The 46,892-nt window shown below is 72.6% G+C and carries 44 protein-coding genes, 1 tRNA gene and 3 pseudogenes; 30 read left to right on the top strand and 18 right to left on the bottom strand.

Translation table 11 applies throughout. The annotated features are described in order from the left end of the window. The 3 genes from AN218_RS06025 to AN218_RS06015 all read left to right on the top strand — a co-directional run. On the top strand, positions 1–393 hold a 393-nt coding region (locus tag AN218_RS06025; RefSeq protein ID WP_216311723.1), incomplete at its 5' end, for a lysoplasmalogenase family protein. A 273-nt stretch (positions 394–666) separates the two neighbouring features. Then, positions 667–1,548 (top strand): helix-turn-helix domain-containing protein, encoded by an 882-nt coding sequence (locus AN218_RS06020; protein ID WP_070015573.1) that lies wholly within the window; start codon positions 667–669, stop codon positions 1,546–1,548. A 62-nt stretch (positions 1,549–1,610) separates the two neighbouring features. Next, positions 1,611–2,399, top strand: a complete 789-nt coding sequence (locus tag AN218_RS06015) for an SAM-dependent methyltransferase (RefSeq protein ID WP_070015591.1) — start codon at positions 1,611–1,613, stop codon at positions 2,397–2,399. A 114-nt stretch (positions 2,400–2,513) separates the two neighbouring features. On the opposite strand, the pseudogene AN218_RS37895 reads toward AN218_RS06015, so the two are convergent. After that, positions 2,514–2,819, bottom strand: a pseudogene (locus AN218_RS37895) (carboxyl transferase domain-containing protein); the annotation flags it as partial. On the opposite strand from AN218_RS37895, the pseudogene AN218_RS37890 reads away from it, so the two are divergent. Beyond that, positions 2,811–3,320, top strand: a pseudogene (locus AN218_RS37890) (NAD-dependent epimerase/dehydratase family protein); the annotation flags it as partial. The pseudogenes AN218_RS37895 and AN218_RS37890 sit on opposite strands and share 9 nt — an antisense overlap. A 10-nt stretch (positions 3,321–3,330) precedes the next feature. Here AN218_RS37890 and AN218_RS06005 read toward each other — a convergent pair. Continuing rightward, on the bottom strand, positions 3,331–5,457 hold the full coding sequence (locus AN218_RS06005; RefSeq protein ID WP_070015572.1) for an MMPL family transporter: 2,127 nt from the start codon (positions 5,455–5,457) through the stop codon (positions 3,331–3,333). A 186-nt stretch (positions 5,458–5,643) separates the two neighbouring features. Between AN218_RS06005 and AN218_RS06000 the strand changes: the two genes are divergently transcribed. From AN218_RS06000 to AN218_RS39000, 3 genes and pseudogenes are all read left to right on the top strand, one after another. After that, positions 5,644–6,822 carry a sensor histidine kinase gene (locus tag AN218_RS06000; RefSeq protein WP_079131860.1) on the top strand — a complete coding sequence of 393 codons (1,179 nt, stop codon included), beginning with the start codon at positions 5,644–5,646 and terminating at the stop codon, positions 6,820–6,822. A 9-nt stretch (positions 6,823–6,831) separates the two neighbouring features. Beyond that, positions 6,832–7,569 (top strand): response regulator, encoded by a 738-nt coding sequence (locus tag AN218_RS05995; protein ID WP_070015571.1) that lies wholly within the window; start codon positions 6,832–6,834, stop codon positions 7,567–7,569. A gap of 188 nt (positions 7,570–7,757) precedes the next feature. After that, a pseudogene (locus tag AN218_RS39000) lies at positions 7,758–7,952 on the top strand (methyltransferase family protein); the annotation flags it as partial. Positions 7,953–8,342: 390 nt separating this feature from the next. On the opposite strand, the gene AN218_RS35255 reads toward AN218_RS39000, so the two are convergent. Beyond that, positions 8,343–9,236, bottom strand: coding sequence for a universal stress protein (locus AN218_RS35255; protein ID WP_070015570.1), 894 nt, complete (start codon positions 9,234–9,236; stop codon positions 8,343–8,345). Between the two features lie 35 nt (positions 9,237–9,271). After that, positions 9,272–9,703 carry an Hsp20/alpha crystallin family protein gene (locus AN218_RS35250; RefSeq protein WP_070015569.1) on the bottom strand — a complete coding sequence of 144 codons (432 nt, stop codon included), beginning with the start codon at positions 9,701–9,703 and terminating at the stop codon, positions 9,272–9,274. A gap of 328 nt (positions 9,704–10,031) precedes the next feature. Here AN218_RS35250 and AN218_RS05980 point away from each other — a divergent pair, with 328 nt between their 5' ends. From AN218_RS05980 to AN218_RS05965, 4 genes are all read left to right on the top strand, one after another. Further along, positions 10,032–10,736: a CBS domain-containing protein gene (locus AN218_RS05980; protein ID WP_079131858.1), complete on the top strand. Its 705-nt coding sequence runs from the start codon at positions 10,032–10,034 to the stop codon at positions 10,734–10,736. Positions 10,737–10,856: 120 nt separating this feature from the next. Beyond that, on the top strand, positions 10,857–11,510 hold the full coding sequence (locus AN218_RS05975) for a CBS domain-containing protein (RefSeq protein WP_070015568.1): 654 nt from the start codon (positions 10,857–10,859) through the stop codon (positions 11,508–11,510). A gap of 93 nt (positions 11,511–11,603) precedes the next feature. Then, the gene (locus tag AN218_RS05970; RefSeq protein ID WP_070015567.1) at positions 11,604–12,599 is read left to right on the top strand and encodes a universal stress protein; all 996 of its coding nucleotides are present in this window, start codon (positions 11,604–11,606) and stop codon (positions 12,597–12,599) included. A gap of 192 nt (positions 12,600–12,791) precedes the next feature. Beyond that, positions 12,792–13,751, top strand: coding sequence for a LysR family transcriptional regulator (locus AN218_RS05965; protein ID WP_070015566.1), 960 nt, complete (start codon positions 12,792–12,794; stop codon positions 13,749–13,751). A gap of 230 nt (positions 13,752–13,981) precedes the next feature. Here the strand turns inward: AN218_RS05965 and AN218_RS05960 are convergent, their stop codons facing one another. From AN218_RS05960 to AN218_RS05930, 7 genes are all read right to left on the bottom strand, one after another. Next, positions 13,982–15,244, bottom strand: a complete 1,263-nt coding sequence (locus AN218_RS05960) for a vWA domain-containing protein (RefSeq protein WP_070015565.1) — start codon at positions 15,242–15,244, stop codon at positions 13,982–13,984. A 6-nt stretch (positions 15,245–15,250) separates the two neighbouring features. After that, on the bottom strand, positions 15,251–16,069 hold the full coding sequence (locus tag AN218_RS37885; protein ID WP_070015564.1) for an SRPBCC family protein: 819 nt from the start codon (positions 16,067–16,069) through the stop codon (positions 15,251–15,253). Between the two features lie 94 nt (positions 16,070–16,163). Then, a complete protein-coding gene (locus AN218_RS05950; protein WP_070015563.1) occupies positions 16,164–17,069 on the bottom strand; it encodes an AAA family ATPase in 906 nt (301 codons plus the stop codon). Beyond that, complete coding sequence (locus AN218_RS05945; RefSeq protein WP_070015562.1) at positions 17,066–18,145, bottom strand: XdhC family protein; 1,080 nt, start codon at positions 18,143–18,145, stop codon at positions 17,066–17,068. Before AN218_RS05945 ends, AN218_RS05950 begins: the two co-directional genes overlap by 4 nt. A gap of 14 nt (positions 18,146–18,159) precedes the next feature. Beyond that, positions 18,160–20,553 carry an aerobic carbon-monoxide dehydrogenase large subunit gene (locus tag AN218_RS05940; RefSeq protein ID WP_070015561.1) on the bottom strand — a complete coding sequence of 798 codons (2,394 nt, stop codon included), beginning with the start codon at positions 20,551–20,553 and terminating at the stop codon, positions 18,160–18,162. Beyond that, positions 20,550–21,065 carry a (2Fe-2S)-binding protein gene (locus tag AN218_RS05935; RefSeq protein WP_070015560.1) on the bottom strand — a complete coding sequence of 172 codons (516 nt, stop codon included), beginning with the start codon at positions 21,063–21,065 and terminating at the stop codon, positions 20,550–20,552. Before AN218_RS05935 ends, AN218_RS05940 begins: the two co-directional genes overlap by 4 nt. After that, on the bottom strand, positions 21,065–21,943 hold the full coding sequence (locus AN218_RS05930) for an FAD binding domain-containing protein (RefSeq protein WP_070015559.1): 879 nt from the start codon (positions 21,941–21,943) through the stop codon (positions 21,065–21,067). The genes AN218_RS05935 and AN218_RS05930 overlap by 1 nt, the downstream gene beginning before the upstream one ends. A gap of 393 nt (positions 21,944–22,336) precedes the next feature. Here AN218_RS05930 and AN218_RS05925 point away from each other — a divergent pair, with 393 nt between their 5' ends. Further along, a complete protein-coding gene (locus AN218_RS05925) occupies positions 22,337–23,440 on the top strand; it encodes an XdhC family protein (protein ID WP_070015558.1) in 1,104 nt (367 codons plus the stop codon). A gap of 22 nt (positions 23,441–23,462) precedes the next feature. Here AN218_RS05925 and AN218_RS05920 read toward each other — a convergent pair whose 3' ends face one another. Continuing rightward, entirely contained in the window at positions 23,463–24,548 is a 1,086-nt protein-coding gene (locus AN218_RS05920; protein WP_079131857.1) for a HAMP domain-containing sensor histidine kinase, read from the bottom strand. Between the two features lie 326 nt (positions 24,549–24,874). Between AN218_RS05920 and AN218_RS05915 the strand changes: the two genes are divergently transcribed. From AN218_RS05915 to AN218_RS05885, 7 genes are all read left to right on the top strand, one after another. Further along, complete coding sequence (locus AN218_RS05915; protein ID WP_070015557.1) at positions 24,875–25,201, top strand: TraR/DksA family transcriptional regulator; 327 nt, start codon at positions 24,875–24,877, stop codon at positions 25,199–25,201. A 171-nt stretch (positions 25,202–25,372) separates the two neighbouring features. Then, positions 25,373–26,353 (top strand): rod shape-determining protein, encoded by a 981-nt coding sequence (locus AN218_RS05910; RefSeq protein ID WP_070015556.1) that lies wholly within the window; start codon positions 25,373–25,375, stop codon positions 26,351–26,353. Positions 26,354–26,465: 112 nt separating this feature from the next. Then, entirely contained in the window at positions 26,466–27,092 is a 627-nt protein-coding gene (locus AN218_RS05905) for an Rv1733c family protein (RefSeq protein ID WP_070015555.1), read from the top strand. A 278-nt stretch (positions 27,093–27,370) separates the two neighbouring features. Then, complete coding sequence (locus AN218_RS05900; RefSeq protein WP_070015554.1) at positions 27,371–28,900, top strand: PucR family transcriptional regulator; 1,530 nt, start codon at positions 27,371–27,373, stop codon at positions 28,898–28,900. A 168-nt stretch (positions 28,901–29,068) separates the two neighbouring features. Beyond that, positions 29,069–30,328: an NAD(P)/FAD-dependent oxidoreductase gene (locus AN218_RS05895; protein ID WP_070015553.1), complete on the top strand. Its 1,260-nt coding sequence runs from the start codon at positions 29,069–29,071 to the stop codon at positions 30,326–30,328. 213 nt (positions 30,329–30,541) lie between these two features. Further along, positions 30,542–31,015: a GreA/GreB family elongation factor gene (locus AN218_RS05890; RefSeq protein ID WP_070015552.1), complete on the top strand. Its 474-nt coding sequence runs from the start codon at positions 30,542–30,544 to the stop codon at positions 31,013–31,015. Positions 31,016–31,109: 94 nt separating this feature from the next. After that, on the top strand, positions 31,110–31,802 hold the full coding sequence (locus tag AN218_RS05885) for a DUF1028 domain-containing protein (protein WP_070015551.1): 693 nt from the start codon (positions 31,110–31,112) through the stop codon (positions 31,800–31,802). Between the two features lie 34 nt (positions 31,803–31,836). Here the strand turns inward: AN218_RS05885 and AN218_RS05880 are convergent, their stop codons facing one another. Beyond that, positions 31,837–32,721, bottom strand: coding sequence for a LysR family transcriptional regulator (locus tag AN218_RS05880; protein WP_171908613.1), 885 nt, complete (start codon positions 32,719–32,721; stop codon positions 31,837–31,839). A 181-nt stretch (positions 32,722–32,902) separates the two neighbouring features. On the opposite strand from AN218_RS05880, the gene AN218_RS05875 reads away from it, so the two are divergent. From AN218_RS05875 to AN218_RS05865, 3 genes are all read left to right on the top strand, one after another. After that, positions 32,903–34,090, top strand: a complete 1,188-nt coding sequence (locus AN218_RS05875; RefSeq protein ID WP_070015549.1) for a CaiB/BaiF CoA transferase family protein — start codon at positions 32,903–32,905, stop codon at positions 34,088–34,090. Between the two features lie 15 nt (positions 34,091–34,105). Beyond that, the gene (locus tag AN218_RS05870) at positions 34,106–35,482 is read left to right on the top strand and encodes an SLC13 family permease (RefSeq protein ID WP_070015548.1); all 1,377 of its coding nucleotides are present in this window, start codon (positions 34,106–34,108) and stop codon (positions 35,480–35,482) included. A 69-nt stretch (positions 35,483–35,551) separates the two neighbouring features. Beyond that, positions 35,552–35,938: a hypothetical protein gene (locus AN218_RS05865; protein WP_070015547.1), complete on the top strand. Its 387-nt coding sequence runs from the start codon at positions 35,552–35,554 to the stop codon at positions 35,936–35,938. Between the two features lie 238 nt (positions 35,939–36,176). On the opposite strand, the gene AN218_RS05860 is transcribed toward AN218_RS05865, so the two are convergent. After that, entirely contained in the window at positions 36,177–36,788 is a 612-nt protein-coding gene (locus AN218_RS05860) for a Rossmann-fold NAD(P)-binding domain-containing protein (protein ID WP_070015546.1), read from the bottom strand. A gap of 29 nt (positions 36,789–36,817) precedes the next feature. Continuing rightward, positions 36,818–37,030, bottom strand: a complete 213-nt coding sequence (locus tag AN218_RS36005) for a hypothetical protein (RefSeq protein ID WP_141747487.1) — start codon at positions 37,028–37,030, stop codon at positions 36,818–36,820. Positions 37,031–37,184: 154 nt separating this feature from the next. On the opposite strand from AN218_RS36005, the gene AN218_RS05850 reads away from it, so the two are divergent. Then, positions 37,185–37,757 (top strand): dihydrofolate reductase family protein, encoded by a 573-nt coding sequence (locus AN218_RS05850; RefSeq protein ID WP_070015544.1) that lies wholly within the window; start codon positions 37,185–37,187, stop codon positions 37,755–37,757. Positions 37,758–37,793: 36 nt separating this feature from the next. On the opposite strand, the gene AN218_RS05845 is transcribed toward AN218_RS05850, so the two are convergent. After that, positions 37,794–38,372 carry a TetR/AcrR family transcriptional regulator gene (locus tag AN218_RS05845; protein ID WP_070015543.1) on the bottom strand — a complete coding sequence of 193 codons (579 nt, stop codon included), beginning with the start codon at positions 38,370–38,372 and terminating at the stop codon, positions 37,794–37,796. A 253-nt stretch (positions 38,373–38,625) separates the two neighbouring features. On the opposite strand from AN218_RS05845, the gene AN218_RS05840 reads away from it, so the two are divergent. The 3 genes from AN218_RS05840 to AN218_RS05830 are packed head-to-tail and all read left to right on the top strand — an operon-like array spanning position 38,626 to position 42,373. Beyond that, positions 38,626–39,219 (top strand): (2Fe-2S)-binding protein, encoded by a 594-nt coding sequence (locus AN218_RS05840; RefSeq protein ID WP_070015542.1) that lies wholly within the window; start codon positions 38,626–38,628, stop codon positions 39,217–39,219. After that, positions 39,216–40,226, top strand: a complete 1,011-nt coding sequence (locus AN218_RS05835) for an FAD binding domain-containing protein (protein WP_070015541.1) — start codon at positions 39,216–39,218, stop codon at positions 40,224–40,226. The genes AN218_RS05840 and AN218_RS05835 overlap by 4 nt, the downstream gene beginning before the upstream one ends. Next, the gene (locus tag AN218_RS05830; protein WP_070015540.1) at positions 40,223–42,373 is read left to right on the top strand and encodes a xanthine dehydrogenase family protein molybdopterin-binding subunit; all 2,151 of its coding nucleotides are present in this window, start codon (positions 40,223–40,225) and stop codon (positions 42,371–42,373) included. The genes AN218_RS05835 and AN218_RS05830 overlap by 4 nt, the downstream gene beginning before the upstream one ends. Positions 42,374–42,717: 344 nt before the next feature. Here the strand turns inward: AN218_RS05830 and AN218_RS05825 are convergent. Next, a tRNA-Leu gene (locus AN218_RS05825) sits at positions 42,718–42,802 on the bottom strand. Positions 42,803–42,967: 165 nt separating this feature from the next. On the opposite strand from AN218_RS05825, the gene AN218_RS05820 reads away from it, so the two are divergent. The 3 genes from AN218_RS05820 to AN218_RS05810 all read left to right on the top strand — a co-directional run bounded on the left by AN218_RS05820 (position 42,968) and on the right by AN218_RS05810 (position 45,613). Continuing rightward, positions 42,968–44,302, top strand: coding sequence for a M20/M25/M40 family metallo-hydrolase (locus tag AN218_RS05820; RefSeq protein ID WP_070015539.1), 1,335 nt, complete (start codon positions 42,968–42,970; stop codon positions 44,300–44,302). Positions 44,303–44,510: 208 nt separating this feature from the next. After that, positions 44,511–44,741, top strand: a complete 231-nt coding sequence (locus tag AN218_RS05815) for a chaplin (RefSeq protein WP_070015538.1) — start codon at positions 44,511–44,513, stop codon at positions 44,739–44,741. Positions 44,742–44,914: 173 nt separating this feature from the next. Next, a complete protein-coding gene (locus AN218_RS05810; protein ID WP_070015537.1) occupies positions 44,915–45,613 on the top strand; it encodes a chaplin in 699 nt (232 codons plus the stop codon). A gap of 97 nt (positions 45,614–45,710) precedes the next feature. On the opposite strand, the gene AN218_RS05805 is transcribed toward AN218_RS05810, so the two are convergent. Next, a complete protein-coding gene (locus tag AN218_RS05805; protein WP_037976561.1) occupies positions 45,711–45,899 on the bottom strand; it encodes a DUF5703 family protein in 189 nt (62 codons plus the stop codon). Positions 45,900–45,946: 47 nt separating this feature from the next. Here AN218_RS05805 and AN218_RS05800 point away from each other — a divergent pair, with 47 nt between their 5' ends. Then, positions 45,947–46,618: a hypothetical protein gene (locus AN218_RS05800; protein ID WP_070015536.1), complete on the top strand. Its 672-nt coding sequence runs from the start codon at positions 45,947–45,949 to the stop codon at positions 46,616–46,618. Positions 46,619–46,892: the final 274 nt, after the last annotated feature.

The following is a 46,892-nucleotide window of genomic DNA, read 5'->3' as shown; positions in this document are numbered from 1 at the left end:
TACACCGCGGGCTATACGCGGCTCGGCGCGCTGCGCGGACTGCGGCGCCGCCCGAAGATCGCGGCCGGCTGCCTCGCCGGATGGGCCGCCGCCAACGCCGTGCTCGCGCCCTCGCTGGAGCGCCGGCTGCGGCTGCCCGTCGCCGGATACAGCCTCGCCCTGACGCTGATGGGCGCGGCGGCGCTCGGTGTCGGCGGACGGGTCGGCGCGGGCGCGGCGGCGTTCGTCGGCTCGGACCTGCTGATCGGCCTTCAGGCGGCGGGACGCAAGGTGCCCTCGCAGGAGCTGCTGATCATGGCCGGTTATCTCCTCGGCCAGTACCTCATCACCACCGGCTGGCTCGACCTCCTGGACCGGGAGGCGGCGGAGAACGCGGACGGGGACGCGGCCTAGGTACGACGACAACTACGAGGCCGCGGACCGCAGTTGCCAGGAAGGTCACGCGGGGGGCGGGCGCGTGCGCGTGCGTGGCGGCGCCGTACCGTCCCCACAGGTGACACGGCGGGCATGCGCCCCAACTCCCCGCACATCGCGCCCATCCCGCCCTTCAACGGACACGTGAACTCCTGATATTTTCAACTCGACGGCATCGGGCTGAAGTTCACATCGGTTCCGCTCGTCTGTGGTGTTCCCGCACATACTTGACACCCCTTCAGGAGGTAGCGCGTGAGCGGTGCGCTGCCGAGCGGCCAGACCGCACCCACGGTGCTGCGCATCGTCCTGGGCAAGCGGCTCCGCGAGCTGCGGGAGGGGCGCGGTCTCGGTCTGTCCGACGCCGCCCGGGTGCTGGACGTCAACCAGCTCACGGTGCGCCGCCTGGAGAGCGGGCAGGTCGGCTTCAAACTCCCGTATGTACGGGCGCTGTTGGAGCTGTACGACGTGTCGCCCGCCGAGACGCGGGAGTTCACCGAGCTGACCGGGCGGGCCAACGAGCCGGGCTGGTGGCACACCTTCCGCGACGCGCTGCCGGAGTGGTTCCGCGCGTACGTCAGCCTGGAGACCTCCGCCAGCGTGCTGCGCGTCTACGAACCGCACTACGTCACCGGCCTGTTGCAGACCCCCGACTACGCGCGCTCGGTCATCGGCGCCGGATTCCCCGAGGCGCCCGGCGACGCCCTGGAGCAGCGCGTCGAACTGCGCCTGCGCCGCCAGAAGTTGATGGACTCCCCGAACGCACCGGCCCTGTGGGTCGTGATGGAGGAGGCCGCGCTGCTGCGCGCCGTCGGCGGACGGCGGCTGATGCGCGGCCAGATCGATCGCCTTCTCGACGTGCTGGACCACCCCGGCATCGCCCTGCGTATCCTTCCGCTCTCCGCCGGCGCGCACTCGGGGACCAGCGGCCACTTCACGTACTTCCGTTTCGAGGAACGGGAGTTGCAGGACATCGTCTACACCGAGGTGGGGCTCACCAGCGCCCTCTACTACGACCAGCACAGCGACGTCGTCACCCATCTCGAGACGCACAACCGCATGTCCCAGCTCGCCACGGCGCGCATCCCCGACGCCCGCGCGTATCTGACGGACCTGCGCAAGGAGTACGGCAAGTGACACCCGGAACCGGGCGGGCGCCCGGAACCGGCACCCGCCACGAGAAGGACACGGAAGGCCCGATGAGCAGCGAACCCCGCACGGAGATCGACACCAGCAAGCCCCACTCGGCCCGTATGTACGACTACTACCTGGGCGGCAAGGACTGGTATCCCGTCGACCAGGAGGCCGCCGAGAAGGTCATGGCGGTGCTGCCCGGCGCCCGCGCGAGCTGTCTGGCCAACCGCGGCTTCATGCACCGGGTCGTGCGCTGCCTCGCAGGGGAGTACGGGATACGCCAGTTCGTCGACATCGGCACGGGCATCCCCACCGAGCCCAACCTCCACCAGGTCGCGCAGGCGGTCGCCCCCGAGTGCCGTGTGGTCTACGCCGACCACGACCCCGTCGTCCTGGAGTACGCCGACGCGCTGCTGCGCGGCACCCCCGAGGGCCGCACCACCTATGTGCAGGCGGACGTGCGCTGGGACGACATCCTCGGCGCGAAGCGGGTGCGCGAGACCCTCGACCTGGACCAGCCGGTCGCGCTCTCGCTCAACGCGCTGCTGCACTTCGTCACGGACGAGTACGAGCCGTACCGGCTGGTGGCCTCGATGGTCGACCGGCTCGCCCCCGGAAGCTTCCTCGCGCTGTCCTACGCCACCGCGGAGTTCGACTCCTCCATGAACAAGGTGGCGGAGGTCTACCGGGCGGAGGGCACTCCGCTCCAGCTCCGTCCCCAGAGCGAAGTGGCGGAGTTCTTCGCGGGGTTGGAGCTGCTGGAACCCGGTCTGGTGCCGATCGGCGAGTGGCGTCCGGACGGCGAGGCGGTCGCGGCGCCCGCGTACGGGGGCGTGGCCCGCAAGCCGGCCTGAACCGGGGGCGGTTGAGCCGAGCCCGGGGCCTGCGTGCCTCTGCGCCGGCCCGCGGCGCCCGTCGACTGCCGCCCGTGAGCGCTCCGTTGGGCGTTCCGCTGCCCGGCCCGGCCGTCACGTCGGCGGGTTGCCGTGCTTGCGCTCCGGCACCGCGGCGTGCTTCTCGCGCAGCATGGCCAGTGCCCCGGTCAGGACGCGGCGGGTCTCGCCCGGGTCGATCACATCGTCCACGAGACCGCGTTCGGCCGCGTAGTACGGGTGCATCAGCTCCGTCTGGTACTGCTTGATCAGCCTTTGCCGGGTCTCCCCGGGGGTGTCGGAGGCGGCGATCTCCCGGCGGAAGACCACGTTCGCCGCGCCCTCCGCGCCCATCACCGCGATCTCGTTCGTCGGCCAGGCGAAGGCGAGGTCGGCGCCCGTGCCACCGCGCTGCGCTACCACAACGTCTACGGGCCGCAGATGCCGTACGAGAGCCCGTACTCCGGCGTCGCCTCCGTCTTCCGCTCCGCCGTCGCCCGTGGCGAGGCGCCGCGCGTCTTCGAAGACGGCGGCCCGCGCCGCGACTTCGTGCACGTCGCGGACGTGGCCTCGGCGAACGTGGCGGCCGTCGAGCGGGACGAGCCCGGCTTCCGCGCCTTCAACGTCGCCAGCGGCGAGCCGCACACCATCGGTGAGCTGGCCGCCGGGCTGGCCTCCGCGGTGGGCGCCCCGGAGCCCGTCGTCACCGGGGAGTACCGCATCGGCGACGTACGGCACATCGTCGCCTCGCCCCGCCGGCTCATGGACGAGCTGGGCTGGCGCCCCGAGGTCGGATTCGCGCGCGGCATGAAGGAGTTCGCCGCCGCCCCGATGCGGGGCGGCGGCGAGGGGGAGCCGGAGACGTACTCACGGGGGCCGGCTCCCCGGTCCCCCGGTACTTAGGCCCCGTCCGTCAGACCTTCGCCTCGGCGTTCGCTCCCGGTCCGTCTCCACGAGGGCCGGGAGTTCCGTCGTCCGCGGGACGGCGGGAGAGGCGGCTCGGCCACCACATCCGCCGGTCCAGGTCCACCGTCAGCGCGGGCACCAGGACGGACCGGACGATGAAGGTGTCGAGCAGGATGCCCAGCGCCACCACGAAGCCCAGCTCGATCCACAGCACCAGCGGCAGCACCGTGAGCACCGCGAACGTGGCCGCGAGCACGATGCCCGCCGAGGTGATCACGCCGCCGGTGACGGTCAGGCCCCGTACGGTGCCCTGCCGTGTGCCGTGCCGTGCCGCCTCCTCGTGGATACGGCCCATGAGGAAGATGTTGTAGTCCACGCCCAGCGCGACGAGGAAGACGAACGCCAGCAGCGGCAGCGACGAATCGACCGCCGGGAAGCCGAAGAGGCCCTCGAAGACCAGGGTGGAGACCCCGAGCGCCGCCGCGAACGAGACGACGACCGTCGCGATCAGGACCAGCGGTGCCGTCACCGCCCGCAGCAGCAGCCCGAGGATCACCAGGATCACCAGCAGCACGAACGGGATCACCACCTTGGCGTCCTCGACGTTGCTGTCCGCCAGGTCCATGTTGATGGCGCTGTGCCCGCCGACGAGGGCGTCACCGCCCGGCACCGCGTGCACCCGCTCCCGCAGGTCCTTCAGCACCCGGTGCTCGCCGTCGGAGTCCGGCGCCTTGTCCAGCGTGACGATCGTCAGGGCGGTGCCGTTCCGGCTGCCCGCGGGCTGTGCCGAGGCGACGCCCGGTGTGCCGCGTACCGCCGAGAGGACCTCGTCGGCCTTGTCCTCGTTGCTGATGACGTGCGCGGGACGTGTGAGCCCCGGCTCGAAGTGGCGCATCATCGCGTCCTGCGCGCTGATGGACTCCGGCCTGTCGCGGAAGCCGTCGGCCTCGCGCAGATCGGTGTTCATCGTCAGCAGTCCGCCGGAGAGCACCACCAGCCCCGCCGCCGTGACGAGCCAGGTGCGGCGCGGACGGTTCGAGACCAGCGAGGCCACGCGGGACCACAGACGCGTCGACTCCTTCGCCTGCGAGCCGTAATGCGGAATCGCCGGCCAGAAGACCCAGCGCCCGAGGATCACCAGCAGCGCGGGCAGCAGCACCAGCATGGCGAGCAGCGCGCTCGCGACACCGATCAGCCCGATCGGTCCCAGCCCCTTGTTGGAGGTGAGGTCGGCGGCCAGCAGGCACAGCAGCCCCGCGCCGACGGTCGCCGCCGAGGCCATGATGGCCGGGCCGGAGTTGCGCAGCGCGGCCTTCATCGCCTCGTGCCGGTCCTCGTGACGGCGCAGCTCCTCCCGGTAGCGGGCGATGAGCAGCAGCGCGTAGTCGGTGCCCGCGCCGTAGGTGAGGACGACCAGGATGAAGGCGCTGAGACTGGTCACGGTGATCGCGCCGTCCTTCGCCACCGCGTACACCAGCGCCTGGCCCACCTCCGCGCCGAGACCCACCGTCAGCAGCGGCACCAGCCACAGCACCGGACTGCGGTAGATCAGCAGCAGCAGGACCGCCACGACGCCCACGGTCGCCAGCAGCACCCGTACGTCCAGGCCCTCGAAGCTCTTGAGCTGGTCCGCGAGGACGCCGGCCGGGCCGCCGACCCACACATGCAGCCCGTCACCGCCCGTGCCCGTCGTCGCGCGGATCTCCTTGACGGCGTCCTTCGCGGCGTCTCCCTCCTTGCCCTTCTCGTTGGGCGGCAGGGTGATGCCGTAGACCAGGGCCTTGCCGTCCCGGGAGGTCTCCACGCGGATCGGCCGCCCGTTGTCGGCCTCGGTGAACTTCGACTTCAGCTTCTCCAAGTCCCGCTCGGCGCGGGCCTTGTCGGCGGGTGTGACCCCGGAGGACCGCTCGTAGACGACGGCGGCCCGCTGGTCGCTGCCCGCCGTGATCTTCTGACGCAGCTCCACGACGCGGGTGGACTCGGCGCTCTGCGGCAGATAGCTGACGTAGTCGTCCTGGGTGATGGAGAACAGCTTCCCGGCCAGGGGGCCGAGTACGACGACGAGCGCCAGCCACAGACCGAGGACGAGCCACTTCGCCCTGCGGCCTGCGGGCAACGCGAGCAGGGAGCGCATCGCGAACCTCCGGGAGTAGTCTGCGGATTCTTCGCTCCCATGTTCCGGGCCGTCAGATCCCGATCCGTCGGCCGCGAGGATGGAAACGGCGCTACTTCCCGGGTCCACGCGCCCCGCCCGCGTCCCCTCCCGTACTACACGGGGAGTAGGCGACGGGGGACGCCGCGTGCGGCTAGGCTTCCGGGGATGACCAGACGGCTGAACGGGTGGCTGGGCGGACGGTCGGGCGGGCGCTGGTCCGACCTTCCGTGGGCGGTGCTGCTGACGGCGGGTGTCGTGGTCGGCACCGTGCTGGTGCCGCGGTCCGGAGTCCACGTACGTCCCCTCGACGCCTACGGATTCGCGCTCCTCGCACTGCCCGGGCTCGCCCTGACGTTCCGCCGCCGCCTGCCGACGTCCGTCGCGGTCTTCACCGTGCTGTGCTGCATCGCCTACTACCGGCTGCGGTATCCGGGCATCTTCGCGGGCGCGCCCGCGCTGCTCGCGATCTACTTCTGCGCCGCCTCCGGGCGGCGGGCGCGGGCGCTGACGGCGGCCTTCGGCTTCACCCTCGGCATGCTGCTGGTCGTCTCCATGCCCGACTGGGACTCGCCGTCGCTGGAGACCGGCTTCCTGTGGGTGACCGGGTGGGTCGTGGCGATAGTGGTCATCGGCGAGGTCGTGCGCAGCCGCCGGGCGTATCTCCACGAAGTCGAGCAGCGGGCCGCCGAGGCCGAACGCACCCGTGAGGAGGCCGCGTTACGGCGGGCGGGCGAGGAACGGCTGTGGATCGCCCAGGAGTTGCACGACACCCTCACGCACAACATCTCCGTCATCAACGTCCAGGTGGGCGCGGCGACCCATCTCTTCGAACGCAGACCCGAGCAGGTCGGCGCCGCGCTGGAGGCCATCAAGGAGGCCAGCCGGGAGGCGATGAACGAACTCCGCGCCACCCTGCACGACTTGCGGCAGGGCGAGAGCGACGCGGAGATGGACGAGCCGCCGGGCATCGCGCGCCTGCCGCGCCTGGTGGAGCGCGCCGCGGCGGCCGGCGCCCCCGCCACGCTGGAGACGGCCGGCCAGGAGCGGAAGCTCCCCGAGGAGGTCGACCGCGCGGTCTACCGCATCGTGCAGGAGTCCCTGACGAACGTGCTGCGGCACGCCCGCGGCGCCTCCGTGACCGTGCGCGCCGACTACCGTCCCGACCGGCTGGTGCTCAGCGTCGAGAACGACGGCGTCGGCGCGGAGACGGGGGCGCGCGGCTCCGGTATGGGACTCCTCGGCATGCGGGAGCGTGCGGTCGCCGCGGGCGGCTCGCTGGAGGCAGGGCCCCGCCCGGAGGGCGGGTTCCGGGTGTGTGCCGAACTTCCGACCTCGAAAAGGTAGGGGCTGAGCGTGATCGACGTACTGCTGGCCGACGACCAGATGCTGATCCGGGCGGGCTTCCGCGCGCTGCTGGACTCGGAGGACGACATCCGCGTGGTCGCCGAGGCCCGCGACGGCGAGGAGGCCGTACGGCTCGCGCTGGAACACCGGCCCGACATCGCGCTGATGGACGTGCGGATGCCGCAGCTCGACGGCATCCAGGCCACCCGCAGGATCAGCGCGCTGCCCGAACTGGCCTCCGTGCGCGTGGTGATGCTCACCAACTACGCCGTCGACGAGTACGTCTTCGCCGCGCTGCGGGCCGGGGCGAGCGGCTTCATGGTCAAGGACATGGAGCCCGCCGAACTGCTGCAGTCCGTACGGGTCGTCGCGGGCGGCGAGGCGCTGCTCTCGCCCGTGGTCACGCGGCGGCTCATCGAGGAGTTCGTGGCCAGCCCGCCGCTGCGTCCGCGTTCCGTACCGGTGCTGGACCCCCTCACCGACCGGGAGCGGGAGGTGATGACGCTGGTCGCCGCCGGACTGAGCAACGACGAGATCGCGGAGCACCTGACGATCAGTCCCACCACCGCCAAGACCCATGTGAGCCGGACGATGACGAAGCTCGGCGCCCGTGACCGCGCCCAACTCGTCGTCATCGCCTACGAGTCGGGGCTGGCCACCCCGGGCGGCCCGGCGGCCGCGGAGACCGGCGCGGACCCGGCCCCCGGCGCGGTGTCCGACGCGGGCGGCGGCACCGGCGGCGTCTGACCGAGTATCCCGGGCCGCGTGTGACGGGGCGCCCGCCCCGGTCCGCCTCTCCCCGGCCCTTCTGACGGGCGGCCGTGACGACGGCCGTACCCGCATTCGACCCCCTCTCTAGTGACGGACGGCAGCGTGCAGTTGGCCTCCCCGGCTTCCGCACGCAGGAGTACCGACGACAGAGGGGAACACCGACGATGGCTGAGACCTCGTGGGGCACGGACGAATCAGGCGTACCGCCCGCCCAGGAGCTGATGCGCCTGGCCCGCGGCTACATGGCCTCCCAGATCGTGGGAGCGGCGGCCCGGCTCGGGCTGGCCGAGCACCTGGCCGAGGGCCCCCGTACGACATCCCAACTGGCCGCCGCCGTCGGAGCGGACGAGGACGCCCTGCTGCGCTTTCTGCCCACTTCGGGGAGACCGGCCGCGTCTGCGAGCGGCCCGCCTCCCCGGCACAGCGCCGCCGGGTGCTCGTGCTCACCGCGGTGGCGGTGCTGGCGACCGCCGTGGGGTACGGCGCCGACGGTGCCCTCGGCACGTTCGAGCCGGGCCACGTCATGGCGCTGGTCGGACTCTGACGGGCGGCGCCACCGGCGCTGCGAAGTCCGGTGCCCGCGAGGGCGGTTGGGGCAAGCCGAGGTGCCGGGCAGACCGGATGACGGGGCCGGTCCCGTGCCTCCCCGGTTCGGGCCCGGGCGCGTAGGTGCGTCGGCAGGCGGCGCCCGGGAGCCGGGGAGCCGCCTTCGGGCCGACCGCTCAGCGCCTCAGTGACCGTCCAGCGCCTCAGTGACCGTCCTCCGCCGGTACCACCACGACCGGGCAGTGCGCGTGGTGCAGCGCCGCCTGGCTGACGGAGCCCAGCAGCATCCCCGTGAAGCCGCCGAGGCCCCGCGCCCCGACGACCAGCATGCGCGCGCCCTTGCTCGCGTCGATGAGGCTCTCGCGGACGCGGCCGCGTACGACGTGCCGCTCCGCGCGTACATCGGGGTACCGCTCGCCCAGCCCGGACAGCGCCTCGGAGAGCAACGCCTCCTCCTCGTCCCGGAGTTCACCGGGTTTGCGCGCGTACGCCTCCGAGGGGTCCCGCGGCGGAACCGGCGGCGCCGACCACTCGGACCACACATGTGCCGCCATCAGATCCGCCCCGCGCAGCGACGCCTCGGCGAAGGCGAAGTCGATCGCGCAGCGGTTCGCGGGGGAGCCGTCCACGCCGACCATCACCGGCCCGGCGGGCTCCGGCCGACCGCGCAGCACCAGTACGGGACAGCGGGCGTGCGCCGCCAGATGCACCGCGACCGAGCCCAGCAGCATCCCCGCGAAGCTGCCCAGCCCCCTGCTGCCGACGACCATCAGCGTCGCCGTACGCGAGAGCCGGCCCAGTACGGGCAGCGGCTCGCCCTGTACGACGGAGCCGGTCACCTCGATCCCGGGCTCGGCGGACCGGGCCCGCTCGACCGCCTCGCCGACGTACCCCTCCGCCTCGTCGACGAGCGCCTCCGTCACGGAGCCGGCCAGCGCGGCGCCCGAAAGAAGCGGGGCGGAGGGCCAGTTGAGGACGTGCACCACCTGCAGGCCGACCCCGTGCAGCGCCGCCTCACCGGCCGCGTGCGCGGCGGCGTCGAGGCTCGAAGGGGATCCGTCCACGCCGACGACGACATCGTTGCTGCTCGTCTCCACCGCCACGCTCCTCTCGTCTCGCTGCTGCCCCGGTCTCAGCCGGAGGGCCGCCGTACGGAGATGTTCCGCGCCTCGGAACCGGGCTCGGCGACGGGCACCGTCACCGTGAGGATGCCGTCCTCGTAGTCCGCCGCGGCGTCGTCCGTACGGGCGCCCGCGGGCAGCCGCACGGCCCGGGCCATCGCCCCGTAGTGGAACTCGGAGTGGCCCTTGTCCCCGGCCCTCTCGGTCCGTTCGGCCTTGATCGTCAGCATGTCGCCCTCGACCGTGATGTCCACGTCCCGGTCGGGATCGATGCCCGGCAGCTCGGCCCTGAGCGTGAACTCGCCGTCCGTCATGCCCTCTTCGACGCGGATGGTGTGGGCGCCGGAGCGCAGCGTCGGCACGGCGGGGAAGTCCGGGATCATCCAGTCGAACAGGTCGGGGAGCGTGGCTCCGGTGTGCCGGCGTTCCACTGGTGCAGGCATGTCCGCTCCTCTCGCGGTTCCTCTCGGAGTGACGTCGGGTCGCCATCCAGGGTCGGGCCCGAGGGACGAGCGGTACGAGGGCCGGACGGGCCGGTGACGGGGACGTACGGTCCCGCCGGACGCGGCCCACCCGCCCCCGTACGGATCCGGCGGGCCCCGTCCGTCCGGCTCCGCGTCGCCGTCCCGCTCCCGTACCGGGACCATCGGCCCTCCCCGTGGAGGGACCTTCGGAGCTGGCCGGGCACGCTCGGGCCTTGGACCCTGGAGATGCGGGCCGTACCACTCGGCCCGGCCCGGAACCGCACACATCCCGGAGAAGGGGGCCGACATGGCGCACCGAGGGGACGTACGCGACCGCGACCGGCGGGCCGCGGGCGCGCACCGGCAGGACCGGGCGGACGGAGCGTCCCTGCGCGCCGTCGCCGACGTCATGACGCACACCGTCGTCGCGGTGGGACGGCAGGCCACGTTCAAGGACGTCGCCGAGAACATGCACGAGTGGCGTGTGAGCGGCATGCCCGTGGTGGAGGCCGACGGCCGCGTCATCGGGGTCGTGACGGAGGCGGACCTGCTGGCCAAGGAGGAGTACCGCGACGGCGTCCCGAACTTGAACGAGCCGCGCGAACGCATGGAGCGGCTGCTGAAGTCGGGAGCCCTCACGGCCGGGGAGATGATGAGCACCCCGGCGATCTCCGTCCACCAGGACGCGCGGGTCACCGAGGCCGCGCGGATCATGGCGTGGAAGGGCGTCAAGCGGCTGCCCGTGGTGGACGGCGCGGGACGGCTGGTCGGCATCGTCAGCCGCAGCGACCTGCTGAAGGTGTTCCTGCGCAGCGACGAGGAGATCGCGGAGGAGATCCGGCAGGAGGTGCTGGGTCTGCTGCCGGACGCTGCGCCCACGCTGCGCGTCCAGGTCGACGAGGGCCTGGCCACGGTGCGCGGCACGCTGGACGACCGCTCGCTCGTGCCCGTCGCCGCCCGGCTCATCCGTTCGGTCGAAGGCGTCGTGGACGTGGACTTCGACCTGGACTGAGCGGCCGGAGCGGTGCCCGGGAGCCGGTGCCGGCCAGGCCCCCGCTGACGGTGGCCGTGCGGACTCCCGCCCGTGGGCGGACCGTTGAGAGGCACGGGTACGAACCGAGGGAGACCTCTGATGGAACACCGGACTGTCAACGACCTGATGACGCGGGCCGTGGTGCGGGTGCGCGACGACGCCACGTTCAAGAAGATCGCCCGCGTCATGGCGGACAACGACGTCACGGCCCTCCCGGTGGTCGACGAGGACGAGCACCCGGTGGGCGTGGTCTCCGAGGCCGACCTGGTCGGCAAGCAGGCCGGGCAGCCCGACCCGGCGGGCCTGCTCCCCGCGCACGAGCCACGGGCCGGCAGCCGTACGCCCGGCGAGGCCGCCACCGCGGACGAGTTGATGACCAGCCCCGCCGTCGTCGCCCGTCCCGAGTGGAACGTGGTGGAGGCGGCCCGTGTGATGGCGGACGGGCACGTCAAGCGGCTGCCCGTGGTGAACGAGGCGGGCCGCCTCGTCGGCATCCTCAGCCGCGCGGACCTGCTGCGCGTCTTTCTGCGCCGGGACTCCGCGATCCAGGAGGAGATCACCCGCGACGTGCTGGAGCGGACGCTCGGCCTGGCGGCGCGGCAGTTGAACGTACAGGTCAGGGACGGCTGTGTGACGCTGCGCGGCGAGGTGGAACAGCCCCATCTCGTCCCGGTCGTCGAGCGGTTGGTGCAGAGCGTGGACGGCGTGGTCAAGGTGCGCAGCCATCTGGACACCACGCCGAGAGCGGCCTGATCACAGAGCGGCCTGACGAGACGGAACAGGCGGAACAGGCGGAACAGGCGGAACAGGTGGAAGCAGAGGCGGAAGGGAAGAGAGGCAGAGGTCATGTCCGGAGGTGTCGCGGTCGGTCTGGACGGCACACGGGAGAGCCTCGCGGCGGCGGGCTGGGCGGCCCGTGAGGCGCTGGCCAGGGACGCTTCCCTGGAACTGGTCCAGGTACGGGAGACCGGGGCGTATCCCTCCTCGCCCATCGTCGTCGAGGACCAGGTGGAGCTGGAGCTCTCCGAGAAGATCACCGGCGAGGTGGCCGAGGAGCTGGCCCGGCGTCACCCGGAGCTGCGGACGACGATCACGATGGTCGCGGGGCGCCCGTCCCGCGTGCTCACCGGCCTCTCGCACCGCACCGGGCTGCTGGTGCTGGGCTCCCGCGGGCTCAGCGGAGCCGTCGGGTATGTGATGGGCTCGACCGCGCTGGGGACGGTGGCGCACGCCGTGTGTCCGGTCGTCCTGGTGCGGGCGGAGCCGGACGAGGACGGCACGGACGGTATGGACGGCACCGGCGCCGAGGACGTTCAGGACGCCCGGGAGGCGGCGGACGCGGAGAGCGCGGCGGACGGGCCGTACCGCGCGCGGCACACCGCCCGCGACGCGAGCCCCACCACCGCGGCCGTCGGCGACATCGTCCTCGGGCTCGATCTGGGCCGTCCCTGCGACGCGTTGATCGACTTCGCCTTCCGCGCGGCGTCCCTGCACGCCCGGCGGCTGCGCGTCCTGCACGGCTGGCATCTGCCGCCGGCGCTGGGCTCCACGCCGTCCTATCCGGTCGGCATGGAGATCACCGAGCAGATGCAGGCCGAGGAGACGCGGATGCTGAGGGACGCGCTCGGGCCGTGGCACGAGAAGTTCCCGGACGTCGACGTGGTCCGCGCCGCCGTCCCGGGCCGCGCGCAGGAGATCCTCAAGGAGGCCGCGGAGGACGCGTCGCTGCTCGTGGTCGGGCGCCGCATCCGGCAGCAGCGCCTCGGCACCCACATCGGGCCCGTCGCCCACGCCGTCGTGCATCACGTCCGTACTCCCGTCGCGGTCGTGCCGCACGCGTAACGGCCGCACGCGTAACGGCCGCAGAGACAGCGGCCGCACGCGTCACGCGTACGAGGCTCGCTCACGTCCCGCGGCGGCGGGCGCAGGAGAAACCTGTCGCGGTCTGGCCTTCGCGGAGGGCTCGGGAGAAAATGACCAGGCCGCTCCGTCGCATGTCAGGGGCGCTTCGCACGTTCAACGGGAGGAACTGGCGTGACGCCAACACAGCTTCGGGCGTTCGCCGCCGTCGTCCGTCTCAGCTCCGTCAAGCAGGCCGCCGCCGACCTCTCGGTGTCCGAGGCGGCGGTCTCGATGCACATCGCACATCTGCGCAAGGAGCTGGGCGACAAGCTGTTCACGCGTACGGCAGCCGGGCTCGCCTTCACACCGGGCGGGCTGCGGCTGGCGAGCCGGGCCTCGGAGATGCTGGGGCTCCAGGCCCGCACCGTGCTCGAAGTGAGCCAGGCGGGGGCCGGACGGAGAATGCTGCGCATCGCCGCGTCGAACCTCTTCGCCGAGCACGCGGCGCCCGGCCTCATCGAGCTGTTCGCGAGCCGCGCCGACGATCTGGACGTGGAGCTGAGCGAGCACAGCCCGCAGCGGTTCGCCGGTCTGCTGCTCGCCCGCGAGGTGGACGTCGCGATCGGGCCGCGTCCGGGGACGGTCGACGGCTCCGTGAGCTGTACGCCCTTCCTCAACTACCAGGTGATGGCGGTCGTCAGCCCCGACCACCCGCTGTGCGGGGTCGCCTCGCCCAGCGTCAGTCAACTCCGGGAGCAGACCTGGCTGTTGGGCCCCTCCGCGGCCGACCGGGTCGGGCTCGTACCGTCCCTGCTGCGCAAGATCAACGTCCCCGAGACACATCAGCAGATCTTCCAGAGCCACGCGGCGGCCGTCGAGGAGGCCAAGCGCGGCAAGGGCATCGCGCTGGCGGTGGCCTTCGCCGTCTCGCAGGACATCGCGGGCGGCTATCTGCGGCCGCTCTCCGGCACGTACACCCAGGCCAAGGGCGCCTGGAACATCCTGACCCTCAGCGGATCGGGCGCACCGTCCGCGGCGGCCGAGCTGACGCGGTTCGTCACGACGCCGCGCGCCACCCAGGCGATGCTCCGCGGCGCGGGCGTCACCGCCGGACGGTTCCGCCCGGCGATCCATGTGACCCTCTGGAGCTAGGGCGTGTCCGGAAAGTCCCGTCTGGGGTGCGGGCCCTGGCACGCACGCTCTCCCCCGCTTCGCGGGAGGTGCCCCCAGCGTTGTCGATCGTCGGCGCAGCACGCTGCGCTCTCTCCCCCTGGGCCTGACGGCCCGGGTGGTGCCCCCACCTCCGCCTTGCGATCGCACGCACCAGACCCCGCGCCCCCGCCCTGCCCAGCAGGGCGACGACGCTACTTTCCGGACACGCCCTAGCGTCCGGCCGCGGCATGACGACGCGGGCGGGGCCCCGCGGCGGCCGGGGCCGCGCTGCGGGAGATCTCGGCGACCACAGCGGCCAGCGAGCCGAAGGTGTCCGCGGGCAGCAGCAGATCGCAGTGCGGCAGGGCCGCGGCCATCGCCGCGACGCGCGGTTCGAACCCGGGGGCGGAGGCCCGCGGATTCATCCAGATCACCTTGTACGCACGGCGGTTGAGCCACGCCATGACGGCGCTCAGCTCCTCCGGGGGGTCGGAGTCCCAGCCGTCGGAGCCGATGATCACGACCGCTCCCCGCAGCCGGTCACCGTGGTGCGAGGTGAGCAGCGTACGGAGACTGGCCGCGATCCTCGTGCCGCCGAAGCGGTCGGTGACCTTCGCCGTGGCCTCCTCGACGGCGGTCTGCGCGGAGCGGTGCGAGAGGGCGCCGGTCAGCCGCGTCAGCGACGTACCGAAGGCGAAGACCTCCGCGTGCGCGGTGCGCGCCAGCGCCCGCATCAGATGGAGATACGCCGTGGCCTGCGCCTGCATCGACTTGCTGACGTCGCACACCATCACCACGCGCCGCGGCTTGCGGGCGGGCCCGGACCGCACCAGCTCCATCGGCTCCCAGCCGGTGCGCCGGGAGCGGGCCACGGTCGCTCGGAAGGCGATACGGCGGCCGGGCGCGCGGCTGGTGAAGCGGCGGGAGCGCCGCAGCGGCCAGTCGCGTACGGCCGACTCCAGCCATCGGCCCAGCAACGCCGTCTCCTCCGGGGAGAGTTGCTCGAACGGCGTGTCCACCGGAGCGTCCGTCCCGCTGGGCAGCCGCTCGGGCACCGCGAAGGAGCCGTCCGCGTCCCGCGAACCCGCCACGGCCTGGGGGCGCGTCACCCACGGCAGGGGGCCCGCCGCGGACGGGGACTCCGGCGGTACGGCCGGCGGTGAGTCGCCGGAGTCGTCGGCGTGCGGGGTGCCGCCGAGGCTGTCGCGCCGAGCGTTCGGGTCCATCTCCAGGACGGCGTCGTCGAAGACGGCCGCGAACACCCGGTCGAACAGGGCCAGTTCGGAGTGCGCCCGGACGAGGGAGATCCGCGCGCTCCAGTACAGCGCGGTACGGGTCAGCGGCGGCGAGGCCGCGAGCGCCCCTACGAAGACCTCGGTCGAGGTGAGGTCCACCGGCACTCCGCCCGCGCGCAGGCGCGCCGACAGGGCGACGGCGAACGCCGCCCTGTCGACATGCCGCAGCAGCGGTGCGACCGCCGGATCGGAGGACATCGAGCGTCAGGAGACGACGAGCCAGACGACCACCGCGACGACGACGATGAGGCCGGCGACCGCGGGGATCAGGCGCTTGTAGACCGAACTCCCGGCCAGGCCCATCAGATCCAGGGGCTGCGACTCCGACTCCCGGGCCGACGCCCTCGGCGCGGACGCCGTGGCGGGCGCCGAGTTCTGCGCCGCGTCGGGGGTCTTCGCGGCGGCGGCGCCGTTGGTCCCGCCGGTGGTGGCGGTGGCGGCGGAGGAAGCGGAGGGCGCCGGCTCCTGCGTACGCGCTCCCGCTCCCGCTCCCGTCCCCGTCCCCGTCCCCGCTCCTGCTTCCGCGGCGGGCGCGCTCGGCGAACCGGCCGCCGCCGTGCCCGTGTCGCCCTCCGCGGCCGGCACGTGCAGCTCCGCCTCCAGGTTCTCCACGAACTGCCCGAGCAGCTTCGTGGAGACCTCCTTGATCATCCCGCTGCCGAACTGGGCGATCTTTCCGGTGATGTTGAGGTCGGTGCTGACGGAGACGACGGTCTTCTCGCCCTCCGCCCGCAGCCGTGCGTCGATGAGCGCGGAGGCGTTGCCCGCGCCGCGCGAGTCCTTGCCCTTGGCGCTGATCACGGCGTGGTGCGCGGCGTCGTCCTTCTCGACGAACTGCGCCGTCCCGGCGTACTGGGAGATCACCGGGCCGACCTTGACCCGTACCTTGCCGGAGTAGACGTCGCCGTCGACGCCGGTGAGCTGCGCACCGGGCAGGCAGGGAGCGATGCCTTCCAGGTCCGTGAGCAGCTTCCAGGCCCGCTCCGCGGGGACACCGACCGTGAACTCGTTGTCGATCTTCATGAGTTCCTCTCTGCTTGCTCTCTGCTTGATGGGTGCGGGGCTTGTGCCGTCACCGGACGCCGTGACGAGATGAGGAGGCGTCGGGGCCGGTGGCTCACGCCGAGGCCGACTCCGGATGCCCGAGTTCGTCGAGGGCGTCGGTGATGGTGTCGCGGTCGTCCGGGCTCTTGGCGATGGCCCCGAGCGTGCTGAGGATGTCGGCCCGCAGAAGCTCGGAGGTCTTCAGGACGGACAGGGCGGAGACCCAGTCGATGGTCTCGGCCATGCCGGGCGGCTTCTCCAGCTCCAACCGCCGTACCCGGCCGACGAATTGCGCGGCCGACGCGATCAGCGGCGTCCGCGCGTGCGGCACCCGCCGCCGGACGATCTCGGCGGCACGCTCCGCGGCCGGGAAGTCGATCCAGTGGTAGAGGCACCGGCGGCGCAGCGCGTCGTGCAGCTCACGGCTGCGGTTGGAGGTGAGCACGACGAACGGCGGCCGTGCGGCCTCGAACGTACGCAGCTCGGGCACGGTGACCGCGGCCTCGCCGAGGAACTCCAGCAGCAGCGCCTCGAACTCCTCGTCCGAGCGGTCGATCTCGTCGATCAGCAGCACCGGCGCCACGGGCCCGGAGTGCCGGACGGCTCGCAGGATGGGCCGCTCCTGGAGGAACTCCTCGCCGAACAGATCGGCCTCCGCCAGCTTCTCCTGCCGCGACTCCGCGAGCCGGATCGCCAGCAGTTGACGCTGGTGGTTCCACTCGTAGAGGGCCGCACCGGCCGTCAGGCCCTCGTAGCACTGGAGCCGGATCAGCGGTGTGTCCAGCGCCGTCGCCATGGCCTTGGCCGCCGCGGTCTTGCCGACGCCCGGCTCGCCCTCCAGCAGCAGGGGACGGCCGAGGGCCATCGCGAGGAACAGCGCCGTGGACGTGCCCTCGTCGACGAGGTAGTCGGCCTCGTCCAGGCGCCGCGCGACGTCCGCGGGATCGGTGAACGGGGGGTCCGTGACGACGCCGCTCACCTCCCCGCCACCGGGTGCGCGCCGGCTCCGGCGGCAGCCGTGTCCGCGTGCGCGTCCGCGTCGCCGCCCGTGCTCCGGGCGTAGCCGTCGCGGCAGCCCGTACCGCAGAAGAAGACGTCGGTGCCGTCGACGGTCAGCCGCGGGGTGTCCGGCATGACCGTCACCGTCATCCCGCAGACGGGGTCCGACTCCTGCCGCGGAGGCTCCGGTTGAGGATCCGCCGGGGACGAGGCGCCGGACGTGCCGGAGGTGCCGTGGGCCGGCGTGCCGTGTGCCTCCCGTTCGTCCGCGCGCAGAGCGGCGACCATCTCCGCGAGGATGGACAGCGCCACCTCGGGCGCCGTACGCGCGCCGATGTCGAACCCGGCGGGCGTGCTGACGCGCCGGGCCTCCTCGGGGGTCAGGCCCATCCCCTCCAGCACCGCCCCGCCCCGGCGGGGACTGGCGACCAGCGCGACGTAGCGCACTCCCGCGTCGAGGGCGGCGCGGATGGTCTCCTCCTCGTCCCGGCCGTGGGTGGCGACGATCACCGCGGAGGCGTTCCGCGGCACCGCGGCCGCGGAGCCCCCGGACCCGTCCGTACCGTCCGCCTCGTCCGTACGGTTCACACCGTCCGTACCGGCGACGCCGGACCCCGGACCGCAGCGGACCGTCGTGTGCCCGAGCACCTCCGCCATCGCCACGAGCGCGTCCGCCACCGGCGTACCGCCGACGACGCCGAGCAGGGGCGGCGGCAGCCGCGGCTCGATGAAGATCTCCAACGCCCCTCCCGACAGACACGGGTTGACCACCACCTCGGCGCCGGGGGAGTCGGGGAAGGAGACGTCGTCCCCCGCGGGCAGCACCCGCAGCAGCACGGCCGCGTCCTCCCGCATCGCACGGAGCGCGGCGGTGCGCACCGTGCCCTCCGCGCACACCCCGCCGACGAAGCCGTCGACCGACCCGTCCTGCAGGACGATCGCCTCGTCCCCGGCGTGCGCCGACGTCGGCACCTGCGCCCGTACGACCCTGGCGTGGGCGAACGGCACCCGGTGCTCGGCGAGTTCACCCGCCCTTGTGGACACCCTGCTCGGCATCGCGTGCTCCCGGATCAGATCGGCGGCATCGGGCGGCCCTGCATGGCCTCCCACACCCGGGACGGGGTGAGCGGCATGTCGGCGTGCCGGACACCGAACGGCTTGAGTGCGTCGACGACCGCGTTCACCACGGCCGGTGGCGAGCCGACGGTCGCCGACTCACCGACGCCCTTGGCCCCGATGGGGTGGTGCGGCGAGGGCGTCACCGTGAACCCCGTCTCCCAGTCGGGCACTTCGAGCGCCGTCGGGATCAGATAGTCCATCAGCGAACCGCCGAGGCAGTTCCCGTCCTCGTCGAAGGCGATCATCTCCATCAGCGCCATGCCGACGCCGTCGGTGAGACCTCCGTGCACCTGGCCCTCGATGATCATCGGGTTGATGCGCGTACCGCAGTCGTCGACCGCGACGAACCGGCGGACGGTGACGCGTGCCGTGCCCGGGTCGATGTCCACGACGCAGATGTAGGCGCCGTGCGGGTACGTGAGGTTCTCCGGGTTGTAGCAGATCTGCGCTTCCAGACCGCCCTCGATGCCCTCCGGGAGATCGCCGGCGCCGTGCGCCTTCATCGCGATGTCCTGGATGGTCACCGACGCCGACGGGTCGCCCTTCACATGGAAGGAGCCCTTCGTCCACTCGATGTCGGTGGCCGGTACTTCCAGCATGCCGGAGGCGATGAGCCGCGCCTTGTCCCGTACCTTCCGCGCCACCAGCGCCGCCGCGGCACCCGAGACGGGCGTCGAGCGGCTGCCGTACGTACCGAGCCCGAACGGCGTCTGGTCGGTGTCGCCGTGCACCACGTCGATGTCGGACGGCGGGATGCCGGTCTCCTCGGAGACGATCTGCGCGAACGTCGTCTCATGGCCCTGCCCCTGCGTCTGCACCGACAGCCGCACCACGGCCTTGCCCGTGGGATGCACGCGCAGTTCGCAGCCGTCGGCCATGCCGAGGCCGAGGATGTCCATGTCCTTGCGCGGCCCGGCGCCCACGGCCTCGGTGAAGAACGAGATGCCGATGCCCATCAGTTCGCCGCGGGCCCGCTTCTCCTCCTGCTCGCGGCGGAGTTCGTCGTAGCCGGCCAGCTCCATCGACAGCCGCATCGTCGGCTCGTAGTCGCCCGAGTCGTACACCCAGCCGGTCTTGGAGGTGTACGGGAACTGCTCGGGCTTGATGAAGTTGCGCAGCCGCAACTCGGCCGGGTCCATGTCCAGTTCGTACGCGAGGCAGTCGACGATCCGCTCGACCAGATACACCGCTTCGGTGATACGGAACGAGCACGCGTACGCCACACCGCCCGGCGCCTTGTTGGTGTAGACGGCCGTCATCTTGCAGTACGCGGCCTCGATGTCGTAGCTGCCGGTGAAGACGCCGAAGAACCCGGCCGGGTACTTCACGGGCGCCGCCGTGCCGTTGAACGCGCCGTGGTCGGCGAGCACGTTGGTGCGGATGCCGAGGATCTTGCCGTCCCGGGTGGCGGCGATCTCGCCGCGCATCACGTAGTCGCGGGCGAAGCCCGTGCTGGTGAGGTTCTCCGAGCGGTCCTCCATCCACTTCACCGGCTTGCCCGTCAGCAGCGAGCCGACGACGGAGCAGACGTAACCGGGGTAGATCGGCACCTTGTTGCCGAACCCGCCGCCGATGTCGGGGGAGATGACCCGGATCTTGTGCTCCGGCAGGCCCGCCACGATCGCGTACAGCGTGCGGTGCGCGTGCGGCGCCTGGGTCGTCGACCACAGCGTCAGCTTGCCGTCGACGGCGTCGAAGTCGGCGACCGAGCCGCAGGTCTCCATCGGCGCGGGGTGCACCCGCGGATAGACGATGTCGTCGCTGACGACGACGTCCGCCTTGGCGAAGACGTCCTCGGTGGCCTCCGCGTCGCCGGTCTCCCAGTCGAAGCAGTGGTTGTCGGTCTTGCCGTCGAGGTCGTCGCGGATCACCGGAGCCGAGGGGTCCAGTGCCGTGCGTACGTCCACGACCGGGTCGAGCATCTCGTACTCGACGTCGATCAACTCCAGGGCGTCGCGCGCCGCGTAGCGGTCCTCGGCGACGACGAAGGCGACCTCCTGGCCCTGGAAGCGCACCTTGTCCGTGGCGAGCACGGCCTGCACGTCGTTGGAGAGGGTCGGCATCCACGCCAGGCCCTTCTCGGCGAGCATCGCGCCCGTGACGACGAGCTTCACCTTCGGGTGCGCCTCGGCGAGGCTGGTGTCGACGCTGACGATGCGGGCGTGCGCCATGGGGGCGCGCAGGATCGCCAGGTGCAGCATGCCGGGCAGTTGGACGTCGTCGACGTAGCGGCCCCTGCCGCGGACGAAGCGCGGATCCTCCTTCCGCAGCATCCGCCCGTGCCCGACGGGCTTCTGGTCGTTGTTCTCGAATGCGGTGACGGGTGATCCCGCGACGGTGGTCATGAAGCGCTCCCCGAGTCTGCCGTCGGTGCGTCGGCGGTCGTGGTGCGGGTGCCGGCCTCCTCGGCCGCGGCCCACTGGATGGAGCGGACGATGGTGGAGTAGCCGGTACACCGGCAGATCTGGCCGGAGATCGCCTCGCGGATCTCCTCCTCGGACGGGCTGGTGTTCCGGTCCAGCAGGGCCCGCGCGGTCATCATCATCCCGGGGGTGCAGAAGCCGCACTGGAGGCCGTGGCACTCCACGAACCCCTTCTGGACGGGGTCGAGTTCGCCGCCCTGCTCCAGCCCCTCGACGGTGCGTACCTCGCGCCCGCCGGCCATCGCGGCCAGCACCGTGCACGACTTCACCGGCTCGCCGTCCAGCCACACCACGCACGTACCGCAGTTGCTGGTGTCACAGCCCCAGTGGGTGCCGGTCAGTGCCAGATGGTCACGCAGGAAGTGGACGAGCAGCAGCCGCCCCTCGATCTCCCGGGTGACCTCTTCGTCGTTGACGACCATCGTGACCTGCATCAGTCTTCCTCTCCGTTGACCCTGGCGACGGAGCGGCGCAGCGCCCGCACGGTCAGCTCCTTCGCGAGGTGCCGCTTGTACTCGGCGCTGCCGCGGTGGTCGGACGCCGGGTCGCACGAGCGCGCCGCGATGTCCCCGGCCCGCGCGTACGCCTCCTCCGAGGGGGTCGCTCCGCGCAGCGTCTGCGAGATCTCCGGCAGGCCCGTGGTGTTGGGGCCGACCGCGGCGAGCCCGACGCGGGCGTCGGAGATGACGCCGCCCTCCAGCCACACCGCGGCGCCCGCGGAGACCACCGCCCAGTCGCCGGCCCGGCGTTCGACCTTCTCGTACGCGCTGGACCCCGACGGGTGCACGGGGAAGCGCACCTCGGTGAGGATCTCCGCGTCGCCGACGGCCGTCTCGTACGGACCGCGGTGGAACTCCTCCATCGTCACGACGCGTTCGCCGTCGCGGCCGCGGATGACGCAGCTCGCGCCGAGCGTCGTGCACACCGCCGACAGGTCCTCCGAGGGGTCGGCCTGGCAGAGCGAGCCGCCGAGCGTGCCGCGGTTGCGGACCACCGGGTCGGCGATGACCTTCTCCGCGTCCTGGAAGATCGGGAAGGCGCGGGCGAGTTCGGCGGACTCCAGCAGCTCCCGGTGCCGGGTCATCGCGCCGATGCGCACCCGGTCCGGTTCGAAGACGATGAAACCCAGCTCGTCCGCCAGGTCGTTGATGTCCACCAGGTATTCGAAGTTGGCGAGCCGCAGCTTCATCATCGGCAGCAGGCTGTGACCGCCCGCGATGAGTCTTGCCGTGTCACCGAGCCGGTCCAGCACGCCGATCGCCTCATCGACGCTGCCGGCCCGCTCGTACTCGAACGGTGCGGGCACCTGCATAGCGCGACCCCTTCCTTCAGCCACCGCAGCCGGGTTCGTCCGCCCGGTGCGTGGGGGTCATTCCGCCGCCGCCGTGACGGGATGTCAACGACGAGTTAAGGAGATGCTTAAGTCCCTCGGGACTTGTCTTCCCGGCGCCCCGCACCGGCTGAGGTGAGACATGGCCGCCGAAGGTGTGCTGAGGCGGTGGGCACGCCGTCCGTACGCGGTCGTCACTGGTGAACGGCGACTTAAGCGATCGCTGAGGACGCCGTTGACACCCGGGCCCCCGCATCCACATCGTTCGGTGCACGCCGCCTCGTCTCCCCGACGGCCGGGACGCCGGAGGGGCCGCCGCAGAGGACGGGCGGCACGCGCGGCCGGTGCGGCGGCCACCGACGGGAAGGAGCCGGAGTGCGGGACATCGCTGAGGGTCTCAAGTCGTGGAGGGCCGCGGGTGTCTCCTTCGCCCTGGCCACGGTCACCCGGACCTGGAAGTCCGCACCGCGCCAGCCGGGAGCGAGCATGGCCGTCTCCGCCGACGGCACGGTGCTGGGCAGCATCTCCGGCGGGTGCGTGGAGAGCGCCGTCTACGAACTCGCCCTCGACGTGCTCGCGGAGGGCACCCCCGTGCTCCGTACCTACGGAGTCAGCGACGACGAGGCGCTGGAGGCGGGGCTCACCTGCGGCGGCGTCATCGAGGTCCTGGTGCGTCCGGCGGGCGCCGAGCCGTATCCCGAACTCGACGGTGTCCTCGACGACGTCCTCGCGGGCAGCCCCGTCGCGGTCGCCACCGTGATCGACGGCCCGGAGCCGCAGGTGGTCACGGGCAGCCGCCTCGTCGTCACCGCGGACACCGTGCGGGGCACCCTCGGCGAGGACGACGTGGACGGCAGCGTCACCGGGCAGACGCGCGGACTGCTCGCCCAGGGCACCACCACGGTCGTGCACACCGCGTGCCGCAGCGGCCGGCGGATGGGCGAAGTCACCGTGTTCGTCGAGTCGTTCGCGCCGCCGCCGCGGATGCTCGTCTTCGGCGCGATCGACCACGCCGGCGCCGTCGCCCGGCTCGGGAAGTTCCTCGGCTACCACGTCACGGTCTGCGACGCACGGCCCGTCTTCGCCACCAGCGAGCGCTTCCCCGACGCCGACGAACTGGTCGTACGGTGGCCGCACCAGCTCCTCGACCAGGTCACCGTCGACGAGAGCACCGTCATCTGCGTGCTCACCCACGACCCGAAGTTCGACGTCCCGCTGCTCCAGCGCGCCCTGCGCACCCCGGCCTGCTACATCGGCGCGATGGGCAGCCGTACGACGCATGAGGACCGGCTGCGGCGGCTGCGCGAGGCGGGCGTCGAGGAGGCCGCGCTGCGCCGTCTCTCCTCGCCGATCGGGCTCGACCTCGGCGGCCGTACGGCGGAGGAGACGGCGGTGGCGATCATGGCCGAGGTCATCGCCCTCAAGTGGAACGGCACGGGCCGCCGGCTCGCGGGCACGGATCTGTCGATCCACCACTGAGCGGTCGCCGGCCGCAGCGGCGTCAACTCCTCCGTACGCCGGTGCCGTTGGGGGAACCGGCCCCGGACGGGGCACGGTCCGGGCCGGAGACGGAAGCGGACGCGGATACAGAGGAAGCGGACGCGGATACGGAGGAAGCGGAAGCGGAACCGTTCGGCGGGTGCCGTTCTCCGCGGGCGGGAACGGACAGCGCCACCCGCGTCCCCGCGGACGTGGACGCGATGTCGAGGGAGGCTCCGACGAACAGCGCGCGCTCCCGCATCCCGCGGATCCCCGCGCCCTCGTGCGCCACACCGATGCCCCGCCCGTCGTCCTCCACGGTCAGCGTCACGGTGCCGCCGGTGCGCCGCAGACTCACCTCGGCGGTGCGCGCTTCGGCGTGCCGGGCGACGTTGGTGAGAGCCTCCTGCGCCACGCGGTAGAGCACCAACTCCGCATGCGGGTCCGGCGGCAGCGGGCCGGCGTCGAAGTGCCGCCGCACCTCCAGTCCGGCGTGGGTCGCGAAGTCGGTGGCCAGCGAGGTCAGCGCGCTGACCAGACCCAGGTCCTCCAGCACGCCCGGGCGCAACCTGCGGGCGAGACGGCGCACTTCGTCGAGGCTCGCCCGGGTGATCTCCTGTGCCTGGTGCAGATCGTCCCGCAGACCGGCGGGCGCACGGTCGGCCGTACGCTTCAGCTCCAGCAGCACCGCGGTCATGCTCTGGCCCACTTCGTCGTGCAACTCCTGGGCGATGCGGCGCCGTTCGGACTCCTGCGCGGACAGGGCCCGCGCGTTGCTGGTGGCGCGCTCCCGCTCCAGCCGGTCGAGCATGCCGTTGAACGTACGGATCAGTTCGGCGAGCGCGCCGTGCCCGTAGCCCGGCAGCCGCTGCCCGGGACGCAGCAGATCGACCGTCGTCATCAGCCCGGTGAGCCGCTCCAGCGGAGCCATGCCGATGCGCAGCAGCGCGGCGTTGGCGACCAGCAGGACGGCCAGACCGCCGAGCAGTACCACCGCCTCCGTGAGCAGGACCGGTACGGAGACGGTCACCGGAGCCCACAGCAGCAGCGCCGTCGCGGCGCTGAGGACCACCGCGTTCAGACCGAAGATCCGCCAGAACAAGGACACCTGTACGGAGCCCCCTCGCCTCGTACGCCGACTCGTTGTCGCCACCCACTATGCGCACGGGCCGCCGAAAGGGCCACGGGCGAGCCGGCGTGCGCACCGGCCGCCACGGAGGTGCCGCCTACATGTCCCCACCCACCGGAAATGGGTGCCGGACCCCATGGTCCGCGCTGCGGAAAGACGCCAGTCTGGAAGGTCACCGTCCCAACTTCACATCCTCTTCCGCCGGCGCCTCGGGGGCGCCGGCGGAAGCGCTGCGTCCGGCACCGGGAACCGACGGAAGGTTCCCGGTGCTCTCTCGCTGCCGCTCCCGAAAGGAGTGCGTCCCCATGGCGCTCGGCACCTACCGTCCCGGCTCCGGCTCGGCACCTCTCTCCGCGCACGAGGCGCGTCAGTGCCTCGAACACGAGCACAACTCCCGGCTGGCGCAGCTCACGGCGCTCCAGGAGACCGGGGCGGACCCCGCGGACCAGCTCGTCGCCGCGCAGCGGGAAGCCGTCCAGCGGGTGCTCCGGGAGATCGAGGCCGCCTTCGGCCGCGTACGGGACGGCAGTTACGGGACCTGCCAGGAGTGTGCGAAGCCGATCCCCGCGGAGCGTCTGGAGATCCTTCCGTACGCGCGCCACTGCGTGGGCTGCCAGAGCCGCAAGGCGTGAGAGCCGTTCCCGGCACGTGTTCCCACGCGCCGTCCGACTCGTCGTCGTCCGGCGCACGTTCCCGTGCATGTTCCCGCGCACGGTCCCGCGCAGGTTCCAGGGCGTGATCCCCGTGAGCCGTCCCGGCAGGGGCCGCTCGCCCGCCGCCCCGTCCCGTGGAGGAGTGGAGTCATGAACGAGCAGGCCCCCGGCGGTGTCCCGGGGGAGGAGCGGGGCACCGGCCGTGCGCGGTTCCGCCGGTACACGGCGGCCTCGCCCGCCGGCGGCCGTTGGTCGTCAACCGGGCCCGCAGGCACCGGAGTCGGCGCCGAACCGGGCACCGCACCGGCCGGTGACGGCGCACCCTCGCGTGCCGCGTCCCTGTGCCACAAGGCGTGGCCGGCCTCCCGGCAGTGCCCCGACATCGCCCTCGACCTCGGCAGCGCCCGCACCCGGGCCTGGACGCTCGGCAAGCGCGTCATCCTCGATGTGCGCACGGTCGCCTTCCCGCGCACCGGCCAGTCCTACCCCGTACGCCGCGGCACCATCGTCGACCCGGAGGCCACGGCGCAGATGCTCGGCCGGCTGCTCGGCAACCGCACCTCCCGCTTCAGCCATCCGGTGATCGCCGTGACGGCGCCCACGCTCGGGGGCAGCGCGTTCCGCGAGGCCGCACACGCCGCGGTCCGGCCGTTGCAGCCCCGCGCCGTGTTCACCGTGCCGAGCGCCGAGGCCATCGCGCTGGGCGCGGGAGCCGACACCGCCCGCCCGTTGCTGATCGTGGACGTCGGCGCGCAGTTGACCGAGGTCTTCCTCCTCATCGAGGGGACGGTGACCGAGGCCCACTGCATGGCGGTCGGCACCGACGACCTCGGCCCCACCGAGTGCGCCCACGTCGTCGACTACGTGGCCGACGTGGTGACGGAGATGCTCCGGCAGGACCGCACCGCGAACGTGCTCGACGCACTGCGCCGCGGTGTGCTCACCGCCGGCGGCGGCGCCCTGCGTCCGGAGCTCACCTGGCGGCTGACGGAACGGCTGCACGCTCCCGTCCGGCCGGCGCCCGCGCCGCACACCGTCGCCGTACGCGGCGCGGGCCGACTCGTACAGGACCTCCAGGGCCGCACGCCCGGCGAGAACGCGTACGGGGCGTCCGCACCGCCGCGGCCCTGATCCGCGCCGGATCCGCCGAGGACCGTCCCCGCCCAACGACGCCTGTGCACCGGTGCGTTCGGCATGCGGCCGCACCGGCTTCCCCCGTGCCGACCGAGGAAGGAACCCCACCATGGCCGAAGAGATCCCGCGCGCCCAGCCGCCCCCGGACGTGCCCGCCCGGCGGCTCCGGCGGTGGCGGCGGCCGGAGAACCCGCTGCGCCGTCCCACCGATCTCGTCCGCACCTGGACCGGTCTGATCCTCGCCGTCGTCGTGGTGGCCACGACTCCCGTGACGGTGCTGGCCGTCGGTCAGGCCACGAGCCGCGCGTACCAGTCGACGGCCCATCAGCAGAGCCTCACCAGGCACCGCACGACGGCGGTACTGGTCCACGACGCGCCCCACCATCTGGAACCCGGCTCGGACGAGGCCGACCACGCCCGTTATCCGGCCGAGGTCCGCTTCACCGACGCCGGCGGAACGACACGTACCGCGGTGGCCGACGTACCGCCCGGGCTGCCCGCCGGCGCCACCGCCACGGTGTGGACCGACGACGGCGGCGCCGTCACCGAACCGCCCATGACGGTGGGGGAGATCCGCCGTCGCACCGTCGGCTGGACCGTCGTGGCGGGCCTCGCCGTGCCCGCCGCCGGGATGGTCGTCTACGCCGTGACGGTGTTCGCCCTGGACCGGCGCTCGCTGGCCAAGTGGGAGGAAGAGTGGGCCGACACGGCCCCGTACTGGACCACCCCCACCTGACCGCGGCGGACCCCGCGCACCGCTCCCGTACCGCCCCGCCCGTACTCCCGCGACTCCCGCACAGCTCCGCCCGCGACGCCGCCCGCGTCACCGGCACCGGGAGGCCGCACCGTTACGCTCGGCCGCACACCGGCCGGCTCACATCGGCTCACATCGGGGCACCTCCGCGACCGCTCCCGGCTGCGGACCGTGCCCACGCGCTGACGAGCCGCGGTCGACGCCGCCGTGCTCGTCGGCCTCCGGTGCGTCGGATCGGGTTCGGAGTTGGGGAAGCGCACATGGTGAGGCTGGACCGCATGGTCAACGTGCTGGGCGGATACGGCGTCCGGCTGTCCGTCTGCCCCCCTGCCCGTACGACGGAACTGCGCAGCGTCGTGCTGCCCGAGACGGTCGGCGGACGCCCGGCGTCGGGCGACGTGCTGCTGGCCGTGGGCGCGCGCACGGCCGAGGAGGCGGTGGGATGGGCCGAGGCGGCGCGGGCCACGGCCGTACTGGTACGCGCCGACGCCGACGGCCGGGAGTCCGCCGCCGGCGCGGGCGTCGCCGTACTGGCCGTCGACGCGTCGGTCTCCTGGAGCGAACTGGCGGGCGTCGTCTACGGGTTGGTGCTGGAGGGACGGGAGACCGAGTCGGGGCGCGGCCCGACGGATCTCTTCGCGCTGGCGGACAGCCTCGCGGACGCGATCGGCGGCGCCGTGACCATCGAGGACCGCCTCGCCCGCGTGCTGGCCTATTCGAGCCTCCAGCAGCACGCCGATCCGGCGCGGGTGGAGACCATCCTCGGACGGCAGGCACCGGAGCGACTGCGCGCGCTCTTCGACGCCCGCGGGGTCTCGGAGCATCTCGCGGCCTCGGACGAGCCGCTGTTCGTGGCACCGGACACCGGGCTGGGCCTGACCGGGCGGATGGTCGTCGCGGTGCGCGCGGGGCGGGAGTTGCTGGGCTCGGTGTGGGTCACCTCGTCCCGGCCACTGGAGGGAGCGCACCGCAGGGCACTGGTCGACGGGGCGCGCACCGTGGCGCTGCACCTGCTCCGGTCCCGGGCGAGCGCGGACCTGGAACGGCAGGTGGAGTCGGATCTGGTGCTGCGGCTGATGGAGGGGACCGCGGACGCCGCGACCGTGATGAGCCGGCTCGGTCTTCCGCCGGGTCCGGTCCGGGTGATCGCGGTCCGCGCGGACGTCCCGGCGGAACGGCACGCGTCGCTGCTGCTCGCCTTCGAACGGGCCACGACCGGCTTCGGCTGGTCCCGGCCGGGGCGCAGCGCGCTGGAAGGCACCACCCTGTACACCGTGCTGCCCGGCGAGACCGCGACCGCGGCCGTGCGCTGGGTCGCCGCCCTGCGGGGTGCGCTGCCCGGTCAGGTGACGGTGTCGGCCGGCGTCAGCGCCGCGGCCACTGCCGAACTCCCGGCCGCACGGCAGGAAGCCGACGAATGTCTCGCGCTGCACGAGCGCCGCCCGCCCGGCACCGACGCCGTCGTCTACGACGAGTCCTGGCACGACATCCTGCTCCAGCGGCTGCGGGCCGCCGCCCGTACGGGACGCGACCCGGCACGGGGACCGATCGCGGAGCTGCGCCGCCACGACCGCGAGCACGCGACCCGCTTCGTGGCGACGCTTCAGGCGTGGCTGGCGGCTCAGGGCGACCTCGCGGCGGCGAGCCGGCACCTCGGCGTCCACCAGAACACCGTCCGCAACCGGCTCCGCAAGATGGCCACGGTCACCCCGCTCGATCTGGGGGACGAACGCAAGCGGCTGGCGATGATGATCGAACTCGCCGCGGACGACGAGCCGTTCGCACGGTAGCGACCCGTCCGGACGCGCCGTCCCCACTGCGCCCCCGGCCCGCACCTGTACGCGCAGTGGGGACGGCACAACCGGAGGCCCCGCGATTATCGCGCTCGGACAACGGGCCGGTGCCCTCTCCGGGCGATGCTGATCTCGGTAGATCGTGTTCGAGCGTGGAGGTTCTGTATGGGCGGCGTCCCACCGAGCGGTGGCGCCCCGCAGTCGGCGATCGTGGTCGGCGCGGGCATCGTGGGGCTGTCGACGGCGTGGTTCCTGCAGGAACGTGGCGTCGAGGTCACGGTGGTGGACCGCTCCGGCGTCGCCACCGGAGCCTCCTGGGGCAACGCCGGATGGATCGCGCCCGGCCTCGCCATCCCGCTCAACGAACCGTCCGTACTGCGCTACGGACTGCGTTCGCTGCTGAACCGTACGGCTCCGCTGCACATCCCCTTCACCGCCGACCCGGGCCTGTGGCGCTTCCTGGCCGCGTTCGCCGCCAACTGCCGCTGGTCGTCGTGGACTCGGGCGGTGCGCGCCAACCTCCCGCTGAACGACGAGTGCGTCGCGGCCTTCGACACGCTCGCCGCCGAGGGCGTGAGCGCACCGACGATCGAGGCGCCGATCACCGCGGCGTTCGGCAGCCGCGACGAAGCGCGGCATCTGCTGCAGGAGCTGCGGCGGCTCGCCGACGCCGGGCAGAAGGTCGACCACGCCGAACTGAGCGGAGACGAACTGCGGGAGTACGTCCCGCTGGCCTCGCCCGCGCTCACCACCGGAGTGCGCATCGACGGACAGCGCTACATCGACCCCGGCGCGTACGTCCACGCACTGGCCCGCTCGGTCGTGGCCCGCGGCGCCACCATCCGCACCTTCGAGGTCGTCGACGCCCGCGCCGACGGCTCCCGCGTGAGCGTCCACCGCGCCAACGGCCAGACCGTCACGGCCGACGCCGTGGTCCTCGCCACCGGCGCGTGGCTGTCGCGGCTGGCCGCCCGGCACAAGGTCCGCGTGCCGGTACGGGCGGGCCGCGGCTACTCCTTCACCGTCCCGCTGGACCGGCCGGCCCCGGGCCCGGTCTATCTGCCCGGAGTCCGCGTGGCCTGCACTCCGTACCAGGGCGGTCTGCGCGTCGCGGGCACGATGGAGTTCCGTGCCGCCGACGCACCCGCCGCGCCCGCACGGACCGACGCCATCGTGGAATCGGTACGTCCGGTGCTCGACGGGCTGCGGTGGGAGGAGCGCAAGGACGTCTGGGTCGGGCCGCGACCGGTGACGCCGGACGGACGTCCGGTGATCGGCGCGACCCGTACCCCCGGTGTCTACGTCGCCGGCGGGCACGGAATGTGGGGACTCACGCACGGCCCCCTGACCGGGCGGCTCCTCGCCGAGCAGATCACCACCGGCGAACCGGCGGCGTCGCTGCGGGAGTTCGACCCGCTGCGCTGACCCGGGCCTCGCCGGCGGGAGCCACCGGCACCGTTCGCCGCGTCGGCCGCCCTGCCGACGGCCGCCTTCCGTGGACGTGGCGAACCGCCCGCCGGCGAGCGCTCGTCGTACGCCGGCCCCCTCTCCGTGAGAGGCACGCGACGCTGCCCCGCGGCGTGCCGAGCCGACGGCGTCACGACGCCGCCGGCCACCGAACCGTCCAGGAGGACACCGATGACCGACGCCCGACGTACGTGGCTGACGCCGCACGCCTACGAGCGGCTGCGTACCGAACTCGCCACGCTGACCGCGCTGGACACCCCGGCCTCCGACGCGGCCGACGAAGCCGACGAGCACCGGGCGGTCGCCCAGCGCGAACGTGAGGCACGCATCCGGCACCTCCAGGACGTACTGAGCAACGCCGTCGTCGGCCAGGCGCCGCCCGACGACGGCGTGGCCGAACCCGGGATGGTGCTCACCATCCGGTACGAGGACACCGGCGACGTCGAGACGTTCCTGCTCGGCGCGCGCGGAGTCGAGGACGGCGACGTCGAGGTCTACTCTCCCGGCTCGCCCCTGGGACGGGCGCTGACCGGAGCGCGCCCGGGAGAGCAGCGCAGCTTCCCGGTGCCCAGCGGCAGGGAGCTTCCGGTCACACTGCTGGAGGCCGTCCCGTACGGACAGCACCGCTCCGGCACCGTCTCCTGACGTCCCGTACGGCGTCCCGTAAGACACCTCGCGCCATTCGGCGCGGCACTCCGTACGGTCCCGCGCACCGTGCTCCCGGAGAGGGGTTCCTTCCGTGCACATCGGTACGTTCTCCGTCGTCGCCCACGACGCCGCCTCCGGTGAGTGCGGCGTCGCGACCAGCACGGGCATGCCGGCCATCGGCGGGCTGAGCGTCTTCGCGCACGCGGAGTCCGGAGCGATCGCCACCCAGGCGCTGATCAACCCGCTACTGGGCGTGGACGGGCTGGAGTTGCTGCGCTCCCGCCCCGCGGACGAGGCGCTGGCCGGAGTCCTCGGAACCGATCCCGCCCCGGCCGTCCGTCAGGTGGCGATGGTCGACAAGAACGGACGCGCCGCCGCCCACACCGGCTCCGAGACCCATCCGTGGAGCGGCCACCGGCTCGGTGACGGCTACGCCGTCGCCGGGAACACCCTCGCCGGCGGCCAGGTCCTCGACGCGATGGCACAGCGGTACGAGGAAGACGCCGGGCGGCCGCTCGCCGAGCGTCTGCTGCGGGCGCTGGAGGCCGGACAGGAAGCGGGCGGCGACCGGCGGGGCGAACAGAGCGCGGCGCTGTACGTGCACCGTGGACACCCGTACCCGTACGTGGACTTGAGGGTGGACCACCACCCGGAACCGGTGGCCGAACTGCGCCGGATCCACGACGCCGTCACGGCCGAACTGCTGCCGTTCGTCGAGGCGCTCCCGACCCGTGACCGGCCCGCGGGGAGTTTCGAGGACCTCCTCGGCACCGGCGACCTCTGACCTCTGACACCGCCCCTCCGCGCCCGGCGCCCGGTCACCGCCCCCGCAGCTCCTCCGCCCTGGCCCGTATCGCCTGCCGGACGATGCGGGCGGAACGCGAGGGCTGGCCGTCCTGCCGCTGCGTCAGACACAGATGGACGGGGTCCGCGTCGCGCAGCGGAAGCCAGACCAGATCGGGGATGTCGGCCGAGGTCTCGACCCCGGCGAGCAGGCCGAGCCCGGCGCCCTGCGCCGCCATCACCTTGACGGTGCGCGCCGACATGGCCTGGATGACGACGTCGGGCTCGGCCACGTGCCGGTGCAGCATCTCCCACATCACGGTGCCCCGCCGCATGGTGACGAGCGGCCAGGTCTCCAGGTCGTGCCAGTGCAGATGCCCGCGCCCTGCGAGGGGATGGTCGGTGCGCGCGTGGATCCCCAGGGGAGCCGACACCAGAGGCAGCCGGTGCAGCCCCGCCGCGGCCGGGCGCATCGGCGTGGTGATCACCCCGAAGTCCAGCCCGCCGTCGAGCACCGCCGACTCGATGTCGCCCGACGCCCCCTCGCGGACGGTGAACCGCAGCCCCGGATGGTGCTCGCGGAGGTGCCCGACGACGGGGGCGATGATCGTCTCCGCGGTCACCGAGACCCCGCCGATCTGGACCCGGCCCCGGTACGCGGCGCTCGACTCCATGGCCGCGTCCCGCACCGCCTCCTCGGCGGCGACGAGCCTGCCCAGCGGTTCGAGCAGGGCCTGACCCGCCGGTGTGGGACGTACGCCGTGCCGGCTGCGGGTGAGCAGCACGACGTCGAGTTCCTCTTCGAGCAGGGCGATCTGCTGGCCGACGGTGGGCTGGCTGACGCCGCACCGGACGGCCGCCGAGCGCAGCGACCCCGTCTCGACGGCGGCGAGGAAATACCGCGCTCTCTCCACGCGCACCGGCACACCATAAAGGCAGAACCTTTCACCGGTGAACCGGAACTGCGTCTTCCCACTGCCCTGACGGCAGGGCATCGTGCGGAGCGCCCTGGTGACGGCGGCTGGTCCGCCCCTGATCACAGGGACGGCCCGGCTCCGGCCGCGAGCCCGGTCCGGGTCTTCACCCTGAAAGGAATACGTAGTGTCCGGTGGTCCTCTGAGCGGAGTCCGCGTCCTGGACGTGTCGACGATCCTGGCCGGCCCGCTGGCGTCCTCGCTGCTCGGTGAGTTCGGCGCCGAGGTGATCAAGATCGAGCTTCCCGGCGAGGGCGATCCGGCGCGGCGCTACCCGCCGCTGGAGGACGGCGTCTCGGCGGCCTGGTCGATGCTCGGCCGCACCAAGCGGAGCGTCACGGTGGATCTGCATCGTCCCGAAGCGGCGGAACTGGTCGGCCGGTTGGCCGCCGCGGCGGACATCGTGGTCACCAACTTCCGTCCGGCGACGCTGCGCCGCTTCCGCATCGACTTCGAGGACCTCCGCGCGTACAAGCCCGACCTGGTGATGGTCCACGTGAGCGCCTTCGGACGTACGGGCCCCTACGCCGACCGTCCCGGCTTCGCCCGCGTCGCCGAGGCGTTCGCCGGGCTGACCTACCGCACGGGCGAACCGGACCAGGCGCCGGTCTTCGCCGGCTACCCCGTGGCCGACGGGGTCACCGGCATCTACGCCGCCTTCGCCGCCCTGCTCGCGCTGCGGCAGCGGGACCGTACGGGAGAGGCGCAGCTCGCCGACATCCCGCTCTACGAACCGCTGTTGCGGATGATGGAGGACTTCGTCGTCGAGTACGGCGCGACGGGCGAGAACCGCGAGCGCCAGGGCAACGAGAACCCCCACATCAGCCCCAACAGCCTCTACCGCACCCGGGACGGCCGCTGGCTGGCGCTGCCCGCCTCGACCGAGCAGATGTGGCGGCGGCTGATCGCCGTGATGGGCGCCGACGACCTCGCGGTCTTCGACTCCATGACGGCACGGCTCGCGCACCGCGAGGAGATCGAGGCACGGGTCGCCGCCTTCGTCGCGGACCACGACCTGGAACCGCTGATGTCCCGGCTCGTGGCGGCCGGTGTGGCCGCGGGACCGGTGAACTCCGCGGCGGACATCTGCGCCGACCCGCACATCCGCGCCCGCGGGTCGGTGGTGGAGACACCGGACGAGGACGGGGGACGCCCCCGCCTCATGCAGGCCCCGGCCGGCCGCTTCTCGGGCTTCGACGGCACGGTCGGCGGTGACGCGCCGGCCCTCGGCCAGCACACCGCCGAAGTGCTGCGGGAGCTCGCCGGGCTGACGGGACCTGAGATCGATGATCTGCGCCACCGAGGAGTGGTCTGAGGAGAGAGCTGGCCCATGACTGTCGCAGTGCTGTCCATCGTCGTCCTGGTCGCCCTGTTCGCGGCGACCCTCATACGCGGCTTCGACCTGGGGCTGGGCGCCCTGTCCGCCGCGTTCCTCCTCGGTCTCGCCGCCGGTGTGCCGGCGGACAAGGTGACGGGGTTCTTCCCGGCCGACTTCTTCGTCCTCATCGTCGGCGTGACCGCCCTGTTCGCCGCGGCCCAGGTCAACGGAACCCTCGACTGGCTGCTCGATCTGCTGCTACGGCTCGTCGGCGGACGGCTGGTGCTGGTGGCGCTCGTGCCGTTCGTCATCGGCGCCGTGCTGACCGCGGTCGGCACCCTGCCGGCGGCGGCGACCGCCATCGTCGCCCCGATCGCGCTCGGCCTCGCCGCCCGGTACGGGATCTCACCGCTGGTCGCGGCCGTCCTCGGCGTCACCGGAATCATCAGCGGACTGCTCTCGCCGCTCGCCGTCTACGGCGTCACCGCACGGGAGTTGAGCACCAAGTCCGGCATCGCCCTGCCCGGGTCGGCCTCGGTGACCTTCCTGCTCGGCGGGCTGCTGACGGGGCTGGTCGTCTGTGCCGTCTGTCTGCTCGTCGCCTGGCGGACCGGCGCCGTACCGCGCGGCCGTACCACCACAGCGTCCGCGGCCACCGGCCCGGCGGGCACGGCGGAGACGCCCGGTACGGCAGCCCCGTCCGGCACCTCCGGTACGACGGCCGGCACCTCCGGTACGGGGGCGGGCACCGCGGTGGCGGCCCCGGTCTCCGCACCGCCCGAGACGACACCGGCACCCCGCACGGCCCGTGCCGCCCGCACCCTCACGGTGCTCTGCCTGCTCGCCGTCGTCGTCCTGTCCGTCGGCTTCGAGATGAACGTGGGCTACCTCGGCCTCACCGCCGCGATCCTCCTCCAACTCGTGCTCCGCCTGGAGCCCGGAGAGATCGTCTCCCGCATCCCGTGGGGCGTGGTGCTGCTGATCGGCGGCCTGCTGACGTACGTGGGACTGATGGAGCACCTCGGCGCGTTCAAGCAGATCAGCGACATGCTCCAGGTCGAGGGGTCGCCGGTGCTCAGCCTGCTGGTGCTCTGCTACATCGCGGGCATCACCTCGTTCGCGGCCAGCTCCATCGCGGTGTTCGTGACGGCCATGCCCTTGCTGCCCCCGCTGGTGGAGAGCGGCCTCTCACCGGTCGGCGGCGTGCTCGCCCTGGCACTGGCCTCGGTACTGGTCGACATCAACCCGCTCGGCATCACCGGCGGGTTGATCCTCGGCGCGGCCGAACCCTCCGTGCGCCCCCGCCTGTTCCGCCAGCTCCTCACGTACGGCATCGTCTCGATCGTCGTCGCGCCGCTGCTCGCCTGGCTGGCGTTCGGCTGGTGGTGAGGGAGGCGTCGCCCCACGACCCGTCAGGCGGGGTCGTGTCGAGCCCCGTGGCGGAGGCATAGTGGCGGTGTGTCTGTGTATCAGGTCTCGTGTCCGGCGAGGACGCTCATTCTCGACGAAGAAGACCGCCTCCTCCAGGACGGCGGCCTCGAACCCGAACCGGCCCTGTGGTGCATGCTCGAGGCCGGCCACTCCGGGCTGCACCTCACGCTCGCCCAAGCACTGCGCGGTGGCGACGGGGTGCCGCCCGTGACGCTGTGGCTGCGCTGGGCGGAGGGCGCCGAGTACGACTCGCGCCGGGAGATCCTGCCCCTGCCGCCCTGCCCGGAGCGCTTCCTCGCGGGGACGGTGCAGGAGGACGCGTGCGGTCTGCCGGAGGGCCATCCCGGCCGCCACGGCTTCGAGTTCGGCCCACCGATCAGCGAGGCGGACATCACCCCCGGCTGGCTGCTGTGACGCGACCGTCCGCTACGCCGCCTCCCGGGCGAGAAGCCGCGCGGCTTCTCTCCCGGGCCTCAACTGCCAAGAAATAAGCCCCTGTTCGACAGAGGCTTGAACCGGTGTCGGGAGGGGGACTTGAACTCTCCGTCCCGACACCGGCTCCGTCGTTGCTCCTTGAGGCACCGACCTGGCCAAACGGCCCTGAAAGACATGAGGTTGACGGGCCTCCCGGCCAGCCCTGTCACGTGGGCGGTCACGCCCAGGGTTCGACACGGCCGACGACCCGTGCCGGCGGCGCCTCGGGCCCTTCCTCAAGAGCGGCGAGGACTCCGTCGCTGATCTCCGCGTGCGTCAGCCAGCGCGTGCCGTCCGTGCCGTCCGCGAAGCCGAGAACCGCCGCCCGGTACGCCGCGCCGGGAACCGCGTACGCCGGTCTGCGCAGCGGGCCGCGCGAGGGGTCGAGGACCGCGCTGCCCAGGACGTCCACCAGGAGGGCACCCGGAGCGAGCCGGTCCGCCAGCAGCCCGTGGACGACGGGACGGTGCGAGCCGTGCACCCACAGGACTGCTGCCGTGAACCGTTCGCCGGCCGTGAGCGCCTGACCGAGCGCGGTCTCCAGCGTCTCCGGGCGCGTGTAGTCGGCCGGTACCGCCAGCACCTTCGCCGGGTCGTCCGTCCCGGCAGCGACGCTCCGGATGCGTGCCGCGCTCCGCGCGACCACGGCCGTACGCCGGCCGGCGCGCACCAGGCCGCGCACGACTCCCGCGAGCATGCCCGTCCCTCCCACGACCAGCGCGGGGCCGGACGAGGGGCCGCCGTCCGGTGCGAACGCTGGGGGTGAGGCGTGCGGAGAGGCGGGGGCCATGAACGGTCTCCTCGGGCTCGGCGCGGGAGTCATCCGGACGGTGCGGCGACCGGGGCGGCTGTCTGCCAGGGGCGCTGCCCGAGGGCGGGCAGTCCGTCGTCGCTCCCCGGCCCGACGAGTATGCAGCGGCCCTCCTCCGGGCACAGCACCGCACGGGCCACCGCCAGCACCTCCTCCGCACCGATGGAGGCCGGCAGTTCGGCCTCTCCGGCGCTGCTCGTGAGCCGGTCGCGTCGGAACAACTCCAGTCCGAGCAGCCGCGCGTGAACGGCGGAGTCCTCACGTTCCCGTGCACAGATGCCCCGGGTCAGGCGATGAGTCCCGTGGCGGTCGGCGGTCCGTGCCCCGGAGGCCCGGTCGGCAGAGGCCCGGTCAACAGCATGCGAGGGGAACGACATGACCGCCACCTACACCTTCGATGTCTTCTCCAGCCTCGACGGCTACGGTGCCGCCGCTGCCGACTGGAGCGGCTACTGGGGCAAGCAGGGGCCCGAACTGCTCGACCACCGCTGCGCGTTGTACGGCGCGGACCAGCGGATGGTCCTCGGCGCGGCCACCTACCGGGCGTTCGCGCGGATGCTGGCGTCGGGCGAGGAGCCCGAGGTACGCGACCCGTGGGTCACCCGGCTGTGGAACCTGCCGGCGACGGTGATCTCGACGACCCTGGAGGAGCCCCTGGACTGGCCGGACGCGACCGTCGTGAGCGGGGACGCCGTCGACGTCGTCGCCCGGCTCAAGGAGGAGTCCCCGGTGCCGCTGCGCTCGCACGGCAGCCTGTCGATGAACCGGGCGCTGATGGCCGCCGGACTGGTCGACCGGGTGCAGGTGACGCTCTTCCCCGTCATCACCGGCCGGACCGGGCTCGACCCGGTATTCCGGGGCGCGGCCGACTTCGACCTGGAGCTGATCGAGCAGCGGACGCTGGACGGGCACATCCAGGAGCTGGTCTACCGGCCCACGCTGCACTGAGCGGAGCGGGTCAACGGCGGGCGCCGGGCGGCCCGTTCAGCGGTCGGGCGCTCCCGCCCGCAGCCCGTCCATGACGAGGTCGAGGAGCCGGCCGACACGGGGCTGCCAGTCGCCGTGCGGGTCGACCTGCCACAGTCCCGCGATGGCGAGGAAGAAGTCGTCCGCGGTGACTCCCGGGCGGATGGTGCCGGCCTCCTCGCCGGTCCGGAGCAGACTCTCCGCGGCCGACGTCACGGGGCCGTGCCCGGGCTTCCCGTGGTCGCCCGGGGCGCCGGCGGCCTGGCGGATCGCGTCCGCCAGGCCCGCCTTCGCCATGGCGAACCGGGCGAGGTGGTCCATCCACTCCCGGAGGGCGACGTCGGGCTCGCGTGTGGCCGCCAAGTGGGTCGCGGCGTCGGCGACCTGCTGCATCTCGTGGCGGTAGACCTCCAGTACGAGCGCCTCGCGGCTGGGGAAGTTCCGGTAGAAGGTGGCCTGTCCGACGCATGCCTTCTTCGCGATCGCACTGAGCGGGACGTCCGCGGAGCGCGTCAGCTCCGCCAGTGCCACGTCGAGGATGCGCTCGCGATTTCGTTGTGCGTCTGAGCGCAGCGATACCTCTTTCCCCTGGTGCACTCGTCCTCCTCGCGGTCTCTCGGCCGGAACTGGGCTTGCTGAAGCGGACAATTGTCCGGTACGTTTCGAGATCAACGGACAGTTGTCCGGTTGGGTTAGGTCCACCTTACCCGCAGACGCCCTCAACGCTCCTGCCCCACCTGCACTTTCGTGGCCGTCCTCACCCCGTACCGCCCGCGCGGTCCCCGTGCCCGCGATCCGCCGCCTCCGGGAGAGTTCCCGACGCGCTCCGACACCCGAAAGAAGGCCGAGCATGGATCCATCGACGTCCAGCGACATCACGTTGGACATCAATGGCGAGAAACACGCGCTGCTCGTCGACCACCGCACCACCCTGCTCGACGCCCTGCGCGAGCGCCTCGATCTGACCGGTACCAAGAAGGGCTGCGACCAGGGACAGTGCGGCGCCTGCACCGTACTGATCGACGGACAACGGGCCGTCTCCTGCCTGCAGTTGGCCGTGGCCGCCGAAGGCCGTCACATCACCACCATCGAAGGGATGGCCGAGGGCGGCCAACTGCACCCGGTGCAGCAGGCGTTCCTCGACCTCGACGGCTACCAGTGCGGCTACTGCACGCCGGGACAGATATGTTCGGCCGTCGCCATGCTCGACGAGCACGCGGCGGGCTGGCCGAGCGCCGTCACCGGCGACGTACGGACCGAGGCGGCACCGCCGGAGCTGACGCCCGAGGAGATCCGGGAGCGGATGAGCGGCAACCTGTGCCGTTGCGGCGCGTACGTGCAGATCGTCGAGGCCGTCACACGGGCGGCCGCGGAACGGACGGGGACCAGGCCCGACGGCATAGCCGAAAAGCCCGCGGACCCGGCAACGGAGGTCTCCGCATGAGGGAGTTCGGCTACCAGCGCGTCTTCGACGTCTCCGGCGCGGTCGCGCAGCTCGCCGCCGAACCCGGCGCGCGCTACCTCGGCGGCGGCACCAACCTCGTCGACCTGATGAAGACCGGCGTCGAGCGGCCCGCGCGGCTCGTCGACGTCAGCCGCCTGCCGCTGGGACGGATCGAGACGAGAGAGGACGGCGGCCTGCACATCGGGGCCACCGTCACCAACAGCGAACTGGCCGCGCACCCCGAAGTCCGCAGCCGCTACCCGGCGTTGACACAGGCGGTGCTGGCCGGTGCCTCGGGGCAACTGCGCAACGTCGCCACGGTCGGCGGCAACCTGCTCCAGCGCACCCGCTGCGGCTACTTCGGCGACGTGACCCAGCCGTGCAACAAGCGGGAACCCGGCAGCGGTTGCCCCGCCGTCGCGGGCGAGCACCGCAACCACGCGATCCTGGGCGCCTCCGAGCACTGCGTGGCCGTCCACCCGTCGGACATGGGCGTGGCACTGGCCGCCTTCGACGCGGTCGTCACATACGAGACGGCGGACGGGCCCGGAGGTGCTCCCTCCCGGGGAGAGCTGCCGATGGCCGACTTCTACCTGCCGGTCGGTTCGACCCCGCACGTGGAGACCGCGCTGCCCTCCGGGGCGCTGATCACCGGCGTCACGCTGCCCCCCGCCCCGGTCGCCGCGCACTCGCGCTACCGGAAGGTCCGCGAGCGTGCCTCGTACGCCTTCGCGATCGGTTCCGTCGCCGCCGCCCTCGACGTACGGGAGGGTTCCGTGCACGAGGTGCGCCTGGCCTTCGGGGCGGTCGCGTCCCGGCCGTGGCGCGCCCGCGAGGCCGAGCGGGTGCTGACCGGGGCACCGGCCGACGCCGCCGGCTTCGCCGCCGCCGCGGACGCCGAACTCGCCGCCGCGGCGCCGCTGTCCGGGAACGGATACAAGGTGACCCTGATCCGGAACCTGGTGGTGGCCGTGCTGACCGAACTGAGCGAGGGGGCTTCCCGATGACCACTGCCACGACCGGAACAACGCCCCCGGCCGAGGGCGCGCACGGCTCCCCGCACACGCGGGTGGAGGGTCCCGAGAAGGTCACCGGGACCGCCCGCTACGCGGGTGACGTCCCCTTCGCCGAACTCGCCTACGGCTGGCTGGCGTTGTCCACCGTCGCCCGGGGCCGCGTCCGCCCCGTCGACACCGCGTCCGTCCTGGCGATGCCCGGCGTGCTCGCCGTCCTGCACCACGGCAACGCCCCGCACGTGAACACCGACTACGCGGGCATGCTGGGACCGCCGGACCCGACGATCGCCGTCTTCCAGAACGACCGTGTCCCGCACCGGGGTTGGCCGGTGGCGCTCGTCGTCGCCGAGACCTCCGAGCAGGCACGGGAGGCCGCCGAGGCGCTGGTCGTGGAGTACGAGGAGGAGCCGCACGACGTCGCGTTCGACGCGGGGCGCCCGGACGCGTACGCGCCCGGCGGCCCCGAGAAGCCGGACGTGGCGGAGAAGGGCGACCTGGCGGCCCAACTCGCCTCGTCCGCCGCCGTGGTGGACGAGGAGTACACCACGCCGGAGGAGCACCACAGCCCCATGGAGCCGCACGCGGCGACGGCCCGCTGGGAGGGCGGGCGGCTGGAGCTGGTCGACTCGAACCAGGGCAGCGCCTGGATCGTGAACGAGCTGGCGAAGCTGTTCTCGCTCGACCCCTCCTCCGTACGGGTCCGCTCCGAACACGTCGGCGGCGCCTTCGGCTCCAAGGGGGTACGGGCGCACCAGGTGGCCGCGGTGATGGCGGCGACCGTGCTCCAGCGTCCGGTCCGTGTCGTGCTGACCCGGCGCCAGATGTTCACGCTGACCGGCTACCGCAGCCCCACGGCGCAGCGGGTCCGGCTCGGCGCCGACGCCGACGGGCGGCTGCGCGCCCTGGAGCACGACTCCCTCAGCCTCACCTCGACCGTGCACGAGTTCGTCGAGCCGAGCGCCGGGGTGGCACGGGTGATGTACGACGCCACCGCGCACCGCACCGCCAACCGGCTCGTGCGGCTGGACGTGCCGACCCCGACGTTCATGCGGGCGCCGGGCGAGGCACCGGGCTCGTTCGCGCTGGAGTCGGCGCTCGACGAACTCGCCGAGCAGTGCGGCCTCGACCCGATCGAGCTGCGGGCACGCAACGAACCCGAGACCGGGCCCGTCTCCGGACTGCCCTTCAGCACCCGGAACGTCCTCGCCTGCTTCCGCGAGGGCGCCGACCGGTTCGGCTGGGCGGAGCGCGACCCCCGTCCGGGCATACGCCGGGAAGGGCACCTGCTGATCGGGACCGGCACGGCCGCCGCCTCCTTCCCCTCCCGGGCGATCCCGTCCACGGCAGCCGTGACGGCCGAGCAGGACGGCGGATTCACCGTACGGATCACCGCGGCGGACGTCGGGACCGGAGCGCGCACCGCCCTCGCCCTCGTCGCCGCCGACGCGCTCGGGGTCCCCACCGACCAGGTACGCGTACGGATCGGCGACAGCGATTTCGGCCAGGCGATGATCGCGGGCGGTTCGATGGGCACCCGCTCGTGGGCGTGGGCGGTGACGGCCGCTGCGCGTGACCTGCGGGAGCAACTGGCCCTGGGCGGCAGCGTTCCGCCGGAGGGCATCACCGTACGCTCGGACACCGCCGCGGCCATCGGGGCCCTCACGGAGACCGAACGGCACGCGTACGGGGCGCAGTTCGCCGAGGTCGCGGTCGACACCGCCACGGGCGAGGTACGGGTGCGGCGCATGCTCGGCATCTTCGCGGCGGGCCGGATCGTCAATCCGCTGACGGCGCGCGGTCAGTTGGTCGGCGGGATGATCTGGGGCATCTCCATGGCCCTGCACGAGGAGGCCGCCAGGGACGACGCCTCGGGGGCCACCGTGGGCGCCGACTTCGCGGGCTACCACGTCGCGGCGAACGCCGACGTCCCGCACGTCGAGGCGGACTGGGTGACCGACGTCGACCCCGACGATCCGGTGGGCATCAAGGGCATCGGCGAGATCGGCATCGTGGGCGCCGCGGCGGCGATCGCCAACGCGGTATGGCATGCGACGGGAGTACGGCACCGGCACCTGCCGATCCGTCCCGACCGGATTCTCCGGGCGGAGGAGGACCGGGCGGGCGCGCGGCGCGGCTGACGGGGCGAAGGGGCCCGCGCCCGCGGTGTGTTCGGGCCGCGGGCCCCGGCTCGTCGGCGGTGGGTCAGATGTGCTCGGTGTGGCGGAGTGCGCCGAGGAGATGCCGGGCGAGACGGGCCGGCTCCTGGAGCCCGGCGACGGCCGCGCGCAACTCCCGGCTGCCGTCCGAGGGCGGCGTCGAGATCGCCGTGGCCGCCCCGGGCGGTGAACCAGCCGTACCGGGGCTGCGACCTGCGGGAGGCTCTTCGGAGCGAGCCGACCAAGATCATCCCTGTTGGTCACGCGGTTGGTCACGCGACAGGGATAAACAGGAAAAGCCCCTGTCCGACAGGGGCTTGAACCGGTGTCGGGAGGGGGACTTGAACCCCCACGCCCTGTAAAGGGCACTAGCACCTCAAGCTAGCGCGTCTGCCATTCCGCCACCCCGACAAGGTGCGCCGCCCGCCTCCGGCGTGCGGCAGAGCCAACCTTAACACTGCTCGCGGACGCTCCGATCACGCACGGGATCACCCCGGCTCCCGCTCCCCGCCCTTGGGGAGGCGCCCGTCAAGCGGGAGGATGGAGACGGATCCGACGGCGATACGAGGAGGCAGTGTGAACCAGTCGACCCCCGCACCGGCCGGTGACGGAGCGAGTGCCGAGAGTGAGGTCGTCGATCTCTGCCGTGACCTCATCCGGATCGACACCAGCAACTACGGCGGCAACGAGGGCCCGGGGGAGCGCGCCGCAGCCGAGTACGTCGCGGAGAAGCTCGCCGAGGTGGGCCTGGAGCCGCAGATCTTCGAGTCCAGCCCGGGCCGCGCCTCGGCCGTCGCCCGTATCGAGGGCGAGGACTCCTCCCGGCCCGCCCTGCTGATCCACGGCCACACCGACGTCGTGCCCGCCAACGCCGCGGACTGGACGCACGACCCCTTCTCCGGCGAGATCGCGGACGGCTGCGTCTGGGGACGCGGCGCCGTCGACATGAAGGACATGGACGCCATGACGCTGGCCGTCGTACGCGACCGGCTGCGCAGCGGCCGCAGGCCGCCGCGCGACGTGGTGCTCGCCTTCCTCGCCGACGAGGAGGCCGGCGGCGTCTACGGCGCACGTCACCTCGTCGACAACCACCCCGACCTCTTCGAGGGTGTGACGGAGGCCATCGGCGAGGTCGGCGGCTTCTCCTTCACGGTCAACGAGAACCTGCGCCTGTATCTGGTGGAGACGGCCCAGAAGGGCATGCACTGGATGCGGCTGACCGTCGACGGCACCGCCGGGCACGGCTCGATGACCAACAACGACAACGCGATCACCGAACTCTGCGAAGCCGTCGGGCGGTTGGGCCGGCACAAGTTCCCGGTGCGTGTGACGAAGACCGTCCGCTCCTTCCTGGACGAGCTCTCCGACGCCCTCGGCACCGAACTCGACCCGGAGGACATGGAGGAGACCCTCGCCAAGCTCGGCGGCATCGCCAAGATCATCGGGGCGACCCTCCAGAACACCGCGGCGCCCACCCAACTCGGCGCCGGCTACAAGGTGAACGTCATTCCCGGCCAGGCCACCGCCCATGTCGACGGCCGCTTCCTGCCGGGCCACGAGGAGGAGTTCCTCGCCGACCTGGACCGCATCCTCGGCCCGCGCGTACGGCACGAGGACGTGCACGCCGACAAGGCGCTGGAGACGAGCTTCGACGGCGCCCTGGTGGACGCGATGCAGTCGTCGCTGAAGGCCGAGGACCCGGTGGCGCGCGCCGTTCCGTACATGCTCTCCGGCGGTACGGACGCCAAGTCCTTCGACGATCTGGGCATCCGCTGCTTCGGGTTCGCGCCGCTGAAGCTGCCGCCGGAGCTGGACTTCGCCGGAATGTTCCACGGCGTCGACGAGCGAGTCCCGGTGGACGGACTGAAGTTCGGCGTACGGGTGCTCGACCGCTTCCTGGATCAGTGCTGAACGGGCGGGAGTTGGGCTGATTCCCGTACGGGCGAAAACTCAACTCTGCCTGGTTCTCCGCCCGTACGGGACACCTCCCGGAATCGCGCGCCTGTGCCCCGCGCCCGGAAAGGGTGAATGCCCGCGTCAACACGTACCCCCATTCCTCCATCCTCGTTACAGGTGGTGCGGTTCGCAGTTTGAACCGCGTGCCAACTAGGAGGAATTCATGATGAAGAAGGTCGCCGCCGTTGCGGCTGCCGCCGGTGGTCTGGTGCTCGCGGGTGCCGGTATCGCCTCCGCCGACCAGGGCGTCCCGGGTTCGGCCGCGAACTCACCGGGCCTGGTCTCGGGGAACAACATCCAGGTTCCGGTGAACGCCGACGCCGACGTGTGCGGCAACACCGTGAGCGTCATCGGTCTGCTGAACCCGGCTGCCGGCAGCGCCTGCACCAACTGAGGTCATTCCTCAACCACATGAGGAAGTGAGGCCCGGGCGGCCCGGCGCGCGGCTGCGTGCCGTGAGCCTCCCGGCCTTTCCGGGCGCGGACACAGGAAGTCCGCGAACCGGCCACGACTCGTGTGCCCTTGTACGACCCATTGGCAGAAAGCAAGGCAGGGGAAATCAGAATCATGCGCCAGGTCACAAGAAAAGGCCTGATCACCGTGGCCGCGGCGGGCGGAGTGCTCGCCACGTTCTCGGGCGGCACCGCGTTCGCCGACCAGGGAGCCGCGGGGTCCGCGGCCAACTCGCCCGGTGTCCTTTCGGGCAACAACGTCCAGGTTCCGGTGAACGTGGACGCGGACGTGTGCGGCAACACCGTGAGCGTCCTCGGTGCTCTCAACCCGTCCTCGGGCGTCGACTGCAGCGGCGGCGGTTCGTCGCAGACCAGCGGCAGCGCGCAGGGCTCGGAGGGCATCGGCTCCGGGAACAACATCGAGGCGCCGATCAACGCTCCCGTCGACGTGTGCGGGAACAGCGTCAGCGTGGTCGGCATCGGCAACACCCCGGGTGGCGCCGACTGCGGCGACGAGGCGAGCACCCCGCCCGCCGACGACGAGCCGGACAACCCGGGCCCGGGCACCCCGGACGAGCCCGGGACGGACACCCCGGGCTCCGAGAACCCCGGTGCGGACAACCCCGGTGACGACGGGACCGCGCCGCAGACCACGCCCGCCTCCGACGTACGGACCCAGTCCGAGCCGGTCACGGGCGAGCTGGCCCACACCGGTGCGGGCGACATGATCGCCTACGGCGCACCGCTGAGCGCGGGCCTGCTGGTCGGCGGTTTCGTCCTCTACCGTCGTGCCGCGCGGATGGCGCGGCGCTGACCGGAGACAGCCGGAAAGACGGCGGAGCGGGCACCACACGGGTGGTGTCCGCTCCGCCGTGGTCTGCTGCCGCTCCCGCCTCCGCCGGCCGGGAGCCTCACCAGGTCGCGTGGAGCTGGCGGATGATCCGGCGGCGCAGCCGCACCCTGCGGCTGCCGTCGGGATACAGGCGCGTACGGGCCAACTCCCAGTGCCCGTACTCGGCATGGTCGGTGAGCAGTCGGGTGGCGGCCTTGCGGGAGACCCCGCGAGGCACGTACACATCGCGAAATTCGTATTCCGGCATCTCATCTATTGTGCGGGCAGAGGACGTATCCGGATAGCGTCTGCACTATGTCTGATGCTGAGCAGCCCACCGCTGCCGACGTACGCGCCGCCGCAGAAGCGGTGAAAGCCGCGCTGGACCGGCACCTCGAAGCGGTCGAGCGCCGGGCTGAGGGCGCCGGGAAGGACGCCGGGAACGGCGCCGCCGACACCGCCGTCTACGCCGCCTTCGACGAACTGGCGGCGGCAGGCGAGGCCTACGACGAGCTGCTCTACGAGACCTACGACGAGGTCACCCCCTTCGAGATCCCCGGCGGCGACTCCATGCCCGCCTACACCGGACCGGAGGTCCCCAACGCCCTGAGCGTGCTGATCCGGCGCGACTACACCGTGCTGGAGACCCAGCGCCTCCTGGCGCAGGCCCAGCGCGTCACCGACCTCGACCCGGACTCCGCCGACGAGGAGGGCCCGTCCGGCACGTCGGCGGGCAGCAGCGTCCACGCGGCGCTCGGCATCCTCTTCGGCGAGTACGAGCCGGACGAAATCGCCACGCGGCACAAGGAGTTCGGCCTGGAGGAGGGCGACTCGACGCTGTGGGTGACGGCCGCCGACGAGCCGAGCGAACCGGGGGAGTGGCTGTCGGCCCCCTTCGAGCAGGCCGACCCCGAAAGGGTGATCTGCCGCTTCGACGTCAGCTCAGTCTTCGACGAGGCGGACATCGAGCTGGACGACGAGGAGTGACGGCGGGGGCGACAGGGCCGCGGCCGGAACGGCCCTGCGTACACGGGCGCGTACGCCCGTGTCCCGTGGCGCACCGCTCCGGGCGCCGCCCTTCCGTCCGTCTCCGCTCGACCTAGGGTCTGTCTGACAAATCTCGTCTGGGCGGCGGCGCCTGGCACGCACGTTCGTTGCGTTGCCGATCGTCGGCGCAGCCCGCTGCGCTCTCTCCCCCTGGACCTGACGGCCCGGGGGTGCCCCCACCTCCGCCTTGCGACCGCACGCACCAGACACCGCC

The organism is Streptomyces nanshensis (assembly GCF_001751255.1).
GTDB lineage: Bacteria > Actinomycetota > Actinomycetes > Streptomycetales > Streptomycetaceae > Streptomyces > Streptomyces nanshensis_A.
Note: the sequence above shows the minus strand (reverse complement) of the source record. Positions and strands in the feature narration are given on the sequence as shown.

What these genes read in the sequence shown, in the direction of transcription:
- AN218_RS06015 (WP_070015591.1), top strand. Translation starts at nt 1,611, where the DNA reads ATGAGCAGCGAACCCCGCACGGAGATCGACACCAGCAAGCCCCACTCG.
- AN218_RS06005 (WP_070015572.1), bottom strand. Translation starts at nt 5,457, where the DNA reads ATGCGCTCCCTGCTCGCGTTGCCCGCAGGCCGCAGGGCGAAGTGGCTC.
- AN218_RS06000 (WP_079131860.1), top strand. Translation starts at nt 5,644, where the DNA reads ATGACCAGACGGCTGAACGGGTGGCTGGGCGGACGGTCGGGCGGGCGC.
- AN218_RS35250 (WP_070015569.1), bottom strand. Translation starts at nt 9,703, where the DNA reads ATGCCTGCACCAGTGGAACGCCGGCACACCGGAGCCACGCTCCCCGAC.
- AN218_RS05980 (WP_079131858.1), top strand. Translation starts at nt 10,032, where the DNA reads ATGGCGCACCGAGGGGACGTACGCGACCGCGACCGGCGGGCCGCGGGC.
- AN218_RS05975 (WP_070015568.1), top strand. Translation starts at nt 10,857, where the DNA reads ATGGAACACCGGACTGTCAACGACCTGATGACGCGGGCCGTGGTGCGG.
- AN218_RS05970 (WP_070015567.1), top strand. Translation starts at nt 11,604, where the DNA reads ATGTCCGGAGGTGTCGCGGTCGGTCTGGACGGCACACGGGAGAGCCTC.
- AN218_RS05960 (WP_070015565.1), bottom strand. Translation starts at nt 15,244, where the DNA reads ATGTCCTCCGATCCGGCGGTCGCACCGCTGCTGCGGCATGTCGACAGG.
- AN218_RS37885 (WP_070015564.1), bottom strand. Translation starts at nt 16,069, where the DNA reads ATGAAGATCGACAACGAGTTCACGGTCGGTGTCCCCGCGGAGCGGGCC.
- AN218_RS05945 (WP_070015562.1), bottom strand. Translation starts at nt 18,145, where the DNA reads ATGCCGAGCAGGGTGTCCACAAGGGCGGGTGAACTCGCCGAGCACCGG.
- AN218_RS05940 (WP_070015561.1), bottom strand. Translation starts at nt 20,553, where the DNA reads ATGACCACCGTCGCGGGATCACCCGTCACCGCATTCGAGAACAACGAC.
- AN218_RS05935 (WP_070015560.1), bottom strand. Translation starts at nt 21,065, where the DNA reads ATGCAGGTCACGATGGTCGTCAACGACGAAGAGGTCACCCGGGAGATC.
- AN218_RS05930 (WP_070015559.1), bottom strand. Translation starts at nt 21,943, where the DNA reads ATGCAGGTGCCCGCACCGTTCGAGTACGAGCGGGCCGGCAGCGTCGAT.
- AN218_RS05915 (WP_070015557.1), top strand. Translation starts at nt 24,875, where the DNA reads ATGGCGCTCGGCACCTACCGTCCCGGCTCCGGCTCGGCACCTCTCTCC.
- AN218_RS05910 (WP_070015556.1), top strand. Translation starts at nt 25,373, where the DNA reads ATGAACGAGCAGGCCCCCGGCGGTGTCCCGGGGGAGGAGCGGGGCACC.
- AN218_RS05905 (WP_070015555.1), top strand. Translation starts at nt 26,466, where the DNA reads ATGGCCGAAGAGATCCCGCGCGCCCAGCCGCCCCCGGACGTGCCCGCC.
- AN218_RS05900 (WP_070015554.1), top strand. Translation starts at nt 27,371, where the DNA reads ATGGTGAGGCTGGACCGCATGGTCAACGTGCTGGGCGGATACGGCGTC.
- AN218_RS05895 (WP_070015553.1), top strand. Translation starts at nt 29,069, where the DNA reads ATGGGCGGCGTCCCACCGAGCGGTGGCGCCCCGCAGTCGGCGATCGTG.
- AN218_RS05890 (WP_070015552.1), top strand. Translation starts at nt 30,542, where the DNA reads ATGACCGACGCCCGACGTACGTGGCTGACGCCGCACGCCTACGAGCGG.
- AN218_RS05870 (WP_070015548.1), top strand. Translation starts at nt 34,106, where the DNA reads ATGACTGTCGCAGTGCTGTCCATCGTCGTCCTGGTCGCCCTGTTCGCG.
- AN218_RS05860 (WP_070015546.1), bottom strand. Translation starts at nt 36,788, where the DNA reads ATGGCCCCCGCCTCTCCGCACGCCTCACCCCCAGCGTTCGCACCGGAC.
- AN218_RS05850 (WP_070015544.1), top strand. Translation starts at nt 37,185, where the DNA reads ATGACCGCCACCTACACCTTCGATGTCTTCTCCAGCCTCGACGGCTAC.
- AN218_RS05840 (WP_070015542.1), top strand. Translation starts at nt 38,626, where the DNA reads ATGGATCCATCGACGTCCAGCGACATCACGTTGGACATCAATGGCGAG.
- AN218_RS05835 (WP_070015541.1), top strand. Translation starts at nt 39,216, where the DNA reads ATGAGGGAGTTCGGCTACCAGCGCGTCTTCGACGTCTCCGGCGCGGTC.
- AN218_RS05830 (WP_070015540.1), top strand. Translation starts at nt 40,223, where the DNA reads ATGACCACTGCCACGACCGGAACAACGCCCCCGGCCGAGGGCGCGCAC.
- AN218_RS05815 (WP_070015538.1), top strand. Translation starts at nt 44,511, where the DNA reads ATGATGAAGAAGGTCGCCGCCGTTGCGGCTGCCGCCGGTGGTCTGGTG.
- AN218_RS05810 (WP_070015537.1), top strand. Translation starts at nt 44,915, where the DNA reads ATGCGCCAGGTCACAAGAAAAGGCCTGATCACCGTGGCCGCGGCGGGC.
- AN218_RS05805 (WP_037976561.1), bottom strand. Translation starts at nt 45,899, where the DNA reads ATGCCGGAATACGAATTTCGCGATGTGTACGTGCCTCGCGGGGTCTCC.
- AN218_RS05800 (WP_070015536.1), top strand. Translation starts at nt 45,947, where the DNA reads ATGTCTGATGCTGAGCAGCCCACCGCTGCCGACGTACGCGCCGCCGCA.